The organism is Providencia sp. PROV202 (genome assembly GCF_028479565.1).
GTDB classification, from domain to species: Bacteria; Pseudomonadota; Gammaproteobacteria; order Enterobacterales; family Enterobacteriaceae; genus Providencia; species Providencia zhijiangensis.
Window position 1 is genome coordinate 287,286 of the sequence record NZ_JAMPNV010000011.1, and the last position, 56,243, is coordinate 343,528.

The 56,243-nt window shown below is 42.7% G+C and carries 50 protein-coding genes and 1 tRNA gene (1 of these 51 only partly in view); 27 read left to right on the plus strand and 24 right to left on the minus strand.

The genetic code is table 11. The annotated features are described in order from the left end of the window. The 6 genes in view from fabG to yceD are tightly spaced (at most 18 nt apart) and all read right to left on the minus strand, a layout consistent with a single transcriptional unit that may run on beyond the window. Nucleotides 1-76 carry the beginning of a 3-oxoacyl-ACP reductase FabG gene (fabG, locus tag PR799_RS08790; RefSeq protein ID WP_154627155.1) on the minus strand. The gene continues 659 nt to the left of window position 1, outside the view, so 76 of the gene's 735 nt are visible here — the first part of the coding sequence; it begins with the start codon at nucleotides 74-76; its stop codon lies off the left edge, out of view. Between the two features lie 8 nt (nucleotides 77-84). Further along, nucleotides 85-1,017: an ACP S-malonyltransferase gene (fabD, locus tag PR799_RS08795; RefSeq protein ID WP_154627156.1), complete on the minus strand. Its 933-nt coding sequence runs from the start codon at nucleotides 1,015-1,017 to the stop codon at nucleotides 85-87. Between the two features lie 18 nt (nucleotides 1,018-1,035). Further along, nucleotides 1,036-1,986 carry a beta-ketoacyl-ACP synthase III gene (locus tag PR799_RS08800; RefSeq protein ID WP_154627157.1) on the minus strand — a complete coding sequence of 317 codons (951 nt, stop codon included), beginning with the start codon at nucleotides 1,984-1,986 and terminating at the stop codon, nucleotides 1,036-1,038. Nucleotides 1,987-1,989: 3 nt separating this feature from the next. Next, entirely contained in the window at nucleotides 1,990-3,030 is a 1,041-nt protein-coding gene (gene plsX, locus PR799_RS08805) for a phosphate acyltransferase PlsX (protein WP_071992158.1), read from the minus strand. An 11-nt stretch (nucleotides 3,031-3,041) separates the two neighbouring features. After that, the gene (rpmF, locus tag PR799_RS08810; RefSeq protein WP_006660802.1) at nucleotides 3,042-3,212 is read right to left on the minus strand and encodes a 50S ribosomal protein L32; all 171 of its coding nucleotides are present in this window, start codon (nucleotides 3,210-3,212) and stop codon (nucleotides 3,042-3,044) included. A 12-nt stretch (nucleotides 3,213-3,224) separates the two neighbouring features. After that, entirely contained in the window at nucleotides 3,225-3,749 is a 525-nt protein-coding gene (yceD, locus tag PR799_RS08815; protein ID WP_036953067.1) for a 23S rRNA accumulation protein YceD, read from the minus strand. Nucleotides 3,750-3,891: 142 nt separating this feature from the next. On the opposite strand from yceD, the gene PR799_RS08820 reads away from it, so the two are divergent. Beyond that, nucleotides 3,892-4,476 carry a Maf family protein gene (locus tag PR799_RS08820; RefSeq protein ID WP_154627158.1) on the plus strand — a complete coding sequence of 195 codons (585 nt, stop codon included), beginning with the start codon at nucleotides 3,892-3,894 and terminating at the stop codon, nucleotides 4,474-4,476. A 50-nt stretch (nucleotides 4,477-4,526) separates the two neighbouring features. Here the strand turns inward: PR799_RS08820 and rluC are convergent, their stop codons facing one another. Then, nucleotides 4,527-5,483, minus strand: coding sequence for a 23S rRNA pseudouridine(955/2504/2580) synthase RluC (rluC, locus tag PR799_RS08825; RefSeq protein WP_036953062.1), 957 nt, complete (start codon nucleotides 5,481-5,483; stop codon nucleotides 4,527-4,529). Between the two features lie 616 nt (nucleotides 5,484-6,099). Between rluC and rne the strand changes: the two genes are divergently transcribed. Together rne and PR799_RS08835 are read left to right on the plus strand one after the other, a co-directional pair. Next, nucleotides 6,100-9,288, plus strand: coding sequence for a ribonuclease E (rne, locus tag PR799_RS08830; RefSeq protein WP_272521747.1), 3,189 nt, complete (start codon nucleotides 6,100-6,102; stop codon nucleotides 9,286-9,288). A gap of 340 nt (nucleotides 9,289-9,628) precedes the next feature. Further along, nucleotides 9,629-10,375, plus strand: coding sequence for a colicin-like pore-forming protein (locus tag PR799_RS08835; RefSeq protein ID WP_272521748.1), 747 nt, complete (start codon nucleotides 9,629-9,631; stop codon nucleotides 10,373-10,375). 27 nt (nucleotides 10,376-10,402) lie between these two features. On the opposite strand, the gene PR799_RS08840 is transcribed toward PR799_RS08835, so the two are convergent. From PR799_RS08840 to PR799_RS08855, 4 genes are all read right to left on the minus strand, one after another. After that, nucleotides 10,403-10,732 (minus strand): colicin E1 family microcin immunity protein, encoded by a 330-nt coding sequence (locus PR799_RS08840; RefSeq protein WP_272521749.1) that lies wholly within the window; start codon nucleotides 10,730-10,732, stop codon nucleotides 10,403-10,405. 196 nt (nucleotides 10,733-10,928) lie between these two features. Then, nucleotides 10,929-11,261 (minus strand): PTS system regulator TmaR, encoded by a 333-nt coding sequence (tmaR, locus tag PR799_RS08845; RefSeq protein ID WP_036953053.1) that lies wholly within the window; start codon nucleotides 11,259-11,261, stop codon nucleotides 10,929-10,931. Nucleotides 11,262-11,346: 85 nt separating this feature from the next. Continuing rightward, complete coding sequence (locus tag PR799_RS08850) at nucleotides 11,347-11,646, minus strand: type II toxin-antitoxin system RelE/ParE family toxin (protein ID WP_272521750.1); 300 nt, start codon at nucleotides 11,644-11,646, stop codon at nucleotides 11,347-11,349. Beyond that, nucleotides 11,612-11,893 carry a type II toxin-antitoxin system ParD family antitoxin gene (locus tag PR799_RS08855; protein WP_036953050.1) on the minus strand — a complete coding sequence of 94 codons (282 nt, stop codon included), beginning with the start codon at nucleotides 11,891-11,893 and terminating at the stop codon, nucleotides 11,612-11,614. The genes PR799_RS08850 and PR799_RS08855 overlap by 35 nt, the downstream gene beginning before the upstream one ends. A 353-nt stretch (nucleotides 11,894-12,246) precedes the next feature. On the opposite strand from PR799_RS08855, the gene sbcB reads away from it, so the two are divergent. Then, complete coding sequence (sbcB, locus tag PR799_RS08860) at nucleotides 12,247-13,686, plus strand: exodeoxyribonuclease I (RefSeq protein WP_272521783.1); 1,440 nt, start codon at nucleotides 12,247-12,249, stop codon at nucleotides 13,684-13,686. A gap of 194 nt (nucleotides 13,687-13,880) precedes the next feature. Here sbcB and dld read toward each other — a convergent pair whose 3' ends face one another. The 5 genes from dld to PR799_RS08890 all read right to left on the minus strand — a co-directional run bounded on the left by dld (nucleotide 13,881) and on the right by PR799_RS08890 (nucleotide 21,767). Beyond that, nucleotides 13,881-15,608, minus strand: a complete 1,728-nt coding sequence (gene dld, locus PR799_RS08865) for a D-lactate dehydrogenase (protein ID WP_272521751.1) — start codon at nucleotides 15,606-15,608, stop codon at nucleotides 13,881-13,883. A 357-nt stretch (nucleotides 15,609-15,965) separates the two neighbouring features. Continuing rightward, entirely contained in the window at nucleotides 15,966-17,348 is a 1,383-nt protein-coding gene (locus PR799_RS08870; RefSeq protein WP_132495302.1) for an APC family permease, read from the minus strand. 524 nt (nucleotides 17,349-17,872) lie between these two features. Beyond that, entirely contained in the window at nucleotides 17,873-18,430 is a 558-nt protein-coding gene (locus PR799_RS08880) for a hypothetical protein (protein WP_154627166.1), read from the minus strand. A 188-nt stretch (nucleotides 18,431-18,618) separates the two neighbouring features. After that, entirely contained in the window at nucleotides 18,619-20,598 is a 1,980-nt protein-coding gene (locus tag PR799_RS08885) for a ligand-gated channel protein (RefSeq protein WP_272521753.1), read from the minus strand. Nucleotides 20,599-20,981: 383 nt separating this feature from the next. Next, a complete protein-coding gene (locus PR799_RS08890) occupies nucleotides 20,982-21,767 on the minus strand; it encodes a DJ-1/PfpI family protein (protein WP_272521754.1) in 786 nt (261 codons plus the stop codon). A gap of 101 nt (nucleotides 21,768-21,868) precedes the next feature. On the opposite strand from PR799_RS08890, the gene PR799_RS08895 reads away from it, so the two are divergent. Continuing rightward, nucleotides 21,869-22,504, plus strand: a complete 636-nt coding sequence (locus tag PR799_RS08895; RefSeq protein ID WP_272521755.1) for a TetR/AcrR family transcriptional regulator — start codon at nucleotides 21,869-21,871, stop codon at nucleotides 22,502-22,504. A gap of 76 nt (nucleotides 22,505-22,580) precedes the next feature. Here the strand turns inward: PR799_RS08895 and PR799_RS08900 are convergent, their stop codons facing one another. Further along, nucleotides 22,581-24,068 carry an amino acid permease gene (locus PR799_RS08900; protein WP_154603563.1) on the minus strand — a complete coding sequence of 496 codons (1,488 nt, stop codon included), beginning with the start codon at nucleotides 24,066-24,068 and terminating at the stop codon, nucleotides 22,581-22,583. A 145-nt stretch (nucleotides 24,069-24,213) separates the two neighbouring features. After that, nucleotides 24,214-25,077: a DNA-binding transcriptional regulator YeiE gene (gene yieE / locus PR799_RS08905; RefSeq protein WP_154603562.1), complete on the minus strand. Its 864-nt coding sequence runs from the start codon at nucleotides 25,075-25,077 to the stop codon at nucleotides 24,214-24,216. A gap of 190 nt (nucleotides 25,078-25,267) precedes the next feature. On the opposite strand from yieE, the gene PR799_RS08910 reads away from it, so the two are divergent. Both PR799_RS08910 and nfo read left to right on the plus strand, forming a co-directional pair. Then, the gene (locus PR799_RS08910; protein WP_154627170.1) at nucleotides 25,268-26,347 is read left to right on the plus strand and encodes a YeiH family protein; all 1,080 of its coding nucleotides are present in this window, start codon (nucleotides 25,268-25,270) and stop codon (nucleotides 26,345-26,347) included. Between the two features lie 133 nt (nucleotides 26,348-26,480). Further along, complete coding sequence (gene nfo / locus PR799_RS08915; protein WP_154603561.1) at nucleotides 26,481-27,326, plus strand: deoxyribonuclease IV; 846 nt, start codon at nucleotides 26,481-26,483, stop codon at nucleotides 27,324-27,326. A gap of 98 nt (nucleotides 27,327-27,424) precedes the next feature. Here the strand turns inward: nfo and fruK are convergent, their stop codons facing one another. Then, the gene (gene fruK / locus PR799_RS08920; protein WP_036953017.1) at nucleotides 27,425-28,360 is read right to left on the minus strand and encodes a 1-phosphofructokinase; all 936 of its coding nucleotides are present in this window, start codon (nucleotides 28,358-28,360) and stop codon (nucleotides 27,425-27,427) included. A gap of 182 nt (nucleotides 28,361-28,542) precedes the next feature. Here fruK and PR799_RS08925 point away from each other — a divergent pair, with 182 nt between their 5' ends. The 3 genes from PR799_RS08925 (at nucleotide 28,543) to yeiP (ending at nucleotide 31,089) form a co-directional block, all read left to right on the plus strand. Then, complete coding sequence (locus PR799_RS08925) at nucleotides 28,543-28,983, plus strand: nucleotide triphosphate diphosphatase NUDT15 (protein ID WP_272521756.1); 441 nt, start codon at nucleotides 28,543-28,545, stop codon at nucleotides 28,981-28,983. Between the two features lie 147 nt (nucleotides 28,984-29,130). Continuing rightward, the gene (gene mtr, locus PR799_RS08930) at nucleotides 29,131-30,375 is read left to right on the plus strand and encodes a tryptophan permease (protein ID WP_272521757.1); all 1,245 of its coding nucleotides are present in this window, start codon (nucleotides 29,131-29,133) and stop codon (nucleotides 30,373-30,375) included. Nucleotides 30,376-30,516: 141 nt separating this feature from the next. Further along, nucleotides 30,517-31,089 carry an elongation factor P-like protein YeiP gene (yeiP, locus tag PR799_RS08935; protein ID WP_154603558.1) on the plus strand — a complete coding sequence of 191 codons (573 nt, stop codon included), beginning with the start codon at nucleotides 30,517-30,519 and terminating at the stop codon, nucleotides 31,087-31,089. Nucleotides 31,090-31,243: 154 nt separating this feature from the next. Here yeiP and PR799_RS08940 read toward each other — a convergent pair whose 3' ends face one another. Continuing rightward, nucleotides 31,244-31,588, minus strand: coding sequence for a hypothetical protein (locus PR799_RS08940; protein WP_224057880.1), 345 nt, complete (start codon nucleotides 31,586-31,588; stop codon nucleotides 31,244-31,246). 1,053 nt (nucleotides 31,589-32,641) lie between these two features. On the opposite strand from PR799_RS08940, the gene mepS reads away from it, so the two are divergent. Further along, nucleotides 32,642-33,229 carry a bifunctional murein DD-endopeptidase/murein LD-carboxypeptidase gene (gene mepS, locus PR799_RS08945; protein WP_154603557.1) on the plus strand — a complete coding sequence of 196 codons (588 nt, stop codon included), beginning with the start codon at nucleotides 32,642-32,644 and terminating at the stop codon, nucleotides 33,227-33,229. A 132-nt stretch (nucleotides 33,230-33,361) separates the two neighbouring features. On the opposite strand, the gene PR799_RS08950 is transcribed toward mepS, so the two are convergent. From PR799_RS08950 to rsuA, 3 genes are all read right to left on the minus strand, one after another. Further along, nucleotides 33,362-33,703, minus strand: coding sequence for a hypothetical protein (locus PR799_RS08950; RefSeq protein ID WP_181477266.1), 342 nt, complete (start codon nucleotides 33,701-33,703; stop codon nucleotides 33,362-33,364). A gap of 723 nt (nucleotides 33,704-34,426) precedes the next feature. Then, complete coding sequence (locus PR799_RS08955; RefSeq protein WP_036953002.1) at nucleotides 34,427-35,611, minus strand: Bcr/CflA family multidrug efflux MFS transporter; 1,185 nt, start codon at nucleotides 35,609-35,611, stop codon at nucleotides 34,427-34,429. A gap of 24 nt (nucleotides 35,612-35,635) precedes the next feature. Further along, entirely contained in the window at nucleotides 35,636-36,340 is a 705-nt protein-coding gene (gene rsuA, locus PR799_RS08960; protein ID WP_154627174.1) for a 16S rRNA pseudouridine(516) synthase RsuA, read from the minus strand. Nucleotides 36,341-36,562: 222 nt separating this feature from the next. On the opposite strand from rsuA, the gene PR799_RS08965 reads away from it, so the two are divergent. After that, nucleotides 36,563-38,335, plus strand: a complete 1,773-nt coding sequence (locus tag PR799_RS08965) for a DEAD/DEAH box helicase (protein WP_154627206.1) — start codon at nucleotides 36,563-36,565, stop codon at nucleotides 38,333-38,335. A gap of 209 nt (nucleotides 38,336-38,544) precedes the next feature. Beyond that, the gene (rplY, locus tag PR799_RS08970) at nucleotides 38,545-38,826 is read left to right on the plus strand and encodes a 50S ribosomal protein L25 (protein ID WP_006660420.1); all 282 of its coding nucleotides are present in this window, start codon (nucleotides 38,545-38,547) and stop codon (nucleotides 38,824-38,826) included. Nucleotides 38,827-38,951: 125 nt separating this feature from the next. Here rplY and yejK read toward each other — a convergent pair whose 3' ends face one another. Next, entirely contained in the window at nucleotides 38,952-39,953 is a 1,002-nt protein-coding gene (gene yejK / locus PR799_RS08975) for a nucleoid-associated protein YejK (RefSeq protein ID WP_108477940.1), read from the minus strand. A gap of 238 nt (nucleotides 39,954-40,191) precedes the next feature. Here yejK and PR799_RS08980 point away from each other — a divergent pair, with 238 nt between their 5' ends. From PR799_RS08980 to PR799_RS09045, 14 genes are all read left to right on the plus strand, one after another. Beyond that, a complete protein-coding gene (locus tag PR799_RS08980) occupies nucleotides 40,192-40,419 on the plus strand; it encodes a YejL family protein (RefSeq protein WP_108477939.1) in 228 nt (75 codons plus the stop codon). A 21-nt stretch (nucleotides 40,420-40,440) separates the two neighbouring features. Continuing rightward, nucleotides 40,441-42,156 (plus strand): LPS biosynthesis-modulating metalloenzyme YejM, encoded by a 1,716-nt coding sequence (gene yejM, locus PR799_RS08985; protein ID WP_272521758.1) that lies wholly within the window; start codon nucleotides 40,441-40,443, stop codon nucleotides 42,154-42,156. Between the two features lie 107 nt (nucleotides 42,157-42,263). Beyond that, a tRNA-Pro gene (locus PR799_RS08990) sits at nucleotides 42,264-42,340 on the plus strand. A gap of 141 nt (nucleotides 42,341-42,481) precedes the next feature. Beyond that, nucleotides 42,482-43,024, plus strand: coding sequence for a YcxB family protein (locus PR799_RS08995; RefSeq protein ID WP_154627176.1), 543 nt, complete (start codon nucleotides 42,482-42,484; stop codon nucleotides 43,022-43,024). A gap of 523 nt (nucleotides 43,025-43,547) precedes the next feature. Beyond that, complete coding sequence (gene tssB / locus PR799_RS09000; RefSeq protein ID WP_036952987.1) at nucleotides 43,548-44,045, plus strand: type VI secretion system contractile sheath small subunit; 498 nt, start codon at nucleotides 43,548-43,550, stop codon at nucleotides 44,043-44,045. Nucleotides 44,046-44,064: 19 nt separating this feature from the next. Continuing rightward, nucleotides 44,065-45,609 carry a type VI secretion system contractile sheath large subunit gene (gene tssC, locus PR799_RS09005; RefSeq protein WP_272521759.1) on the plus strand — a complete coding sequence of 515 codons (1,545 nt, stop codon included), beginning with the start codon at nucleotides 44,065-44,067 and terminating at the stop codon, nucleotides 45,607-45,609. A gap of 22 nt (nucleotides 45,610-45,631) precedes the next feature. Next, entirely contained in the window at nucleotides 45,632-46,969 is a 1,338-nt protein-coding gene (gene tssK / locus PR799_RS09010; RefSeq protein WP_154627178.1) for a type VI secretion system baseplate subunit TssK, read from the plus strand. After that, nucleotides 46,966-47,622 carry a type VI secretion system protein TssL, short form gene (tssL, locus tag PR799_RS09015; protein WP_272521761.1) on the plus strand — a complete coding sequence of 219 codons (657 nt, stop codon included), beginning with the start codon at nucleotides 46,966-46,968 and terminating at the stop codon, nucleotides 47,620-47,622. The genes tssK and tssL overlap by 4 nt, the downstream gene beginning before the upstream one ends. A gap of 2 nt (nucleotides 47,623-47,624) precedes the next feature. Further along, a complete protein-coding gene (locus tag PR799_RS09020) occupies nucleotides 47,625-49,364 on the plus strand; it encodes an OmpA family protein (protein WP_154627180.1) in 1,740 nt (579 codons plus the stop codon). Nucleotides 49,365-49,366: 2 nt separating this feature from the next. Next, entirely contained in the window at nucleotides 49,367-49,858 is a 492-nt protein-coding gene (locus PR799_RS09025) for an Hcp family type VI secretion system effector (RefSeq protein ID WP_006660409.1), read from the plus strand. A gap of 212 nt (nucleotides 49,859-50,070) precedes the next feature. Continuing rightward, nucleotides 50,071-52,734, plus strand: coding sequence for a type VI secretion system ATPase TssH (gene tssH / locus PR799_RS09030; RefSeq protein ID WP_272521764.1), 2,664 nt, complete (start codon nucleotides 50,071-50,073; stop codon nucleotides 52,732-52,734). Next, nucleotides 52,731-55,127: a type VI secretion system Vgr family protein gene (locus tag PR799_RS09035; RefSeq protein ID WP_272521766.1), complete on the plus strand. Its 2,397-nt coding sequence runs from the start codon at nucleotides 52,731-52,733 to the stop codon at nucleotides 55,125-55,127. Before tssH ends, PR799_RS09035 begins: the two co-directional genes overlap by 4 nt. 10 nt (nucleotides 55,128-55,137) lie before the next feature. Continuing rightward, complete coding sequence (locus PR799_RS09040) at nucleotides 55,138-56,007, plus strand: DUF4123 domain-containing protein (RefSeq protein ID WP_272521768.1); 870 nt, start codon at nucleotides 55,138-55,140, stop codon at nucleotides 56,005-56,007. Next, a partial coding sequence (locus PR799_RS09045) for a toxin VasX (RefSeq protein ID WP_272521770.1) occupies nucleotides 56,004-56,243 on the plus strand: 240 nt, incomplete at its 3' end. The genes PR799_RS09040 and PR799_RS09045, both read left to right, overlap by 4 nt.

Consider the following 56,243-nt stretch of genomic DNA (forward strand, 5'->3'; position numbering starts at 1 on the left):
TTAAGGTTAAAGCGATTGCTTTACCGATCCCGCGGCTCGCACCAGTTACCAGTGCAATTTTTCCTTCAAAGCTCATTGTCGTCCTCAGATAGTTTCTAAAGCCGAGTCTAATGATACAGGATCATTGACTGCAACGGCAGTTAAATTAGAGACAATTCGCTTGGTTAGACCAGTCAGAACTTTGCCTGGACCCATTTCAACCAATTGCTCAATACCTTGTTCCGCCATGAATTCGACTGTTTCAGTCCAGCGCACCGGATTATATAATTGGCGCACTAATGCATCACGGATATTTTTCGCAGACGTTTCCATTTTAACATCAACGTTATTGATAACAGGATAGGCCGGCTCACAAAATTCAATTTTTTCTAATGCTTCAGCTAATTTATCTGCAGCTGGCTTCATTAATGCACAGTGGGAAGGCACGCTAACAGACAGTGGCAACGCACGTTTTGCGCCAGCTTCTTTACAAGCAGCACCTGCGCGCTCAACAGCAGCTTTTTCGCCGGCAATAACAACTTGGCCCGGTGAGTTAAAGTTCACAGGTGAAACCACTTGCCCTTGCGCTGCTTCTTTGCATGCTTTATCGATAGATTCGTTATCTAAACCGATGATTGCATACATTGCGCCAGTGCCTTCAGGAACCGCTTCTTGCATCAGTTTGCCGCGCAGTTCTACCAATTTAATGGCTTGTTTGAAGTCGATAACGCCCGCACAAACTAATGCTGAATATTCGCCAAGGCTGTGACCCGCCATCAACGTAGGCATTTTGCCATTTTTTGCTTGCCAAACACGGAAGATAGCCACTGACGCTGCTAATAATGCAGGTTGAGTCTGCCATGTTTTGTTTAATTCTTCTTCTGGTCCATTTTGAACTAATGCCCAGAGATCGTAACCCAATGCTTCAGACGCTTCAGCGAATGTTTCTTTAACCAGCTGATTTTGTTCTGCTAAATCAGCTAACATCCCTAAAGATTGGGAACCTTGTCCCGGGAATACCATAGCAAATTGTGTCATGTCTGTTTTCTCAGTAAATTAAAAACGAACCAGTGCGGAGCCCCAAGTAAAGCCGCCACCAAATGCTTCTAATAACACTAATTGGCCACGCTGAATGCGACCATCGCGCACTGCTTCATCGAGTGCTGTTGGGACTGATGCCGCAGAAGTATTTCCATGACGATCCAGCGTAACAACCACTTTATCCATGGTCATATCCAATTTTTTTGCGGTCGCGGAAATAATTCGTAAATTTGCTTGATGTGGTACTAACCAATCAAGTTCTTCTTTTGCAATGTCGTTTTGTGCTAATGTCTCATCGACAATATGGGCTAATTCACGCACAGCAACTTTGAATACTTCATTACCTGTCATGGACAAGTAAGCTTGGTCATCTGAACAGCGGCTACGGTTTGGTAAGGAGAGTAAATCCCCATAACGCCCGTCGGCATGTAGATGCGTAGAAATGATCCCGGGTTCTTCAGAAGCACCGATCACCACAGCACCCGCGGCATCACCAAATAGAATAATGGTTCCGCGATCATTTGGGTCTAAAGTTTTAGATAACGCATCCGCACCAATTACCAGTGCTTTTTTGGTCATGCCCGTTTTAACGAACTGATCAGCGATACTGATAGCATAAGTAAAACCAGCACAAGCCGCTGCCACATCAAATGCCGCGCAATCATTAATTTCCAGCATTTGCTGAATTTGACACGCTGCGCTTGGGAATGCGTGAGTTGCGGAGGTTGTCGCGACAATAATTAAACCAATTTCACTGCTGTCGACCTGTGCCATTTCCAGCGCATTTTTTGCTGCTTGGAAACCCATTGTGGACACGTTCTCATCGGCAGCTGAAATTCGTCTCTCTTTAATACCCGTACGCGTTACAATCCATTCATCAGAAGTATCAACCATTTTTTCCAGATCAGCATTGGTACGAACTTGCGATGGCAAATAGCTGCCTGTTCCTAATATTTTACTGTACATAGGTTATTGATCACTCCTGGGTAAAACAATATTAAGTCGAGCTGTTATTCTTTCGGGAACTTGTCGTTCAACAGCCTGTACCGCACGCTCAATGGCGGCTTTAAACGCATTTTCATTCGCTGCGCCATGGCTTTTGATAACAATCCCTTTTAATCCTAACAGAGTCGCGCCGTTATACTGGTCGGGGTTCATATCCCCAAAACGCTTCATTAGCCGTTTTTTCAACCATTTCTTAGCGAGTTGCATAAACCAACTGCTTTTTTTGTTCTCTTCACCGGCTGATTTTAACAATGAAAGAATGACACGAATCACCCCTTCCATTGTTTTTAGTGAGACATTACCTGCGAAGCCGTCACACACTAATACATCTGTTTTACCTGTCAGCAACTCGTTGCCTTCAACATAACCAATGTAATTAATTGACGCCGTTTCTTTCAACATAGCGGCGGCTTCGCGGATATTGTCCAGCCCTTTACTCTCTTCTTCACCAATATTGAGTAAAGCGACTTTAGGTTGATTGATGTTGGCAACTTCTTCCGCCATCACTGAACCCATCACTGCAAACTGCACGAGCATTTCACTGCTGCAATTCACGTTAGCCCCTAAATCGAGGACAACGGTTTTTCCTTTTTTCTGATTTGGCAAAATGGTCATTAACGCTGGGCGTTCAATGCCTTCAATTGATTTTAACATCAATTTTGCCAAGCCCATCAGTGCACCAGTATTACCCGCACTCACACAAGCCTGTGCTTGGCCTGTCTTCACTAACTCTAATGCCACTCGCATTGATGTCCCTTTGCTTTGGCGAATTGCGTGGGATGGCTTGGCATCGTTAGCAATGACGTTTTCGGCAGGGATAATTTCGATACGCGAAATTTGCTCCGCACTTTGTTGTGCAAGCAAAGGATGAATGGCTTCGGGTTGACCGACAAGCAGTAATTTTAATGCTGGATTAGATGCCAGTGCCTGCAATGCAGCAGGCACCGTGACGCGGGGACCAACATCCCCGCCCATGGCATCTAACGCGATGGTTAGACTAGCCAAAGTATCAACAATTACTTGCTGATAACCTTACGGCCACGGTAGTAACCATCTGCAGTCACGTGGTGACGCAGGTGAGTTTCACCGGAAGTTTTATCTACAGAAACTAGGGTAGCAGTCAGTGCATCATGTGAACGACGCATACCGCGTTTTGAACGAGTTGGTTTATTCTGTTGTACGGCCATTGACCTTACTCCTTAAGTACTTTTCTTTAAACTGGCTAATACGGCAAATGGATTTGGTTTCTCTACCTCAGGAGGTAGTTCACCATACACCATGTCCGCTTCGGACACTTCACAGTGTTCAGAATCATGAACCGGAACCACTGGTAGGGATAGAATTATTTCATCTTCTAACATTCCCAGCAAATTTATTTCACCAAATTCATCTACATAAACTGGTTCATACTGTTCCGGTAATGCTTCGGCCTTTTCGTCACTGACGACAGGACTAAAACAATACGATACGTAGACATGATGTTTGAAATCTTTTCTGCAACGTTGGCATTGTAGGGTGACATCCAATTCAGAATGCCCCTCTATGACCGTCAAGCGCTGATTATCAATTTTAAATGATAATTTGCTTTCAACATCACTATCTACACTGACTACTGATTCGGCAATTCGTGTAACTTGCTCAGGTGTGTAACTCCCGACATAGTCGAGGTTTTTCTGAGCTGCACGCTGCGCATCGATAGTCAGGGGTAATTTTACCTTTTGCATAAGGCGCGCATATTAACTTTGTAATGAACTATAGTCAAAGAAAAAGGCGGGATAAACTCGCCTTTTCACCAAAAAATCGCCGGTTAAGCGGATATAGTTTAAAATGAGTTAACCCTTTTGGCTATGAGTTTCGAGAAAAATCATGAAATCGATTATTTTGGCGTCAACCTCTGAATACCGACAAGCCTTACTGAAGAAGCTGGGCATCCCATTTCTTGCTGCTGCGCCCAACATTGATGAAACCCCAGTTCTACAGGAATCGGCTCAAGCTTTAGTGCTGCGCTTATCTCACGAAAAGGCCAATGCTTTGGCTCAACAATATCCACAGCATTTAATTATTGGCTCTGACCAAGTTTGCGTCATTGACGATAAAATCGTCGGAAAACCGCATAATTTTAATAATGCTTTTAAACAACTCAAAGCAGCGTCAGGTCATCGGGTGACTTTTTATACTGGACTTTGCTTATTAGATAGTGCGACAGGTAAATTTAATCTTCAGTGCGAACCCTTCGATGTCTATTTTAGGCAGCTCACTGATGAAGAGATCACACAATATCTGAATAAAGACGAGCCTTATCAATGCGCGGGGAGTTTTAAATCGGAAGGATTAGGCATTAGCCTGTTTGATAAGCTTTCGGGGCGAGATCCAAACACGTTGATTGGTTTGCCAACTATTTTATTGCTGGAAATGTTACGCCAGCATGGCGTCAATCCACTCTTAGACTAAAGAATAAGGTTAGCTAACCTGCCGGGAATCGCTAACCTTTATTATTACTGTTACTGTGCTTTTTTCGCTCTCAAGACTTTCAGGCACTGATTCAAATCATTATGTAGAGGTGCAACGACTCGCATCTCTTCACCTGTTTTTGGATGAGTAAATTTCAGTGAATAGGCGTGCAAGAACAAGCGCTTCAGTCCTGTATCTGCCAGCTGGCTATCAAATTGCCTATCTCCATAACGATCATCAAAAGCAATTGGATGACCTGCGTGTAAAGTATGTACGCGGATCTGATGAGTACGTCCAGTCACAGGGCTCGCCTTAACTAGCGTCGCATTTTCAAATCGCTCTTCGACTTTAAAACGCGTTTCAGACGGCTTCCCTTCACTACTGACTCGAACAATACGCTCACCGCTTTGCAAAATATTTTTCAATAAGGGAGCTTGTACAACTTTAGTATGTGACTGCCAATTGCCACGCACTAACGCTAAATAATCTTTTTGCATCTGTTTTAAACGTAATTGTTCGTGAAGCGCACGTAGAGCTGAGCGTTTTTTGGCGACTAACAATATCCCCGAAGTATCTCGGTCTAAACGATGCACTAGCTCCAGAAAGCGTGCTTCAGGACGTAACGCACGCAGTCCCTCAATAACCCCAAAGCTCAAGCCACTACCACCATGAACTGCGGTGCCTGATGGCTTATTGATGACTAAAATGGATTCGTCTTCAAATAGAATGCAGTCCGTTAATGCTGCTACCTTATCCAACTTCGCTGAAACTGGTGCAGTTTCACGCTCAGCAACACGCACTGGCGGGACGCGAACTTGATCCCCTTCGAGTAATTTGTATTCAGGCTTAATTCGCCCTTTGTTGACGCGCACTTCACCTTTACGGATGATGCGATAAATCATGCTCTTAGGAACACCTTTTAACTTGCTCAGCAAGAAATTATCTATGCGTTGCCCTGCTTCGTCATCGCTAATATCAATAAATTGGACTTGGTTTTCTGTTTTCATTCGGGAATGCGTTAACTCTGATTGATGAATAAATAGTCTCACTTACATCGGTATATCATACCGACTCCACGAATTTTTTTATGTTTTTTTTTAAATTGGTCAATTTCTGCATGATTGGCTCAATTTCTTAATAAAATTTCCATATAACTTACGTTGCACTTGCTATAATGCACTTGGCAATGGAATAATAAGCGGTGCCAAGATGTTTAAAAACGAAAATTGGCTTTGCTATGTTAGCTTTAGGTGTTTTTGCACTTTCGGCTATAATTATTTTTAGCTAGTAGAATACAAGTTAGACGTAATACTGTAGGAATTTATTATTTGATGGCGTAACGATGCTGCAATGGCGTAAGACATCTAACTAAATCAAATAAATTAGCGAGCAACGAATTTTAGCTTATTGGGTTGGGAGTCTCCGTTTTCTAAGAAATCTACGGCATCCTGATTAAGAACGCTGAATTTTTAATCTAAAAATCAGGTTCACCGAATACTGCGCGCCTCTATACGAACGACTGCCGAGAGGTAGACGGCTTTGTAAAAATCATGAGGCCATCGGTTTACAGTAGCTCCTTCTTTCGCTGCTCTATTATTTAAAAAATAATGAGTAAGTAATAACATGAAAAGAATGCTAATCAACGCAACTCAACAGGAAGAGTTGCGTGTTGCCCTTGTTGACGGGCAACGACTCTACGATTTGGATATTGAAAGCCCAGGTCATGAGCAAAAAAAAGCCAACATTTATAAAGGTAAAATCACCCGTATTGAACCAAGCCTCGAAGCTGCTTTTGTTGATTATGGCGCTGAAAGACACGGTTTCCTGCCTATCAAAGAAATCGCTCGCGAATACTTCCCTAGCAATTATCACTCCCAAGGTCGTCCTAACATCAAAGATGTGCTGAAAGAAGGCCAAGAGGTTATTGTTCAAGTTGATAAAGAAGAACGTGGTAACAAAGGTGCAGCCTTAACCACATTCATCAGCTTAGCGGGTAGTTATTTAGTTCTGATGCCAAACAACCCACGTGCCGGTGGTATTTCTCGCCGCATCGAAGGTGAAGACCGTACAGAATTAAAAGAAGCATTATCTTGCTTAGAAATTCCAGATGGCATGGGGCTAATCGTCCGTACTGCGGGTGTGGGTAAATCAGCAGAATCCCTGCAACAAGATTTGCTGTACCGCTTACGCCACTGGGAAGCGATTCAAAAAGCCGCTGAAAACCGTCCAGCTCCATTCTTAATCCACCAAGAAAGTAATGTGATCGTCCGTGCTTTCCGTGATTATTTACGTCCTGACATCGGCGAAATCCTCATCGATAACCCGAAAGTGGTTGAGATGGCACGTAACCATATCGAAGCGATTGGTCGTGGTGATTTTGCTAGCAAAATTAAACATTATAGTGGCGATGTTCCTCTGTTTAGTCACTATCAAATCGAATCTCAAATCGAATCTGCGTTCCAACGTGAAGTGCGTTTACCTTCTGGCGGTGCGTTAGTTATCGATACAACCGAAGCATTAACGGCTATTGATATCAACTCCTCACGCTCAACCCGTGGTGGTGATATCGAAGAAACTGCATTCAACACAAACCTTGAAGCCGCTGACGAAATTGCACGTCAATTACGTTTACGTGACTTAGGTGGACTGATTGTTATCGACTTTATCGATATGACTCCAGTTCGCCACCAGCGTGAAGTTGAAAACCGCCTACGTGAAGCCGTTCGCCAAGACCGCGCGCGTATTCAAATCGCGCGTATTTCACGCTTTGGTCTGTTAGAAATGTCTCGTCAGCGTCTTAGCCCATCATTGGGTGAGTCCAGCCATCACGTCTGCCCACGCTGTACAGGTACGGGTACTATCCGTGATAACGAATCGCTGTCACTGTCAGTACTGCGTTTAATCGAAGAAGAAGCACTGAAAGAAAATACCCATGAAGTGCATGCGATTGTCCCTGTGCAAATCGCGTCATACCTGTTAAACGAAAAACGCCAAGCCGTTACGGAAATTGAACAACGTCAGCGTAACGTTCGCGTTGTGATTGTACCGAATGACCAGATGCAAACGCCTCACTTCCACGTCATCCGTATCCGTAAAGGTGAAGAAGTTCAAACCCTGAGCTACAACTTAGCCCAGTATCATGAAACTGAAACCTTAAACCACGGTGAAGAAGCGACGACTGAGCGTAAAGTACCTGAACAACCTGCTATTTCAGCATTTGCACTGCAAGAGCCAGTTGAAGTTCCTGCACTGAAACCAAAAGAAGCTCCGGCTAAAGCACCCGTTCGTGCCAAAGTGGATGAGCAACCTAAAGTTGGTTTATTTAGCAAAATTGCGGCTTTCTTTAAAGGCCTCTTTGCTGAAGAAGAAAAAGCCGTTGAAAAACCAGCGCAGAAACCACGTCAGAATAACAATGACCGTCGCCGCAATAATGATCGTCGTCGCAATAATAACGACCGCCGTAATAACAATCGTCGCGACCGCGATGATAATTACGAAAATCGTGATAACCGCGACAATCGCGATAACCGTAATAATCGCAATGCACAATCTGAAGATGCTGCAAACCGCAACAAGGGACGTAATAACAAGAATACGAACCAAGTTGAAGAGCAAACTACTGACAGTGCAAACCGCGAAAATCAGCAGCAACGTCGTGATCAGCGTGCAGAACGTCGCCGTCGTCAAGATGAAAAACGTCAACAACAAACTGCAAAAATGCAGCAAGATAACCAGCAAAACGCTGTTGATAATGCCGCTGTAGAGAAAGATGAAGAAGAACAACGCCCTGTTGCTCCTCGTCGTCAACGCCGTCAATTAACACAAAAAATTCGTGTGACTGACAATGACCAAGCAGCAGAAACTTCACTGGTTGCTGATACCGCCATTGTTGCAGAAAAATCTGCACCGATTGCGGCATTACCAGTAGCAGTGAATGTTGAGAAAAAACAATCTCATGTTTCTCTGGACGAAGGTGACAACTTAGCGACTAACTCAGAACAATTAGATGATGATGAAAAACAAGACACCATCATTCCACGCCGTTCTCGTCGTTCACCTCGTCATCTGCGTGTGAGTGGTCAGCGTCGCCGCCGTTACCGTGATGAGCGTCATCTGAATAAATCACCAATGCCTTTAGCGGCGGCTGTAGCCTCCCCTGAATTGGCCTCTGGTAAAGTGTTTATTCGCTACCCTGTTGTTCAGCCTCAACAAGAAAGCATGGCTATCATGACCAATGAAGAGATGCTGGAACAACAAAATACCGTTCAAGCGCCTGTGGTAGCTGCACCGATTGAACATGTTGAAGTGAAAGCCGAGCTCACTGAAGCCCCAGTTGTTACTGAAACTGTTATCGAAGCACCGAAAGTAGAAACTGAATCCAGCGTTGTTGTTGAAGCCGCTGCAATGGAAAGCGATGTTGTTGAGAATGTTGTTGCTGAAAATATAGCAACAGACGTTATCGAAGAGACAAAATCAGCTGTCGTTGAAACGCTGGTTGAAGTCCCTGTCGCTGAAGAAATCAAAACGGTTGTTGAACCTGTCGTTGCAGATGTGGTAATTGAAACCGCAGTGACTGCAGCAGTCGTTGAAACTGCCGTGATTGAACCCGCTCCAACAACAAATACAGTTAGCTTACATAAGCGCCATGCATACTCACCAATGACGAAAGCCCCAGCGCCTGCTGTAATGGCGTCAGACTTTGAAATTAAAGAGTATCAACGTGAGCCATCAACCTTTGAATCTAAAGGTGCAGGTGGGCATGTAGCAGCCAATATTGCGACATCAGAAATGGCAAAACCTGCTAGCGTCTGATTTTAGCAAGTCACTGACGAAAGCCTTGATGGGAAACTATCAAGGCTTTTTTTTGCCCAAAAAAAATTGGGCCTGTTGTAATTTATTAAATACTAACGAAATTTATCATCTTAAAGCCTTTGACGAAATATCGTAGATAACTGCATTGTACATTTGCATAAAAGACATATGTACCGTGGGAAAGCACACTTAATGAGGATATTTCTATGGATTATGATTATACACAAATAGACCATTGGAAAAATGGCCAGGCCATGCCTATACAAGCGATGGTATATTACTACTCCCAACCCTTCATGTAAGTTACAACAGAATTCTGCCTGACCACATTCTGAATGCGATGGCAAAAGGATTATGCGGAGTTTGTGGGATCGGTAATTGCCGTTTCGAAAAGACATCCCCTTATAAAAAAATGTTAAGCGCCTATCACAGTGGACAACTTGAATTAATGTATACCATTTATTGGCGCTCTTTTGGCGGGTTGTACCCAATGATGAAACCGAAAATAGAGCAGGATTTAAATGAAATAAATAAAATAGAGTCAGAGGAGATTAAGGAGTCAGTTAAATTTACAACTGATTTTTATAAAGACGTTTTTAATACCTATGGAGAAAAAGCAGAAAAACTGGCTAAAACTATAGCGGAGCAATCCAGAGGAAAAAGGATTCGTAATGTTGAAGATGCATTAAGAGCTTATGATAAATATAAAACTAATATTAATAAAAAGATCGATACTAAAAACCGGAAAATTATTGCATCAGCATTAAAATCACTCAACGTTGATGAGATTGCAAAAAACTTGAAAAAATTCAGTAAAGGCATGGGCTTTGTAAGCTATTCAATTGATGCTAACGACCTAAGAATTGAATTGGTTAAAGCCGTAGAAACTGATAATTGGAGACCATTTTTTGTGAAAGTAGAAACTATATTAATAGGAATTAGTGCTACGGGTATTGCTGGTTTAGGTTTTAGTTTTTTATTAGGTGGACCAGTTGGTATATTAGGCTATGGACTCATACTTGTCGGAATAGGGTCTCTAATTGATGATAGCTTGGTAGAAAAAGCAAATAAGCTAGTTGGTCTATAGTAAGCCACAAGAAGGCAGTTCATTTGATTACTGCCATCTTTTTATAAATATAGTTATTATAAATATTAACGTTATTGGAATTGCGAAGGAAAAAACAACACCATGATACAAAGCTAATCCTCCAGCCTTACCTGGAGTGTCCATCAACAAGCCTCTACTCCAAAATTCTTTAGTAGTAAAAATTAAAAAAAAGCTTTCCACAGCCCATTTAGCCAGCGGGAAAATTACAATACCAATAATGCTTATCAGTATAATTAATGGTTTATATTTAAGCTCATTATCTAAACAAGAGTATAAAAATAATGAACCCATAAACCATCCCCAGCACATATTTTTAATATAATATTGTTTATTCATTGCGTGTTTTCTTACCAACTAAAGAGTTAATGATAACAAAACACATATGCGAATGAAAACTCATAATAAAACTAAGTTATTAATATATATGTATTTTAAATCCAATCAACTAATCATTAAGTAAACCATCTCATTTTATTACTAAAAAAAAAGCTGAGACATAGCTCAGCTTCCTTAAAATTAAGTCAGGCGATAATTACTTAGTTTCAGGTCGCGCCAGCTCACCCATCTCTTTAAGCTTTTTAGAGATCTCACGACGCTCTTTAGATAACTCAGCGTTCTTGATGATGTAATCATCGATACGATCATCATAGTCGCTACGCATGTTTGCAATGATGCCATGGATATCATCAATAGACATACCGGGTTTGATATACTCACTCAAGTTATCTAACAGCAGAACACGCTTTTGGTTATCACGAATTTTCTTTTCGTTATCCGTGATTTCGCGACGAATTTTATTTTTACGACGAAACATACGCACAAATTCCAGTACATTCTGGAAAGTTGGTTTGTTGGCGTTGTCCATGTTTAAAATCCCCTATTCAATAATCAAAATGTATTGCCTATTAACACAATACCTTCTTCTAGGGTCACCTTACAAGATACATTCGCTATTTTATTGATTTAATGTTACTCATAACATCTTGGTATTGATTCAATACACGGATCACTGTCTTGGAGTATTTGGAAGGAATAAAAAAGACAGTATGATTCTCAACGGGTAACGAGAATATATTTCGTCCTAACTCTCGTCGTTGTACACCAATATCATGGTGAGCTAACAACTCAAAACTGTTAGTGAGCCGAATGAGATACTCTTCCGCCTTTTTAGTCCCAAAATGCTTCTGGCTATACCACCAAATAGCTTCTAAATCCTCATTCGCTTTTGGGGTCAGATTTATCGTTTTCATTTTTAACCTTATCTTTCATCCGTTGAAGGAATTTGGTTTGATCCCAAGCGATTGGCGTTCCACTACTCAACCCTTCAGCAATAAGATCTTTTAATTCTTGCACATGGGATTGCGCTTGCTTTTCTTTAAGTAAACGCAAGGCATCACGTAAAACTTCACTCTGCGTTCTGTAATCACCTGAATTAACTAATGAATCGATGAAATCACGAAGTTCATCACCGAGATCGACTGTCATTGTTCTTGCCATAAGCTTTCTCGTATAAGATATATTCTTACATCTAGTATAGGTTCATCTATTTTTTTGATCCAGATTATTTTCTATACTCAATTTTTCTAGACTACTTTTGAGGTTAATATGGATAAAACACGCCTTCATAGCGATGCCATCGCTTAGCTTCTACGAAATGAACCCCACCTTATTAAATGTTATTTAGAGCACGCTTTGCTTGAAGCTAATGAAGATGGCGGCCAAGAGGCTCTTATTCAGTGTCTATCCCATATAATGCAATCGCTATCCCCCACATAAGTTTAGATTTTCTGCCAGATGGTTTACCATAGCATCAAACCGTTATGCGTTTGCATTACTCACCTAAATCGACGATGGACCTCATTTTGAAAAATAAGCATAATCAGCCGACCTTCTTTATCCATGACTATGAAACATTTGGTAAGCATCCGGCTCTGGATCGCCCTGCTCAGTTTGCGGGTGTGCGGACAGACTTAGATTTCAACATCATCGATGAACCTGAAGTATTTTACTGCAAACCTACGGATGATTATCTTCCTCAGCCAGAAGCGGTAATGATAACTGGCATTACCCCGCAAATCGCGATGGCGAACGGCGTGAATGAAGCGGAATTTGCGAAGCGCATTCATAACGCATTCAGCGTACCTAATACCTGCATTATGGGTTACAACAATATTCGCTTTGATGACGAAGTGACGCGAAATATTTTCTATCGTAACTTTTATGATCCTTATGCCTATAGCTGGCAACAAGGTAATTCTCGCTGGGATTTGTTGGATGCATTACGCGCGTGTTTTGCATTACGCCCTGAAGGGATCAACTGGCCAGAAAATGATGACGGGCTACCTAGCTTGCGCCTTGAACATTTAACCAAAGCTAACGGCGTAACCCATGAAAATGCCCATGATGCGATGTCTGACGTTTTAGCGACCATCAATATGGCTAAATTGCTAAAACAAGCTCAACCCCGCATGTTTGATTATTTCTATCAACTGCGAAATAAAAACAAAGTTAACCAGCTGATCGATATCGTGGATATGACCCCGTTAGTTCATGTATCAGGGATGTTTGGCGCGGTACGCTCTTATATTAGCTTAGTTGCTCCTCTCGCGTGGCACCCTGAGAATAAAAATGCGGTGATTATGTGTGACCTGTCTGCCGATATGTCGCCGCTTCTCACGTTAAATGCAGATGAACTTCGTGAGCGCTTATACACACCGAAAGCCGAATTAGGTGACGAGCTCCCCGTCCCAGTTAAACTTGTGCATATCAATAAATGCCCAATCCTTGCCCCTGAAAAGACCTTGAGAACGGTGGATGCTGAGCGTACAGGTATTGACCGTGACCTGTGTATGCGTAATTTAGAATTGTTGCGTAAGAACCCTGATGTGCGTAATAAACTGATTGAGTTGTTTAGCGTCGCCCAACAATTTGAAGAATCGAATGACGTGGATAGCCAAATCTATAATGGTTTTTTCAGCCCATCCGACCGCTCTACGATGGACATTATTCGCGAAACGCCACCCCAAAATTTACCCGCATTAGATCTTAGCTTTGAAGATAAGCGTATGAAGGAGCTATTTTTCCGTTATAAGGCACGCAATTTCCCTGCAACACTCTCTTATGAAGAGCAACAGCGTTGGTTACAGCATCGCCGCGATTATTTTACTGAAAGTCGTTTAACGGATTATCTACAGCAAATTCAATTGCTCATGGAAGTTCATCATGAAGATGAAAAACGCTGCCAACAATTAAAAGCCTTAGTGAACTATGCCGCCGAATTAGCAAGCTGATAGTTAGCGAACTAATAGTCAGAGATAGAGATGAATATGGCTCTTTTGAGTTGTAACATTAACGAGGAAAATCAATTTATTGATTTTCGCCGGATAACACAAAGAGGGAAAAACCACGCTTTTATCCCTCTTTGTTATCAACCTCATGGGCAGAAAATCTGCCCATTTTTATTATCTTTCATTGATCTAGCGATCTAGTGATCACAGCCGCAGTCCCCTTCCCAATGTTTCCGTTTGGTGGTTTTTCCGAGTCCTGGGTTCATCGTGTTTGTTGGGTCGGACTCTTTATAGAACGATTTCAATTGTTCCGGTGCTTTATATAAATGCCCAACATTGTGCTCTGCTGGGTACTGAGCGCCCCGCGCATCTAGCAACTCCAACATTTTCTGTTTTAACTCTTTCGGATCCACGCCTTTTTTCAGGACATAATCTTGATGCATAACGTGGCACATAAAATGTCCGCAATATAATTTATGCACAATCAGATTTTCAATTTCTGGTGGCAGTTTTTCAAACCAATCACGGTCATTGCGTCTTAATGCTATGTCTAGCGGCAGGACATCTTCTACATCATTATTATGGACGGCATGATAGCGAACGGCAGATCCCGCAGCGGCAAAACGATGCAAGAATGCTTTTGCGCCTTCCTCTGGTGTACATTCAAAATAGCCACCATCCGCTGTGGCGAAGAAGGACTTCAACCAGACTTTTGCTTCATCAATACCGTCTCCCGCCATTTTGAGCATTAAATGATGCTCGTACTGGTCACGGAACTGTTTCATGCGCGGTGGTAAATGAGAAGGCCACAGCTTGCTTAGCAGCTGCATGGTACGGTCAATTAAGTTTGATGGCAGCAGTGGTACTTTATTCAATACCGCATCCATACGCCCTTTAATGGTAAAGAATGTTGGCATTTTGTCGGTACCAAATTTATCGATCATTAAGAACGTATCTTTGCCATAAATTTCTGCAATATCAAAGCAGCCACGGTGCATATACTCACCCGCGACAGGTAAGTTTTCAAACTTACTCAAGATATGGCGACGAATGTCTTCAAGGACATCTGGATTGTTCGAACCAATATAGAAAACTTGGGTGGCTTTGTCCGCAGGGAAAGTGTCTAAGCGAACAGCGAAAACAGCTAATTTACCCGCACAGCCAGAGGCCTCAAACAAACGACGCTCATCCGCATTAAAGCGCGAGGGTGTGTCTGCGTCGACATCACGCACACGTTCTGCATAATCATGGTCGGATGCCAACTTTTCGCTATTTACAATATCTTCGCTACTATAACGGCGGTTTTGTAGGTTGGTTAAGATATCTTCTGGGGTTTTCCCCAATTCGATACCTAAATGGTTTACCAGTTCAACTTTGCCATCTTCATTGACGCGTCCATATAAAGCCAACTCAGTATAGGCAGGGCCACGACGGACAAGGGAGCCACCAGAACTATTACAGATTCCTCCCACAACGGATGCACCAATACATGAAGAGCCAATTAAAGAGTGAGGTTCACGCCCCAGTGGTTTGAGGATTTTCTCGAGGTCATAGAGCGTACTACCAGGCATCGCGACCACTTGGTTAAATTCGGGTAGCACTTGAATTTGGTTTAGGCGTAACGTGCTGATAATGACGATATCGCGATCATAATCATACCCGCTTGGAGTTGAGCCTTCGGTGAGCCCCGTGTTTGCCGCTTGCATGATCACGATTTTGTCAGATTCAACACAGGCTTTAAATACATACCACTGTTCGAGTAACGTGGTTGGGAATACAACGGCAATAGCATCACCCACTCCTGAGCGGAAGCCTTTGCGATAACGTTCTGTTTTATGGGGTTCGGTAAGGATATTTTTCTTGCCAACAATGTTCCTGAGTGTGAGTAATAATCGTTGGTTCTCAGGATTTTTTACATCATTCATCTCATGCCTTCCTGTCAGGGTCTTGTCATTAAACCCATCCACAATATCACATAAGATTAATATGTTAAGAAATTATTAATACCCTTTAAAAACAAAAACAGCCCCCAAAGGCGCTGTTTTTATTAGTCTTCAATTACCGTTTGCCGTTAAATTATTTCGATGCTTGCATACATTCAAAATAATTCGTGTTGTAGCTAGGCGGCAAATAAAGTCATCCCGATGAGCATACATGAGTATGTGATTCGGGTGACTTTATGATGCCAACAACGCTACAGCGCGAAGAATGAAGAATTGCTTTCTCTAACTATTTCATTGTGGTAGCTAACAACGCTACAGCACGAAGAATGAAGAATATATCTAAACGTCGCTCATCTGCGGCATAGGTCTACGAAACATACGAGTAAGCACTGCCATATACACCAGACCAACCGCCGTCCAAATCAAACCATAAACCATTGAATCTTCTTCGATATTCAGCCACAGCACACAGACTGTTAGCGTACCGATGATCGGTAATATCAAATAGTTCATGATGTTCTTGAAGCCTTTAATACGGCGTTCACGGATAAAGAACTGGCTGATGACTGAAATATTGACGAATGTAAATGCAATCAGCGCACCGAAGTTAATTAATGCGGTTGCAAAGTCCATCTCAAACCAAATAGCGCCGAGGGCTAAGAAGCCTACTAATAAAACGTTATACGCTGGAGTACGCCATGTTGGACTAACGTAGCCGAACACTTTTTCTGGGAATACGCCATCACGACCCATTACATACATTAAACGCGCACTACCCGCATGAGCCGCCATACCAGATGCTAATACCGTGACACAGGAGAACACAAGGATAATGGCTTGGAAGAATGACCCGGCCACAAATCGCATAATGTCAGGCTGTGTTTCGTTAATATTCGCAAAGCGTGAAACGTCTGGGAAAAATTGCTGTAAGAAGAACGAAACGGTAATAAAGATCACGCCACCAATCAGTGCAGTTAAGAAAATTGCACGAGGAATGACTTTACCTGCGTTTGGAGTCTCTTCTGACAGTGAACTTAACCCATCAAAACCTAAGAATGAGAAACAGAGTATGGTTGCCCCAGCAATCAGCGGGATCATCTCAGTTTTTTCATTCGCAAATGGATTGAATGTCCAGATCTCCCCTGTCCCTTCACCATTTGAAACCCCGTGGATCACTAAACCTGTAAATACCGCCATTACCCCCATTTGGATAATCGCAATTACGGTACTTAAGTTTGCAATCACGTTGATGCCTCGTAAGTTGGCAGCCGTCATTAAAATGACCAAGCCAATAACAAAATACGCAGGTTCAACGTTCGGGAAAATATCTTGCAAATAAATCTTTGCCAATAAGATATTGATCATTGGCATGAAAATGTAGGACAGCAAAGATGTCCAACCCACAAGGAAACCAATATGTGGACTCATTGATTTCTGGGCATAAGTATAGGCTGAACCAGCAGATGGGAAGCGTTTAACCAGCTTACCGTAGCTCAGTGCAGTAAACAGTATCGCAGCAAGTGCAATAATGTATGAAGTCGGGACGTGACCACCCGTCTTATCTGATACCATTCCGAAAGTATCAAAGATAGTCATTGGCTGGATATACGCAATACCAATCATAACAACTTGTACAAGCGTTAATGTCTTCGCAAGTTGAACACGGTTATTGGCGCCAGTTTGGTTGTGGCCGATATCTAAAGGTACGGAATTATTTTGCATGATAAAGCCCTCCCATAACTTTCGATTGCGTACTTCGACTCAATCGAGAGTTACTGGGAAGACTTTGCATCTGCCTATAAGCAGAGAAGAAAGAAGAGAAGTGGAAAAGCGTCTGTGCGAAGCCGGTGTTTGCTCCGTAGTCATCAATGCGGCAACGACGACCGCTTGGCCCTGCTGCCAGTGCGAAAAAGTAAGCCATAAAAGCATTCCTCAAAGCTGTAGCATGAAATATTAGCTACACGTAAATATTTATTTATCTATCCGGCCTGATATCCGGCCCCGTTAAAATGAAAGAACCCTAAAAAGCAAAAAAACCGATGCCGGTTTTTATCAGGCATCAGTCATTTTTTAGTCCGCGCATTTTGCACGTCATACCTGTAAATAGCAAGCCAATTTGTTAACAAAACGCCCCCTTTTCGATGAGAAATTCTGATAATTTTGGACTTTCCGTTCTGATAGCTAATATGGCATGCTTTTAAGACGATAAATGGCACTAAAGCCGATTGATTATCCTTAATAAAATGCTAAACCGGTCGGTCTAATTTCGCGGCACTTTTTTCCAATAACATATCTAAACTTGAGTGCAGTAATTTACTTTTTACGGCTTTGGTTTCTGACTGCAATGGACTACCGACTTTGTTATCCATCGTATAGACCGTTACTTTTCCCTCTTGATGGTTGTAAATCAATAAACCATCCACGCCATAATCATATTGGTCTTTAAAATTACCCAGTACCGATTGCATACTGTTTCTCGCCTCAACATCACCATTGACAGCTTTGCGAAGTGCTTCGATGGATAATCCCACCGGAACTGAGTAGACATATAAGACTTCTACCTCAGAATCACCTTCATCATTTCCATTACACATAAAGCAGGCATCCCTTTGAACTGAAGAAAGCCGCTCCATTTTGCGTAATTCGATTAATAATTTTTGACCATCTTGATACGGTGATTGCGAGATATCGAGAAAAACTAATCGGTAAGGTCCAGGGTCACCTGCAAGGGCATGGGAAATACCGCCGATAAATAGTAAAAAACTCAGACAACTAGCTCTAAAATAACGGTTAAATTTGGGCATAGTCTATTCCTGCTCGGCTCCATATCGCGGTGAGGAAGATTGACGCAGTTAGAGGTAAATAACTATATCTTTATTTCCGAATTACTGATTTTCTTTTTGAATACCTATTTTCTTTTAAATAATAGTACAAAAAAAAGCCCTTTGGCGATTAACCAAAGGGCTTAGATAAACAAAAACTAATGGTTTAATTAGAAGTTATAGTTGATGCCGATATTATAACGACGGCCTTCTAACTCGGCACCATAAGTTCCTTTATCGACACGGCGGTCTAGCACGTTATAAACACCACCAACAATATTGGCATTTTTACTGAGTTTATAACTCGTACCAAGGTCAAACAGTGCGTAGGATGGTGTCCCTTTACTCATTTGCTGACCACGACCTTGATAATCTGAAGTTTCACTACGGAAATTCATACGACCCCAAGTTTGTAAATCTTCCGTTGTATCCCAAGTCAAGGTGGTATTTACCATGTGCTTAGGCTGTTTACTCAACGGTTTACCTTTATTTACGCCACTTTTTTGTTCTGTGTGCGTATAGGTATAGTTCGCTGCAAATTCGAGGTTATCAAGAATTCCCCAGTTGAAAGTCACTTCAACACCTTGCATTCTTGCTTTGTCAACGTTGGCTTTATCGCTAACAAAACGGTACGGTTTACCTGGGGTATCACCTTCACCATCCGCTAATGTACAGTCTCTGATTGTGTCAATGCTATTGTCACAACGTCTGATTTCCGTAATTTTGTCTTTGAAATCAGTATTATAAATAGTAACCCCTGCAGTTATGTTATCTTGATTATTCCAAATAACACCAATCTCTTCAGTGATACTTTTCTCTGGTTTCAGATCCGGGTTACCGTAAATAACGGCATTTCCTTTACCACCACCCGTTGCTTGTCCCCAATTTGCCGACGATTCACGTAAACTTGGTGCTTTATAACCTGTAGATACACCACCTTTAATCGTCCATTGCTCATCTGCATGCCAAACACCATATAAACGAGGAGTCCAATGAGCACCATAGTTTTCATCATTATCCATTCGCAGACCACCCGTTAATGCAAAGTCATTTGTCATTAACCATTCATCTTCTGCAAATAATGCCCAGCTGTATCTGTCTAACTCGCTATTTCCCGGCAGCTTATTACTTTGATCTTTTAGCTTTTCCTTACGGTACTGACCACCAATACTGACACTATGATCACCCAGTAAGAAAACACTTTGGTTACGGAAGACTAAATCTTCCGCCGTCATTTTACGACCTGGATTTTTCGCTTCATCGTACTGAACATAAGTGTCTGTCGATGCAATATCATAAGTACCCGTGTGGGTTAAAGCCATATGAGTCATATCGTACTTACTAAATCCGCTACCATCACCATAAGCAGCGGTATAACCCTCACGATAGTCACGATGCTGGTTATCTTTTTTAAAGTCTAAATCAAAGGCATTTTGCTCATTGGGTGTCAGTGATAATGTACCGCCACCACTGGTCATAATTTGGCGACCAAATCCATCGATAATTTTATCTTCACTTCGGTGTGAATATTGACCCTGTAACTTTATTCCCAATAAACCATCAACTAATGGTCCCGATGTATAGAAGCTACCTTGCCCTGTATTACCTGAATTTTTGCGTTCTGTAATGGTAGTATCTGCGCGTAAACTCGTTGTCCACTCTTGCTGAACACGACGAGTAATAATATTGATAACCCCGCCCATAGCATCAGAGCCGTAAAGAGAGGACATTGGACCGCGAACCACTTCGATGCGTTCGATGGCAGGTAGTGGTGGCAACCAGCCTTGTTCGATACCTGCTCCATCACTATTTGGTCGGATGCTACGTGTATCAACACGTTTCCCATCGATAAGGATCATGGTGTATTTTGCATCCATCCCTCGGATACTAATATCGGAGCTGCTACCACCACCAGTAACAAGAACACCTGGAACATCCTTCAGGGCATCCGTCACATCGCGATAAGCTTTCGTTTCTAGCTGTTCACGTGTCACTACGGAAATTGATGCTGGCGCATCTTCAATCTTTTGCTGATAACCTGATGCAGTTGTTACAAAAATTTTATCGCTGCTGTCATCCGCAAAAGCAGGTACCGCAGTGATAGCCGCAATAATGCTAACTGCTATTTTTCTTTTAGTAAAAACAACCATTCCCAATTCTCCAAGAGATTTCTTTATCTTAACAATGAATTTTCTATGCTCAGCATGGGTCGTCTAACGCCCCAAAGGTTTATTATTTTTTTGACATGATACTTTCTGAGGTTTACCACTTTTGAAGTTAAATCAATTAAGTAATTAACTCTCATTCGCAGTCGGTAACAATAATGTAAATGGTAATACTTATCAATACCATTATTAGATGTTTCATGACTTTCCGTGATGAATTGTGTGACTTAAGTCAAAGGTTAAATCTTTTGAATCAAGATCTGCGGCTGATTATTCATCAGTCGTAGATCCTATTAAAAACGAAAAAAGGTGAGCGCTTGCCAAAAGAAGACTAAATACAAGCGCGAAAAGACAGTAGATACGGAAGGTTATTGATTAATATTCTGGCTAAACTGTGCGTAACCGCGTTTTGCCGCAGCGTAATACTGTTGGTTTAGTGGTGCAGTCATCTGCTGTGCTATTGCTGTCATTTCAGGGCCTGCGAGTTCAGGTGAACCGGTACGAAACGGTGGGCGAGGATCATACTCAATTGCCAATTCGACAAGGGAGGCAACTTCTTCCCCCCGCAAGGCTTTGAGCACCAACAGTGAGGCGTCAAATGAACCGGTTGCGGGTCCAGAGGTATAAATCGAACCATCGATGACGACATCACTGCCCCCTACGGCGATTGCCCCTACGTCTGGTAGCATCGGGACAACATTACTATTACTGGTTGCCCGCTTACCCCGCAATAACCCTGCCGTTCCTAGCATTAACGAGCCATAGCAAGTACCAATCACCGTTTTTGCGGTATGCCCAACCCGAGCAAAAAACTGAATCACTTCAGGATCTTCAATAATCTCTGGAGGCACCATACCCGTGACTAAAACATCTAAATCATCAGGGCACTCATCGAATGTCATTGTTGGCATAGTTGGCCACCCTATGTAGCCCTCAAGCAACTCTTTACGCTTCCAGATAAAATAAATTTCAGCGCCCACAATAGTAAAAACGGATTGTGCCCCATTAATGTCCATTGGCATAAATCCTGGGCAAACAAAAATACCCACTTTAAGTAAAGAAGATTGTTGCGCCCTTCCCCCTGCAATCAGCGCCTGAATTGACGGTGTTGTCAACCCTGCGTCCGTGCTAATGGCATAATCATATTTATTCATTCTATTACCCTTGGTTATTTAATCATCATTATTATACTGATCGGTAAGATAATATATGATATACAATGAAGTAAACTATTTTTGTACTGAATGGTAATAAAATGGCACAAAAAGGTAGACCACGAAATTATGATAGCCATGAAGCGCTAAACAACATCATGGCGTTATTCTGGCGCAAGGGGTATTCCGCGACTTCACTTGAAGATTTGGTTGACGTCACTGCGATGAAAAAGCCCAGTCTCTACGCCGCTTTTGGAAACAAAGCGCGACTGTATGAATTAGCAATGGCACGGTTTGGTGAAATCGCGCAGGCACATTACACAGCAGCGCTGGCTGAGCAATCGCCCAATGAGCCGTTGTTCGTACGACTTAGCCGTTGGCTTCGTGCCACCGTCTCCTTGTATAACGGCGTAGACGGTAAAACGGGCTGTATGGTGCTCTCCACTGCCGTAGCAGAAACCGATGACCCACAGGTACAAGCCTTCCTAAAAGACGTTATCCTTGCACAGGAGACGATGCTTACCGCTTGTATCGAAAAAGAAAAATCGGCCTTACGTGAACCTGAAAATGCGCGATTACTGGTAAAAACGCTTATCGCACTACTGCATTCAGTATCGCTACGAGCGAGAGCGGGCGAAACAGAAGAGGAATTGTCCGCGCTAATTGATGCGGGAGAGATGGTGCTGCGTGCAACGCTAGTTACACCGGAAAACATCCAATCAACGTCATCCCCTTAGAAAACAAAAATGGGTAATGTCGTCAGCAAACTAACTGACTCACATTACCCATTAACATCTTAATTTTAAGAGAAAATTACTTCTCTAAATTCTCTTTATATGACGGGAAGCTCATCTCTTTATAACGGATAATCGAGGTTTTCTTCACGATTTTATATCCGAACCAGATAGCTAAGAATAAAGGAATACCGATATAGGTTGCGGTGACACCTACCCAGTCAATTTTATCTTCTAAGAAAGCTTGATAGTTTTGACCCAGTGTAATCACTAAGCACAGGATAAAGGCGAAAATTGGCCCAATTGGGAAGAAACCTGAGCGATATGGCAAGTCATTAAGGTCTCTACCTTGTGCAATATAGCCTCTTCTGAAGCGATAATGGCTGATAGCAATCCCTAACCATGCGATAAATCCAGTCATACCTGATGTATTTAATAACCACAAATACACGGTTTGATTACCAAACATTGAGCTTAAAAAGCATAGACCCGCCACAACCGTGGTTGCCAGCAATGCATAACGAGGTACGCCACCTTTTGACAGGCGAGCAAAAATTTTCGGTGCTTTACCTTCACGAGCCAAGGTGTACAGCATACGCGTTGAGGCATACATTCCTGAGTTACCCGCAGAGAGAACTGCGGTTAAAATAACGGCGTTCATCACCGCTGCCGCTGATAGTAAGCCTGCATTTTCAAATACTAGCGTAAATGGACTCACGCTAATGTCTTTTACGTCATTACGCAGTAAGCTTGGATCAGTGTAAGGAATAATTAAGCTGATAATTAAAATCGCGAAGATATAGAACAGCAAAATACGCCAGAAAACTTTACGTACTGCACGTGGGATATTTTTTGCTGGATCTTTTGACTCACCCGCCGCAATACCGATTAATTCAGTACCTTGGAATGAGAACCCTACGATCATCGCCACGCCAATCATTGCAGAGAAACCACCTGCAAATGGTGCATCACCAATTTCCCAGTTATGCCAACCTGCGTTTTCTGCACCGTTCATAATGCCGAAAATCATCAGCACGCCGACGACGATAAAAATAATCACCGTGGTCACTTTGATTAGCGAGAACCAATATTCGGCTTCACCGAAGCCTTTAACGGAAATGTAGTTCAGTAAGAAAATGATTGCTAAGAAGATAGCACTCCAGATCCAACCTGGGGTATCAGGGAACCAGTAGGTCATCACTAATTGCGCCGCCACAAGGTCAACCGCGATAGTCACCGCCCAGTTGTACCAGTAGTTCCAACCTAATGCGAAGCCAAAGCCTTCATCGACATATTTTGCGCCATAAGTCGCAAAGGAACCAGAGACTGGCATGTATGCCGCTAATTCACCTAAGCTGGTCATTAAGAAATACACCATTAAACCAATAATGGCGTATGAGAGGAGCGCTCCACCCGGCCCAGCTTGCGCTACCGTGGCACCAGATGCCACAAATAAACCGGTTCCGATGGAGCCGCCAATTGCGATCATTGCGAGGTGGCGAGCTTTTAGTTCTCGACGTAATCTTGGTCCGCCGCTCATCGATGTCGTTGTATGTTGTTCTGCCATCTGTTCCCTGTATTTTATTTTCAGTCAATAACGCGGGGGATTCTAACAAACTCAAACGGCAGAACTAAGCAACTCTTTGCTGTTATAAGATACCTTCATAATCCAGCGATAATTATTAGCAAAACACGTTATGGTGAACAAAACGTCAATGACAATAATCCAGCAGATTGGTTATCGCGTTAGAAAGATGCTTCTGACGGTGATAAATCAGGTATAACGTACGCTCAAGTTGTAACTCTTCCACTTCAAGCTCCACCAGCGTGCCATTCTCTAACTGCTCCGCAATCACGCGTCGAGATAAACAGCTGATACCCATCCCAAAACGTACCGCATGTTTAATCGCTTCGGAATTACCTAATTCCATCAAAATATGGAAGCCTGGAAGGTGTGCGAATAGTAGTTGGTCTAGTACATCGCGCGTACCAGAACCCCTTTCACGCAAGATCCATGGCGCATCTTTTAACTCTTTTAAAGTCACTTTTTTCTGCGCTAATGGGTTACTTGGTGCAGAAAACACCACTAACTCATCTTTTAACCATGGTTTTGAAATGAGTTCTGGACTATGACAGACCCCTTCAATCAGCCCCACATCCGCCCGAAACTCCATCACACCTTTAATGACTTCCTCAGTATTCCCAATGAATAACTCCAGTGGAATTTCAGGATTATCATGACGGTACCCAGCTAAAATTTCAGGCAACATATAGTTACCGATTGTGGTACTAGCCGCCAAACGAACTGCGCCCATCTCTTTTTTGAACAGTTGCTCGACTTCAAATGCTTGTTCTAATAACGCTAATGCCTTTGGGTAAAGTAGGCGCCCATGTTCGTTAGTAACAAGTCGTTTACCTACACGGTCAAAAAGTTGCACGCCTAGCTGCCCTTCCAAGTCAGTCAGTGAAGCGCTCACTGCGGACTGCGATAACGCTAATAATTGCGATGCCTGCGTCGTGGAGCCACTTTTCAATACTTCCGTGAAAACTTCAAGCTGCCTCAGTGTAATACGCATACAGAAAGCTCCAAGATGATTATGTAGTTGTAATAATATTGTTAATATTAATCATTTATTAGCAATATACCAGAAGAAACTCTTAATCTATTTTTTAGATAAATAATACAAAAACAATCAATTTAGATTATTGAATTTTTTGTTATATGCTTATTCCAACTTAATCTAAGTCGTCATAAAGAGTGTAGTCATGGATAAAACTGGAACCAAAGCAATCACACAAAATAATTCATTCCCTATTCTAAAACTTGTTCCGGGGATTATTTTAGCGGGAATTTTAACAGCCATTGCCATATACCTTGGGGAACAGTCATGGTTTATGGATATTGGGCTGGGTGCGCTCACTTTGGCTATTCTTCTTGGTATTTGTGTGGGAAATACCGTTTACCCTGCTATTAGTACAAGTAGCGATGCAGGGATCAAATTTGCTAAGCACTATTTTTTACGTGCCGGTATTATTCTGTATGGCTTTCGCCTTACTTTTCAGCAAATTACCGACGTGGGAGCCACAGGATTAATTATTGATGCCCTGACATTAGCCTCCACTTTTTTCTTAGCTTACTGGCTTGGTAAAAAAGTATTCAAACTTGATGATGAAACCACCATGTTAATCGGTGCAGGTAGCAGTATTTGTGGTGCCGCCGCTGTAATGGCAACCGAGCCCGTGGTTAAAGCGTCTGCAAGTAAAGTCGCTGTTGCCGTTTCAACCGTGGTGATCTTCGGGACCATCGGTATTTTTGTCTACCCATGGTTATATCAGTTAAATGCACATTTCGGCTGGATCCCTGCAACTCAAGAAACGTTCGGGGTTTATATCGGCTCAACCGTTCATGAAGTCGCCCAAGTGGTTGCCGCAGGTCATACTATTGGTCCAGATGCAGAAAATGCTTCTGTGATAGCGAAAATGTTGCGTGTCATGATGCTGGCGCCGTTTTTAATTATCTTGTCTGCATTTATTAGTCGTAAAAATGCGGCCAGCACACAAGAAGGCGCTCAGAAAAGTAAAATTACGATCCCTTGGTTTGCCGTGATTTTTATTTTGGTCGCCGCGTTTAACTCATTCAACTTATTACCTGAACAACTGGTTAAACAAATTATTACGTTAGATACCATCTTATTAGCGATGGCGATGGTGGCATTAGGGTTAACCACCCATGTCAGTGCGATTCGACAAGCAGGGATCAAACCTTTACTGATGGCTGCTATCTTGTTCGCTTGGTTAATTTTTGGCGGTATTGTAATTAACGTTGTTATCCAGTCAGTGTTTTAACCCTCATTTTCTACTTGCTAAGTTTGTCTCCTTTTTTGAGCACCTCCGATTGCCGCTTTTCATAAGCGGCATTTTTTTATTGGTTTCATTTCTTTAATTATTAATGGCATACTCCTGAAAAAAGGAGTCAATCATGAAATATGTTGGAGCACATGTCAGCGCCTCTGGCGGCGTTGACCAAGCAGTGATTCGCGCCCATGAAATTGGAGCCACCGCATTCGCCTTATTTACCAAAAATCAGCGTCAATGGAAAGCAGCCCCCCTTAGCGACGAAGTAATTAAAAGCTTCAAACAAAACTGCGCTAAATACGGTTATGGGAAACACCAAATTTTACCTCATGACAGTTATCTCATTAATTTGGGACACCCTGAATTTGAAGCATTAGAGAAATCTCGCGTCGCTTTTATTGATGAAATGCAGCGTTGCATGCAATTGGGGATTGACCTGCTGAACTTCCATCCCGGCAGCCACCTTAAGCAAATTGACGTTGATGATTGCCTAGCCCGCATTGCAGAATCGATCAATATCGCCTTAGAAGAAACTGAAGGCGTTATCGCCGTCATTGAAAATACCGCAGGACAAGGGACAAATCTTGGTTTTGATTTTACGCATCTAGCTAAAATCATCGAGCGCGTGAAAGATCAAAGCCGTGTCGGTGTTTGTATTGATACTTGCCATGCCTTCGCCGCAGGTTACGACTTGCGCACAGCGGAAGATTGCGAGAAAACATTCCAGCAATTTTCTGATATTGTGGGCTTTGAATTCTTAAAAGGTATGCATCTTAATGATGCGAAAAGTGAATTTGCCAGTCGTGTTGACCGCCATCATAGCTTAGGTGAAGGCAATATTGGCTATGCGCCATTTAGCTATATTATGAAAGACCCGCGCTTTGATGGTATTCCGCTGATTTTAGAAACCATCAATCCCGATATTTGGCCACAAGAAATTGCATGGTTAAAATCGCAACAAAATAGCTAACGCTTTCAATAAATAAGACTGCCAATAAACTAGAACCATCGCAAATAAAAAGGCGGCCGTCTATAAGCCGCCTTCTCAATGAAATAATCGTAAAATAGTTACAGCGATTTCATCTCAATTTTTGCCATCATATCGGCCAGTTTATTACGGTTTTTCAAACCAACATCAGGCTGAGAAACTGATAACGCAGAAATTGCAGTTGCCATACGGAGTGTATGTTCGCTAGTCTCACCATTTAATAAACCGTAAGCTAACCCTGCAACCATTGAATCACCAGCACCTACCGTACTGACAACTTCACATTGAGGCGGTTTAGCAAGCCAAGACCCCGAAGCATTTACCCAAAGAGCGCCTTCTTCACCGAGGGAAATAACCACGTGAGAAATGCCTTTATCGCGCAGCTCATGTGCCGCCGCAATAACATCTTTTAAATCCGGTAATTTGCGCCCTACCCATGTTTCTAGCTCTTGACGATTAGGTTTAACTAACCATGGTGATGCTTTCAGACCCGCCTTTAATGCTTCGCGGCTGCTATCAAAGATAATACAAGGGCATAACTGACGTAGACGAGTCATCCAACGTGTGAACTCTTCAGGTTCAATCCCGTTAGGTAAACTTCCGCTGACCACCACCATATCAAAATGACCAAGCCAATTAAGGGATTCCGTGGAAAAACGGTTCCAATCTTCTTTACTGACATCAAAACCAGAGAAATTAAAGTCTGTCGACTCACCGTTATTTTCTGTGAGCTTAACATTAATGCGTGTACGACCTGGCACCATGCTAAAACGGTTTGCCATGCCATTTTCACTAAAGAAATGTTGGAATTCTTCTTGGTTGTCCTTACCCATAAAGCCGCTAACAGTGATATCAATACCAAGGTCTCGCAGGACTTTCCCCACATTGACCCCTTTACCTCCAGCATTGAGACTAGCGGTCTTAACTAAATTGACTTCACCGACTTCGATGGAAGGGCATAGCCCCACAAGGTCATAAGCAGGATTTAATGTAATTGTAGCAACCCGGCGAGTCATAACCACTTATCTCCCTTATCATTATTGTCTTCGTGCAGACAGTCTTATCACAAGATTTTAAGGGCATAGTTATAACATTAATAACTGTTGGTTTCAGTGATATTTGTATTTTTTCCTGATTGTAATTTGAAAGTAACGTGGCAAAATTCCTTTCTTTATAAAAATAAGAAGAAGGAAAAATAATGTCGGATCCTCAATATGTTGTTGTTGGTGTCGGTGTACTGATTACGAACGGCCAAGGGCAAATTCTACTGGGTAAACGTAGCAGCCAACATGCGCCTTACTGGTCTATTTTCGGAGGCCACGTTGACCCTGGAGAATCTTTTGAAGCCTGCGCAATCCGTGAAATAAAAGAAGAGATTGGTATTGATATCGATGCCCCAACTGTATTTGGTCTCAGCAATAATATCGAAACGTTCCGACAAGAAGGTAAACATACGGTTTCTATCTGTATGCATGTGGAATATAACGGGAAAGTTGCCCCGCAGATCATGGAAGCGGATAAATGCGAAAGTCTGTTGTGGATCTCCCCAACTGACCCATTACCAGAACCTCATTTTGAAGCTAGCCGTAATGCTGTCGAATTATGGCTCAGTAAACGTTTCTATCAGCCGCATATCTAAACCCAATATGCACAAGCATCACACTGCTTGCGCATATAATAACCACTCTTAACTATTTTTTATTTTATTATCTTTTAGATGTTTACATTATTTCCGACCTAATGTATCGTTCAGCTAGTACAGTGAAACAATCATTCAGGAGTCATCATGGAAGCCGATGTAACAAAACCACCAAAGCGCCCCTCTATTTTAGGCGGCTCAATGATCATAGCCGGTACCGCAGTCGGTGCAGGTATGTTTTCTATTCCGATGGTGACTTCAGGTGTTTGGTTTTCCGGTTCAGTTGTCTTACTGATCTACACATTTATCTGTATGTTGTTATCAGGATTAATGATTTTAGAAGCCAATATGAATTACCCAGCAGGTGCTAGTTTTCATACCATGGTGAAGGATTTATTAGGTTCTGGCTGGAATACCATTAACACTCTCTCCATCACGTTTGTGTTGTATATTTTAACCTATGCCTATATTTCGGCGGGTAGCTCGATCATTACTGAGAACATTTCAAAATATGTTCAAGTTCCACAAGCGCTTTCTGGCTTTGTTTTTGCAGTCGTTATCGCGTTTTTTGTTTGGTTATCTACCCGTGCAGTTGATAGGTTAAGTACGATTTTAATTGGCGGGATGGTGATCACATTTGTGATGTCCATCGGCGGCATGGTCACTACCGCCTCACCGTTGATTCTTTTCGACCAATATGAAAATAGTCAAAGTGAATATTTACCTTATGCATTAGCTGCGTTGCCTTATTTACTAACCTCTTTTGGTTATCACGGTAACGTGCCGGGATTAGTGAAGTACTACAATAAAGACAGCCGTAGTGTCATGTTGAGCTTAGTGTACGGCGCAGGAATTACTGTCACTATCTACATCTTATGGCAGTATGCTATCCAAGGTAATATTCCACGTTCGTCCTTTATTGCGATCAGAGAAAATGGTAACAATATTGGCGCGTTGCTGAATCAAATGAATATTTCCGCACAGAGTAGCTTTATTTCGCAATTTTTAACGCTGTTCTCTTACATGGCATTAGCAAGTTCGTTTTTAGGCGTTTCCCTTGGCTTATTTGATTTTATCGCTGACTTCTTTAAATTTAACGATAGCCATCAAGGGCGTTTTAAATCGGTTATTATTACCTTCTTACCACCAACAATTTTAGGTTTAGCGTTCCCTAACGGCTTTATTTATGCCATTGGTTTTGCAGGACTCGCAGCCACTATTTGGGCGGTCATTGTCCCTGCCATGATGGCAAGAGCAAGCCGTAAGCGTTTTCCCAATAATAGCTATCGAACACCTGGCGGAAGCTTTGTGATTGGGTTCGTCATCTTATTTGGTTTGATTAACGCAGCAGCACATATTTTGTCTCTGTTAGGTTTATTACCTGTCTATTAAGTTATTCAAAGACAATCATTGGTTAAAAAGAGATCCCTAGCGTGAAAACTAGGGATTTTTTTGATGTTAACATCTTGCCTAATCCCTTATCTGCGAGTAATTTTGTCGAACTCTTTTTGACAATAACAAAGAAGGTTATTTATGGCCAAGGCCAACGAAATCAAACGTGGTTTTGCAATAAACTACAACGGGAAATTACTGCTGGTTAAAGACATTGATATCCAATCCCCAAGCGCTCGTGGCGCAAGTACACTGTATAAAATGCGCTTTACCGATATCAAAACTGGCCAAAAAGTTGAAGAGCGCTTCAAAGGTGATGATATTTTAGACACAATTTCACTCACTCGCCGTGCGGTAAGCTTCTCTTATATTGATGGTGATGAGTATGTGTTCATGGACAATGAAGACTATACCCCATATATCTTTAAAAAATCTGATATTGAAGAAGAGCTGTTATTTATTCCTGAAGAAGGTTTACCAGGAATGCAGGTTTTAACAATGGATGGGCAAGTTCTAGCACTTGAATTACCACAAACTGTCGATATGGTGATTGCTGAAACAACACCAGGAATTAAAGGCGCTTCTGCGAGTGCTCGTACTAAACCTGCAACAATGCCGACAGGCTTAACCGTTCAAGTTCCTGAATATATAACGACCGGTGAAAAAATCCGTATTCATATTCCTGAACGCCGTTATATGGGCCGTTGTGATTAATTATTTCGCCCTATTTTCTTAATAAGAAAATAAGCTTACATTACCTATGGGCATTCCGCCCATAGGCATCATTATAAATAAACATCACCAATTCATCCTAGAATAGCATTCCATTTAATATTCAAAAATTAATATAAATATGAAAATTTAGTTATTAGTCATAAATAACCGTGTAAACCCCTATTTTATTTTCCTTGTTAATCCATTTAAATGTTTGAGTTCCTTTTTGATTTGGAAGCACAGTCCCTTTTTCACTTAATTTATTAAACTTTACTGAGGTCGTTTTAACGACGCCATCATCATTCCAGCATTTTGTATCAATGCTCTGCTCAATACTCGTGATAACACAAGGTGATGCGACAATTGCGCCAACAAAGTGGATTGTGCCTGATGAAACGGGTTTTGCTTCGCTGTGCGTAGACGCCTTAGCGTGCATACCGAATGTTAATGCCATTAAAGAAAATACTGCTAATGTTATTTTTTTTACTGAGTGATCCACAAGAATTTCTCCGCTTAAAATTAAGTTATCGTCAATTACTAAAATTTATTTACATCTAATTGATGCATTACTTAATAAATTTCGGATATAAGCTTAATTTGCGGAGGGGAATAGTTATTCCACTTATGGTCGCTATTTTTTATTTTCAAATAACCCCAAAGGATGGACACGACCTTTAACGCCTTTAATTTAACTTAGACGCAATAAATCCCATTGAAACTAATTTCATTTATATAACAAATCACTCTGTATTTTATTAAAACCAGTCATCTACTCCAACAATCAAATTTGATATTTATTAATCAGAACAGCTATAAACAACTCTCTATATAAATTCATTTTCTTAGTGAAAATTTAATCTATTTAATTCCTTTCACTTATTAAAAGCGTGAAACTTCATAGCACCTAATGGTGAACATAGCTGTTTAGCTTTCTTAACTTGAAGACTAATGCATAAAAAACACACGATAATGTAGTAAGAATATCCGCAACATATACCTATCGGATACAGCCAATTGCTTTTACATTTAGGTGACAAATAATATAAATTTAAACTTCTTTACAATTCAGATTGAAATTTAAAAAATCCCCACTGTTTTTATAAAGATATTAGATAAGAAATGTGACTATGATCATATTTTCTTTGAGAACGGTCTCTGTAAGGGCGCAAAAAAACTGGATTATTCGCATTCTGAAGGCAAGTTAATGATGGATCTCTCGTTTTATATAATGTTTTGTAAATTATCCCCCTATTAACTCGCCATTTCAGCTTTGTTTATGTATATTCTTTATGTTTGGTTAAAGAACTCAATATTCATCAGCCAAATATATAAAATAAGTACGATTTTTAGCAGCTTCTGATTATCTTTTTATAATCAACAGGTGTTAGAGCACAAGACAGCTGCTAATTTAGAGCATAATTTGTTCAATACATAAACACTTTCTGCGAAAAATACACTCAGTCGTTAAAATGCGTTTTTCACAGGGATCAGTTTAAGTGTGTTGTGTAGTTTCCACACAGCAATAAATAAAATGGCAAGGGATATTCTATTAATGTTAACTTCTGAAAAATTTAAGCGCTATGTCTGGCGCATTGTTCCGGCAGTCGCAATTGCCGTAACGCTTTCAGCATGTACGGCACCGAAAACATCGAAGAATGGTCAAACTACCGCAAGATCTTCAGATGTTCGCATGTTAAACGCAACATCGAATGACTCACTCGCAATGGCATCTCAAGATGAATTCGAAGATTTAGTCAGAAGTGTTGATACCAAATCCAAAATCATGGATCAATATGCAAGCTGGAAAGGCGTAAGCTACCGTCTAGGTGGAACCACTAAAAGTGGTATTGACTGTTCTAGCTTTGTACAACGTACTTTCCTCGAGCAATTTGGCGTGCAATTACCACGTACTACCTCTGAACAAGAATCTTCAGGTAAAAGTGTAAAACGCAATAATTTAAGAGCGGGTGACTTAGTTCTGTTTAAAACAGGTCGCACGATGAAGCATGTAGGGATTTATATCGGGGACAATAAATTTGTTCACGCCTCTACAAGCAATGGCGTTATCGTTTCTGAAATGACTAACGATTATTGGAGCAAGCGTTATTACGCAAGCCGCCGTGTGGTTAATGGTTCCTAAGACCCAGAAACATTAATGCAGTAATATATAGATACCTTGCCAATAAAAAAGCTTCCAGGCTCTAAACCGGAAGCTTTTTTATTGGGCCGAATATCATAAAGACGACCTTAATATTAAATAGTCTCAATGCCGTTAGGCACAATAGAAACCAGAAGCCATTTCTGCGATAGCAACACCCGATGCTTTTAAACGGCACATTGCTGTTAGCTCATCACTCGCTCGGATAAATAAACACATCTCTTTTTGCCATTCTAAAATGGCGTTATCGATCTGCATTTCCGATAACGATTCAGACAAATGCTTCATTGCAATACAATCTGTTGCACAGTCGTGGCTCAGCAATTTTAGCCCCACTAGCTTATCGCTATTAATATCATTCATAGGCACAACCTCAACATCCGTACCTATTTTTCCCGATAACCAGCGATAGCTTTGCGGCAGCCTGTGCACCACCGAAAGACCTAATTTTTCCACAAAAATTTCCTATTAAAATATGTCATCATTTTGCCAAGTAAATTGACTAGCTAAATCGCCATTTAATTTACATTTCACTCAATGAATATCGATTCTTTTAGATACTGAAACTCCCCCAAGAGACAACGTCCCTCTTCCTTGTACCTCTCTCTATATTAGAGAGCGAATAGAGCTACATAAGTCTTAAAGAAATCCTCGTTCAAACCGAACTTTTAACCCAACTAAAAAGTAACATGAATGTTAAAAGCAAGAACTTAAATATAACATTAAAAAAGTAGCATGTCGTTAAATTTTTGTGACACACATCATTGCATACGAATTTTTTTGACAAAAAAGTTAATTTTTAAACAAATTTTGAGAATAACCTTCAAAACAAACTATAATAAATCAATTTATTTTTTACATTATTACTCAAATATATTAACAATTATCTATTTTTTAAGCTCATGTAACCTTATTTCGGATCATTAGAAAGTGAGTCCCACCTTTCATTGAAAACAGAAATTTAACAAATATTCGACTTAAGATAATTGATATGGATCATTTCTTGATAAATACTTTAATTACCTTGCGTAATTAGTCAGTTTTATCGATGTATCACGCAGGTTAATCTATAGGTATTGTGAATAGTGCATTCGTGAGATAAATCAGAATGATATAAGTCATTGAAGGAAACTAATGGATTTATCAGTTTCATCCTTGAAACTGATTCAATAAGGAGTGCTATTTTGCGCGTTTCGCTAAAAGCACAAATAACATGGAAAGTGCCACACAGCCTACCATCGAGCCTACCATCGGCCATGCATTTTTAGCTGGGATCATTGATAACAGCGTTCCCACCAATGCACCAATAGAAAAGCGAATTGTGCCTGCAAGTGAAGAAACTGTTCCTGCAATATGAGGGTAATTATCGAGGATCACTGCCATCGAGTTTGAGGTGATCATGGCAATCCCACTCACATAAATCGCGACGCCAATCACTAATGTCCAGAAATCCATACCCAATGCTGTCGTCGTTAATAACCATATTCCCATAACGAACTGAACAATAATCCCAAAATATAACATTCGCTCAGCGCCAAATTGCCTTACAAATTTGCCGTTAATCGTCGTCATAATAAATAAGAAGACAATATTAATGCCAAAGTAATAGCCAAAATGTTGAGGCGATACCCCATTAAGGTCGATATAGACAAATGACCCTGCATTCAAGAAAGAAAACATACCGGAAAACGAAAATGAGCTGGCCAAAATATAGAACAACACTTGGCGGGCTCTAAATAACGTCGCAAACTGGCGTAATGTAGTTCCGATATGGAATTTTTGTCGCCTTTCAACCGGTAGCGTTTCTCGGATAAATAAACTAACCAGCACCACAGCGATGACAGCTGCAATCGCAATGCTCCAGAAAATGGCATGCCATGAGAACCAGCGCATCATTTCGCCGCCCATGATAGGTGCCATCAACGGTGCAATGGTCATCACTAACACGACGAAAGACATACTTCTGGAAAATTCATCTTTAGTAAACATGTCACGCATTAAGGCGTTGATCACGACGCTGGCTGCGGCTGCCGCAAATCCATGAAGGAAACGCAGCCAGATAAATGTATCGATAGATTCTGCAACAGCACAAGCCGCAGAGGCTAGTGCAAAGACAATCACCCCACCTAAAATGACGGGTTTGCGTCCTAAACTATCCGCCATCGGACCATAAAAAAGCTGACCAATTGCAAAACCAAAAATGTAGCTGTTCAGGGTCATCTGAATGCGCCCTTCATCTACATTAAAGTAACCTGTCATTGCAGGGAAACTCGGTAAATACATATCAATCGCTAATGGCATTAGCATTGATAGCAAACCTAAAATTAAAATCAGCCCCAAATAGGATGAACGCTGTTGTTGCACTTATTAACTCCTGCTATGACATCATTAACGGGGAACCGTAATACTTTCAATCTCTGCTTCCGTCAGTGGGCGGTATTCACCCGGCTCTAACTGCTCATCTAAACGAATTTCCCCCACTCGCTCACGATGCAAACCACACACATGATTTCCGACTGCCGCAAACATTCGTTTAACTTGATGATAGCGCCCTTCACTGATTGTCAGTCGGACATCACGTGGAGAGATAATTTCCAGCTGCGCAGGTTTCGTGAGTGATTTTTCGCCATTTAACATGACGCCTTGTTCAAACTGTGCCGCGACATCATCCGCGATATCTTCACTCAGTTGAACTCGGTAGGTTTTCTCACAATGATGTTTTGGTGAGGTGATGCGATGAGACCACTGACCATCATCCGTTAATAACACTAGCCCAGTCGTATCAATATCTAAGCGACCTGCTGCATGCAGTTTTTGGGCGATGGGCTCATCAATAAAATAGAGAATAGTTGGGTGCGTTGGGTCATCGGTTGAGCAAACATAGCCTTCAGGCTTATTGAGCATAAAATAGCGAGGCCCCGTAACTTGCACTAACACATTGCCATCATAGGCAACTTCATTATCAAGACCCACCTGCATCGAACCTGATTTTACTACTTCATCGTCAACCATGACATTACCAGCACGCAGCTCACGCGCCACCAAACTCCGGCTTATCCCAAGTTGCTGGGACAAAAATTTATCCAGTCGCATAGATTCTCTTAACTTGATGGAATGTCAGCGAGAGGTACAATAGCACCGCGCTGTCATAAGATAGAAAGATGGATTGCTGTGATTACTATCACATAATTTATTATACCAATAACCTGTTACAAGTGATAGCACAGCAAAGGGAACGCTTAAATTTAGACCTAGCCACGGATCTAACTTAAATTTAACATTAATAATCTGACTTTTTTGAAAAAACTAACTCATATGCCTGCAGCCTCATCCCGTTTTACTTTACGCCCTTACCAACAAGAAGCCGTTGACGCGACAATCCAGTACTTTCGACGTCACACTACACCTGCGGTGATTGTGCTCCCGACAGGAGCAGGAAAAAGCTTAGTGATCGCAGAATTAGCGAGGCTGGCTCGTGGGCGCGTATTAGTTTTAGCCCATGTCAAAGAGTTAGTTGAGCAAAACCACGCCAAATATCTAACTTATGGTCTAGAAGCTGATATCTTCGCAGCAGGCCTCAATCGCAAAGAATCCCACAGTAAAGTGGTCTTTGGGAGCGTACAATCGGTAGCGCGTAATCTTGAACACTTTGACGACAAATTCTCTTTAGTTATCATCGATGAATGTCATCGCATCAGCTTAAACGAAGAAAGTCAGTATCAACAAATTATCCTAAGCTTACAAAAGCATAACGCTGCACTGCGCATTTTAGGTTTGACCGCGACTCCCTATCGCCTAGGGCATGGGTGGATTTACCAATACCACTACCACGGAATGGTTAAAGGGGATGAACGCTGTTTTTTCCGTGATTGTATCTATGAATTGCCGCTGCATTACATGATCAAAAACCAATTTTTGGTTCCCCCTGAACGCCTTGATATGCCAGTGCTGCAATATGATTTTAGTCAGGTATCGGTTAACCAATCGGGAATTTTTAGCGAGCAAGAACTCAATTTATCCCTCAAAAAACAGCAGCGAATTACACCAAAAATTGTGACGCAGATTATTGAATATGCCACACCGTTACAAGGATGCATGATTTTTGCCGCTACGGTTGAACATGCTAAAGAGATCCTAAGTTATTTACCTCAAGATACCGCGGCATTAGTCACCGCAGAGACACCATCCCTTGAGCGCCAAAACATCATTCAGCAATTTAAAAACAAGCAATTACATTATCTTGTCAACGTTTCAGTACTGACCACAGGTTTTGATGCGCCACACGTAGACGTAATTGCCATCTTACGTCCAACAGAGTCCATCAGCTTATATCAGCAAATCGTTGGACGTGGCTTACGTTTGAGTGAAGGAAAGAAACAGTGCCTAATTCTGGACTATGCCGGAAATCCTCATGACCTCTTTCGCCCCGAAGTAGGTAGCAGCAAACCCAACTCCACCAGCGTTCCAGTCCAAGTTTTCTGTCCACTGTGTCAATTTGCCAATGTTTTTTGGGGAAAATGTACTGCAGATGGTCAAATTGTCGAGCACTACGGGCGCCGTTGTCAGGGATGGGAAGAAGATGAGCATGGGCGAAAACAACAATGCGAGTTTCGCTTTCGATTTAAACAATGCCCTCATTGCGGTGCTGAAAATGACATTGCCGCACGGCGTTGCCATAAATGCCAAGAAGTCCTTACTGACCCCGATGATATGCTTAAAGCCGCTTTACGGCTTAAAGATGCGCTAATTTTACGCTGCGGGGGAATGGAACTCACTTCAGGCTCGGATGCAAAAGGCGAATGGCTGAAAATCACTTACTATGATGAGGATGGCACGTCGGTGTCTGAGCGTTTTAGACTCACCACCTCCGCTCAAAAACGCGCATTTGAATTCCGATTTTTACGCGAACATCACCGTGCCCCTGGCGTTCCCTTCCATTGGAATAATGCGAACGACATAATTTCACAACAAGCATTATTACGTTACCCGCAATTTATTGTTGCGCGAAAAAAAGAAAGCTACTGGGAGATTAGAGAAAAAATCTTTGATTATCAGGGACGTTTCCGTCTTGCTGCATCATTAAGATAATCAGAAAAAACGCGATTAATGATGAATAAATCATGCCAAGTCAGAAAGATAATGATCTTAATGATTGCCCGCTAGCCGTTTTTTCGTTAAAATGCCGCCCGCCTTTGTATGTCTCGCTTCGCGAAATGATGTTACAGGGCCAAATCTCGAACCTGCTGCTGGGTCGCCTGTAGCAGGATTTTTATTTTTTCTTTTATAGAGAAATTGTAATGTTAACTATCAATGCAATTGAACGTAAAGAGCAGGGTAAGGGTGCGAGCCGCCGCCTGCGCAGAGCTAACCAACTGCCAGCTATCGTTTACGGTGGCAACCAAGAAGCTATCTCTGTTACTCTGAACCACGATGAAATCATTAACCAAGAAAGCAAAGCAGAATTTTACGAAGTTCTGACTCTGGTTATCGATGGTAAAGAAACTAAAGTAAAAGTTCAGGCTGTTCAACGTCACCCATTTAAGCCAAAAGTGACGCACATTGACTTCCTGCGCGCTTAATTAAGCCCATAGCCGAGCTTTAAAGTTTTTTCGGGACGCCGAGTAAATAACGCCGCAATTGCGGCGTTATTTATTTCTAACGTAAGATTTCTAACGTAAGATTTCTATAGAAAATCTATCGTTCACTATTTATTACCGCGACGTTGCAACTGGTCACGTAAATTTGGCGGAGTTCCACGAATAGTCAATGTGTCTGTTACAGGATCCCAGAAAATACGCTCTCCCATTAACATCGCGTCAAAGCTAATCGTAATTCCCCCACCACTACCTGAAAATTTCGTCAACTGCTTTAAAGTACCGCGATCAGCAGGAAAACTCTCTTCCAATTGATAATCATTTTGGCGAGTGAAATCTTCAAAGCTTTGCTCTTCCACCATCGGTAACTCTTTCGAGAGTTCTTTCAACTCAATTTCTTCGCCTGATTGCAATTGCTCACTGCAATAGCTATGGACTTGCTGGCGATAGGCTTGGCGAGTGTTTTTATCCATTTGTGCATTATCACAAAAATCATCCAATGCTTGGACTAACCCTTTATTCTGCACCTTCGCATTCAAACCTTCAGATGCAGCCAAGAAATCCATAAAGAAATCAGATACTTTACGCCCTACTCGCCCTTTAAGGAAAGTCAGATAACGCTTCGATTCTGGATTGGTTTCCCATTCAGTCAAATCAATACGCGCCACAATATCCGCATGAGGAATATCTAAGTAATGAGTCGTACCTAAATCGAGGGATTCGGTCACAAACATGCTATCGCAGCTATTCAGTACGGCAATCAACAGGTATTCCACTGCCAAGTAACGATATTGGCAAAAAAGAACGATGCCGCCTTCAGCAAACGGGTATTTTGCCAGCTCATCTTTTAAACGCACGGTCATTGCGCGGCTAAAGCCTAAAAACTCTTCTTCGCCCTTACGCAGTAACGTTAACGCTTCAGCAAGTTCACTCTCTTCGTTAAACTCACCAAATGCCTTACTTTTTGCACTGTATACACGATGTAATTCTGCCATCATGTCTTGCACAACATTGTCTGTCGTCAATAACGAATCACGCAACATGACTTCTAAGGTCTGTTCATCTCGTTTAATCAACTGGTGTAACGCTATCTGGGTAATTTCCAGACTCATTGTTGGCTCCTTTCGCTAGCAGAAATAATGTCGCGTATTCAAACACTGTTAGTATTTGTCTGCAACTGAAACCGTTAACCGCCATTTTTTTATTACTTTTGTGGCGAACTATTATCCACTTCGGTGATCTAAATAAACATTATTATCAATTAAACGAAAATTTGTTTAAAGAAAGAAGAAAAGTCACCCACAATGGGCTATCATATGGAGCTTTCATTAATTTAGGATGTCATAATTTATGCCACAATCATCTCGCTATAGTGATGAAAAAGTTGAAGGTTTACTGTCTGACCTTGTTAGTGTGTTAGAAAAAAACCATACTCCCGTTGATCTATCATTAATGGTACTTGGTAACATGGTTACCAATCTGCTCAATACGTCTGTCGCCCCTGCTCAGCGTAAAATGATTGCAGAGTCTTTTGCCAATGCATTACTTTCTTCTGTACAAGAAGATAAATCACACTAATTTGGTTGATAAATAAACAGCATGGTCACCCATCAGCGCTACCGTGATAAAGTCTCCAACATGATTGGTTGGGGGCACTGGTTTGCACTTTTTAATATACTACTTTGCCTTTTGCTAAGTAGCAGCTATCTGTTTATTTTTGACTGGCCAGACACCTTCGCTGGTCGCGCTTATGCCTTCGTCAGTTGGTTGGGTCATTTCAGTTTTGTGGTGTTCGCCACTTACTTGCTAATCATCTTTCCACTGACCTTTATCGTTATGTCCCAACGATTGTTGAGGGTTATTTGTGTGGCGCTAGCCACCGCGGGACTCACCTTATTACTCTTTGATATTCGCGTCTTTAGCCAATTTGGCCTCCATCTTACGCCTCAGGTTTGGGATTTAGTGATTAACCCCGCAAAAGGTGAAATGGCACGCGAATGGCAACTGATGTTCATCAGTATCCCCATTATCTTTTTGGTTGAGATGTTATTTGCGACCTGGAGCTGGCAAAAATTACGCAGCTTAAGTCGTCAAACATTTGGGCGCCCACTGGCAGGCCTATTCATCGCAACGTTTGTGATGTCGCATTTAATGTATGCGTGGGCGGATGCCAATTTTTATCGCCCGATCACGATGCAACGCTATAACTACCCGCTGTCTCAACCAATGACAGCGCGTAAACTTCTTGATAAATATGGGCTACTCGACCTGACTGCACATCAAAATCGTGTCTTCCAGCAAGGTAGCCCAACTGCACTGAAACTTCAGTACCCATTGAAGCCACTTAGCTACCAAGACCAAGGTACGGGTTACAATTTACTTTTATTGGTTGTCGATGATTTAGGTAATGTTTCTCAGCAAAACCAAATGAACTCACTGAAAGAGTTCAAAAATATCAGCTCCCAATTTACCAATCACTATACTTCTGGGTTACGTAATGACACCGCCCTATTTGGGCTGTTCTACGGTATCTCCTCAAGTTATATTGATAATATTCTCAATGGACGCCACCCTTCTGTCTTGATTGAAGCTTTACAGCATCAAGGCTATCAGTTTGGTTTATTCTCCACTGATGGGTTTAGCTCACCATTATTCCGACAAGCGATTTTGTCTGATTACTCTTTGCCAACAAAAGCATCGGACAGTGACAAACAAACTATTGCACAGTGGAATTTATGGCTAGATAACGTGAAACATGGCTCTCCTTGGTTCTCATTCTTAAATATCAAGGGAGCGCCGGGAAGTCATCAAACGGATAACCAAATCAGTCAAGTCATTGAGACGTTAAAGAGCCAGAACAAGCTTAACAATACCATTGTGGTGATCACAGCAAACTACAACAGTAACGGTTCGCAAGAGACTGATTGGGTGAATAAGAAACACTTTAACCGTGACAGTATGCAAGTTCCGTTATTTATCTACTGGCCGAATACTCCAGCACAACAAATTGATAAGCTGACTAGCCATCAAGACGTAATGACCACCCTCATGCAGCGTGTGTTACATGTTAATAACCCGCCTGATGATTACAGCCAAGGTGAAGATCTCTTCAGTGCGCAGCGCACTTATCCGTGGGTGATCACTGGCGATAAAAGCGATGTCGTCATTACCACCAACAGCGCGACCATGTATATGGATCATAATGGTCAATTTAATATCTATGACCCACAAGGCAACGAGCAGACTGACGACAAACCAGACCTTGCTGAGCTACTGAAAATCTTCACTGAACTTAAACGCTTCAATGAAAATTAGCGCTTAAATTTCAATCAGTCATATGAATTTGCTCTTGATTTTGCCAATGTTTTGAGTAGTATATTTTTTGCCTAAAGCCCTTGTTGTAAAGGCGTGTATTCATTAATCGGCACGTAGCGCAGCTTGGTAGCGCACGGTCATGGGGTGTCCGGGGTCGGAGGTTCAAATCCTCTCGTGCCGACCAAATTCTCACTCAAGCCAGCCTTTTCGGTTGGCTTTTTGTTATTCAATGTTTCCCTTTCTTTAACCATTATCTGATAGCCAAATTGCATTGCTATCGGAATAATAGCCACTATTCTTTTAACCTTTTATTGAGTTATACAGCATGTCGCTATCCGTCACAGTTGCATTATCACGCCAAGAATTTATCGCCTTTAGCCGCTACTGCCATAAAAATAACTACTTTTTACCCAAAAACCGCAGTTTGCTCACTTATACTCTGCTCTATTTGGCTTTCTTTGCCATCATGGGAGGGGTATTCACCTTGCTCCAGCATTTTGATATCGAGCTTAATATGGGGCAATTTATTGTCGCTGTTCTGATGGCGATATTACTTTATGCCATCTTTGCAATACGTTTGTTTAAAACATTGAACAAAGCGATTCCTGATGCGGATAGCTCGACTTTCTGCACAAAAACATTCACAGCAGATGAGAATGGATTACACATTGAGAGTGCTTATGGTTTATGGCACTACAATTGGAATTCAATGCGTTTTATAAAACAAAATGGAGATACACATTATCTATTTATTGATAGAACTAGCGCCTTTATTTTCCCAAAACGAGCGTTTGATTCACACGAAAACTATCTAAATTTTGTGCAATACCTCACTCAACAAAATTATTTTTTAAATAATCCGGAATAAATCTTAGTAAACCAAATTAATTTAGCATAATCATCCATTATGCTTTATTTTAAATTTTGCGAGTCATTTATATTCACTACACATTTTTTTACACTTTATTTTTAGCTTTAATTAACGATTTATATTAAAAATTAGAAATAACTCCACGAATAGTAGTTCGTCTATATTATCGTCCGATATCACTCCCTTTATGTGTAGAATTATTTATATATTCTAAATTTCTTAAGAATACTCTCTATTTTTACCCTTCTAGATCTCCTGCCAATTATTCACTCACATTCATTGTAAACACACATCAACTATGATTTTAAATGGTTTTTAATTAATTTAATAGCTGCTAATACGTAAAAATACGTTACGTCGTACTCAAACATAAAATCATATCCATTAGAAACCTTGATCTATCAGTCTTAAAATTATATAAAATAGCAAACTGATTTAAGCCAAATTAAAGTTTAAGAATATATTTCATTTACCAATAATTCATATTTAAAGCGAGTAATGCCACTAAAGGACTCCTAAAATGTCAGATAGCTTCCAAAATGAAGTACCGAAGGCTCGGGTTAATATCAAATTAGACTTGCACACGGGTGGTGCGCAGAAAAAAGTGGAATTACCACTTAAATTATTAGCTGTTGGTGACTACAGCAATGGACAAGATAATCGAGCATTATCTGAGCGCGAAAAAGTGAATATCAATAAAAATAACTTTAATAGTGTACTCACTGAATTTGCGCCAACCATTAACCTCACGGTGAAAAACACCCTTGCCGGTGATGGAAGTGAAGAAAGCATCAACCTCTCTTTCAAAAACATGAAAGATTTTGAGCCTGAACAAGTTGCCCGTCAAATTCCTCAACTACGCGCAATGTTAGCTATGCGCAATCTGCTGCGTGACCTGAAATCTAATCTCCTCGATAACGCAACGTTCCGCCGTGAACTGGAAAACATCCTTAAAGATCCAGAGCTCAGTGATGAACTTCGTGAAGAACTAGCACAGCTAGCACCGAAGAAAGATTAATTTGGATTATTAAAGGATTATGCTGATGTCTGTAAAAACTGAATCAACTCAAGGCGCAACAACTGTGCTGGATGACACCTCAAATCAAGGTGTTTACGCTTCTTTGTTCGAAAAAATCAATTTAACGCCAGTCGCATCAATCAGTGATATTAACGCATTCCAAGACAATACAGCCTTGGCAGATACAACGGCTGACGAACGCGTCACTATCGCCGTTCAAGTCTTCCTCGATCGTTTAAAATCATCAGGTCAAAAAGTCGAGCGTTTAGATAGAAACCTGCTCGACCATCATATTGCTGAACTTGATAAGCAAATCAGCCAACAATTGGATGAAGTCATGCACCACCAAGACTTCCAAAAAGTTGAATCCACTTGGCGTGGCTTGAAATTCCTCGTTGACCGCACTGATTTTCGTCAAAACGTCAAAATTGAACTGCTAGATATTGCGAAAGACGATTTACGCCAAGATTTCGAAGATAGCCCAGAAGTCATTCAAAGCGGCCTTTATCACCATACTTACATTGCGGAATATGACACCCCAGGTGGCGAACCTATCGCAGCAATGATTTCTAACTATGAGTTTGACCGTAGCCCGCAAGATATCGCCTTACTGCGTAGCATCTCCAAAGTCTCAGCATCCGCACATATGCCATTTATCGGCTCTGTAGGACCAAAATTCTTCGGTAAAGAGACGATGGAAGAAGTCGCGGCAATCAAAGATATTGGCAACTATTTTGATCGTGCTGAGTACATCAAGTGGAAATCATTCCGTGACTCTGATGATGCTCGATATATCGGCTTAACGATGCCTCGTGTGCTTGGTCGTCTGCCATACGGTCCAGATACCGTACCTGTTCGTAGCTTCAACTACGTTGAAGAAGTTAAAGGCCCAGACCACGAGAAATACCTGTGGACCAACGCTACCTTTGCTTTTGCTGCCAACATGGTGAAAAGCTTTATCAACAATGGCTGGTGCGTACAAATTCGTGGACCTCAAGCCGGTGGTGCTGTTAAAGATCTTCCGATCCACCTGTTTGATTTAGGAACGGGCAGTCAGGTCAAAATTCCATCCGAAGTGATGATCCCTGAAACCCGTGAATTTGAGTTCGCTAATCTTGGATTTATCCCGCTGTCTTACTACAAAAACCGTGATTACTCCTGTTTCTTCTCTGCTAACTCGGCGCAGAAGCCTGCGTTATACGATACGGCTGATGCCACCGCAAACAGCCGTATCAACGCTCGTTTGCCATACATTTTCTTACTGTCCCGTATCGCCCATTACTTGAAGCTGATTCAACGCGAAAACATTGGTACGACCAAAGACAGACGCTTACTTGAATTAGAACTCAACAACTGGGTTCGTGGCTTAGTCACTGAAATGACCGACCCAGGCGATGATTTACAAGCTTCTCACCCGCTGCGTGATGCAAAAGTGGTTGTTGAAGATATCGAAGATAACCCGGGCTTTTTCCGTGTGAAACTGTACGCGGTTCCACACTTCCAAGTCGAAGGTATGGATGTTGATTTATCGCTAGTTTCACAAATGCCTAAAGCAAAAGCCTAACGGTTATTAAAGGTCATTCAGGATGAAAATCTACCGTCCCCTATGGACAGACGGGGCCTTTTTGGCCCCTCAGCAATTTCAACAGCAAGCCCGTTGGGACGGTCATGTTGCTGAAGTGGTCGCACAAATGGGTATCGCCTCCACGTGGGGCGTCATTAGTACCGAGTTTGATGTCAGTGCATTAACGCTCTCTCGCGTAAGCGCCCAAAAAATCGTGGTGCGCTTTCACGATGGCACACTGATTGACACAACCTTAGCTGATGCCCTTCCTCCGGTATTGTCCCTCAATGATTATGCGGATCGCCAGTCATTGGATATCGTTCTGGCATTGCCTTTAATGTTAGCCAATGGCGGAAACTTAGTTCCCGAAACAGGAACCGATCGCCCACGCCGATTTAGCCAAGAATGGGTTAAAGTCCAAGACTTATTAGGGCATGAGCAAACAGACATTGCCGTGTTACGTCACGTGGCAACACTGCGTTTTGCTCATGATGAGAATGAAGCCTATATGACCTGCCCTGTTGCGCGCCTTATTCGCAACGCTCAAGGAATGTGGGAATTTGATAGCCACTTCATTCCTCCCTTACTTTCCTGTCAAGGAAGTGCTGAATTACGAACATTGCTTTCTGAGTTTATGCACCGTTTAGTGGCTAAGCGCCGTCGTTTAATGGCGCTACGTCGCGAAAGTAATGAAAAAATGGCCGACTTTGTGGTCGCTGATGTTTCACTGTTTTGGTTACTGAATTCACTCAATAGTGCCGAACCCGTCCTCAATGAGCTCAGCACGGCATTACATCGTCATCCTGAATTACTCTATCGGGAGCTAGCTCGTTTAGCGGGCAGCTTATTAACTTTTTCCTTAGAGAGTAAGCTGGAAGATATCCCGCTATACAAACATGAGCAGCCAGAGCTCGTTTTTCCACCTCTTTTTGCCTTGTTAAATACACTGCTTGAAGCCAGTTTGCCTTCTCGCGTTATTAGCATTGAATTGGCGAAAGAAGGTCCATTCTGGAAAGGTCAACTCCATGATGGTCGATTACGTGAAGAAGCCGATTTTTACTTATCGGTTCGCTCATCATTGCCTGCTCACTTATTGATCGCCCAATTTCCACTCCTTTGCAAAGCGGGTAGCAGTGATGATGTGGCTGACGTCGTTAATGTGGCACTCAATGGTATTCCATTGAAACCGCTCAGCCATGTCCCAACGGCAGTTCCTCTTCGCTTAGAAAATCAATATTTTGCGCTAGATATTGAAACACCTGCGGGTCAAGCCATGCTCTCTTCTGGGCAATGTGCGTTCTATGTTCCGAGCACGTTAGGTGACATTCAATTAGAGCTGTTTGCGGTACTTCGCTCATGAACAATACAACATCGCACCATACTATCGACATGATCTTCGCCCAAACTTGGCTGATGGTTTGTCAATTACATCAAGGCACCGCCATCACTCAAGGGGATAATTTTTATCGTCGCGTTTGCCAACTCATTGATGAAACACGTCAAAAACTGCTCGAACATGGCTACCCTGAATCCGCCATTGAACATATGCAATACGCTCAATGTGCCCTAATTGATGAATCTGTGATGAATCGCCAACACCAAGATGATGGCTACAACACATGGATCCAATCTCCTTTGCAAGCACGCTACTTCAATACATTAGAAGCGGGAGACAAACTTTGGGATCGCCTACGCAGCATTTTAAATGAAACCGCCCCTAACCCTGATGTTTTGCTCTGTTTTCATCGCGTGCTTACCCTCGGGTTTGTCGGTAAGTTTCGCCAAAAAGAGGCACCAGAGCGTGAGCGCATCGTCGCTCAACTCAATACTCAGCTTCCAGACTATCTGATCGCTTCAGAATTACCTCTCGTCGTAAAACCTAAATTACGGTTTAGCCGTCGCAGACTTTACTGGTTTGGTTGGGTAGGTGGCATCCTAATACTCGCCGCCATGTGGTGGGGATTCAGTGCTTCGCTAGAACATTTACTACAACAGTGGGTGACACAGGGATAGGCATGCAAAATCCAATCAGACAGTGTCTGACGCTTTTTGCTACAGGGCTTTTCTTGTGGCTACTCTGGGGGTTTTGGTCTCTAGGGCAAAGTGTCACCATTTTTGTTTCCGCCTTCGTCATAGTACTGACGGGTGGAATGTTGTTTTGGCAATATAAACAACGACGCCAAGTGTTATCCACTGAACATGATTATACGGGTGCATTTCCGGCTGATAATTATCAGGGACCTGTCATTTTAGTCTGTGGCCAATCTCAAGCACTCTTTCTGGATGACCAATTACACAGAGAAACAAATCAAGGTTGGTATATTCGTGTATCCGCACCCACTGAGCTTGTTAAACTGATTGCCGCATTGGTGGAATATGCCCCTTCACTATCTGGGCACTTATCCTTACTTTACGTTGTATTACCCGAGCAACTTACCCAGCAAGAAGCCCTGACACAAGCGCTACTCAACTGGCGTCGAGCGATTGGGGAAGGCCGTCAAAAAATCGGTGCTAAATTGCCATTTTGGGTAACGGTATACCTTTCTAAACCTCATCATGCTGAGACCACTATGCATGTTGATGATGAACATACCCCTTGGATGACATTACTCAGCCACCAAACTGAATTTCAAGTAGAGCAAGAAGGGGCGATGTCAGTCCCTTACTCCGTGTGGCTACCTACACATTTCGGACAGTCAGAACAAAGCCTGCAATTTTCCCTGTGGCTAGATACCTTACAGAGTTGGTTAAATCAGGTTTTAGTCCCTCAGTTCACAACGCCTCAAGCAGGAGCACCGAAGCAAATCCCTTCCGCATGGGCCATTCAGTGGATTGATATCACGAGTCAACCGAACAATTTATGGCAGCAATTCATCCAAGAAAAAACCACATTGCCATTGCGCTCCTCAGTACAAACAACGGATTTACTCCCTTTACCGGATGTCATGCTACGCCGCTTACATCATGATATTAGCTTAAGCCGAACAGAAAAAAGCCTCGGTGCAATTGGCGTCATTTTTGGGGTTTTCTTAGTGGGTGCTTTAATCGGTAGCTACCACCACAACCAGCAACTCATTCGCCATATTGGTGAAGATATTGCTCGTTTCTCTCAGCTTTCAGAAGTTCCACTCGCACCCAAATTGACCGCTTATCAGCAGCTACAAGATGATGCCGCTGAGCTTGCACGTTGGGAGCGCGAAGGGATCCCAAGCGCTTACTCTTTAGCGTTATATCAAGGTAATCGAATATTGCCTTACTTACATACTCTGCTAGGAAGTTGGGCGCCGTCTCAACCTGAAATCGCCCCTGAAGCGCCAGCTGCACCACCTCAAATCGTCACTTTAGATAGTTTGTCCTTATTCGATGTTGGGCAATACACACTCAAAACGGGTGCAACCAAAGTGTTAGTTGATGCGCTACTCAATATCAAAGCCAAACCTGGCTGGTTAATTATGGTTTCTGGCTATACCGATAACACCGGGAATCCAGAACAAAACCAAAAACTGTCTTTAAAACGCGCAGAGTCTGTCCGTGATTGGATGATCCAAACCAGCGATATCTCGCCAACCTGCTTTGCCGTGCAGGGATACGGGCAAAATAATCCTGTTGCCGACAACAACACCGCTGACGGACGAGCTCGCAATCGCCGCGTAGAAATTCGCCTGATACCGCAAGCTGAAGCTTGTCAGATATTAGGCGTCAACACCGTACCATCGATGGATGGTGGTACACATTCCACACGAAAGGAGAAGTAGTTATGGCTATTCCAGTTTATTTATGGCTGAAAGATGATGGCGGTGCTGAAATTAAAGGTTCTGTCGACGTACAAGACCGTGAAGGCAGCATCGAAGTGGTTGCTCAAGACCATAACCTGTACATCCCAACGGATAACAATACCGGTAAATTAACAGGTACTCGTATCCATACGCCATTCATTTTCGTTAAAGAAATTGATGCTTCAAGCCCTTACCTTTACAAGGCTGTGACCACGGGTCAAACCTTGAAAGAAGCTGAATTCAAATGGTATCGCATTGATGACGCAGGACAAGAAGTCGAATATTTCAACACCAAACTTGAAAACGTCAAAGTCGTGAAAGTCGCTCCAAAAATGCACGACATCAAAGATCCAGGTAAAGAGAAGCACAACCATCTCGAAGAGATTGAGCTGCGCTATGAAAAAATCACTTGGACATACAAAGACGGCAACATCATCCATTCCGATTCTTGGAATGAGCGTGCTACCGCTTAATTAAGACAAGCAGGCGTTTCGGCGTCTGCTTTTTTCTTGCGCCCCTTGCGCAACCTCACTCACACACAACACATTTTGCCATTAAACAAGCTATACGCGCTTTCAACCGCGCATTCCCATCGCGAATATCACCTTATGAACCTCGGTTAACGGTTAGGGGCGGTAGCGTGCCTAAACACATTGATATCCACCAGATTATCTAGGGAGAGAACATGGAAAATTCTTCAGTTATGTTATTGCGTCGCCTAAACCCTTTTTGTGCAAATGCACTAGAGGCAGCCGCTTCCTTGTGCCAAACACGCGCCCATGCTGAGGTGACCATCGAACATTGGTTACTCAAGCTACTTGAGCTAGGAGAAAGTGATATCACTGTGTTAGCGCGCCGCTATGAATGGGATATTTCTGCACTTTGGCAAAGCCTGTTAACAGACATCGACAACCTGCCCCGCTCTATCCATAGCCGCCCATCCCTCTCGAAATCACTCCTAAACTTAATTCAAAACGCATGGGTGATAGCCTCATTGGATGAAGATATCGAGCACATTCGCAGCGTCCATATTCTTGCGGCGATGGTGAAGCAACCCGCTTTAGTTCCGAACGACGCCCTTTGGCCATTAATGACCTTAAGCATCACACAATTACAACGCTTAAGACCGATGCTTGATGCGCAATCCGATGAGCGCCCTGAAGTTCAGCAACTTGCGGCGCATAATCAATCTTTACCGGCGGAAGCGCCGCTTGAGGCTCAATCCTCTAACGAACCCCCTGCACCGAATGTCATCGGTAACACACTGAATGATGCCTTACTGGCAGTGCTGAATAAATTTACGGTGGATGTGACCGAAAAAGCACGTGAAGGTGCGATTGACCCAGTCTTTGGGCGTGATGACGAAATCCGTCAAATGGTGGATATTCTTTCTCGTCGCCGCAAAAACAACCCCATTCTCGTGGGCGAACCGGGTGTTGGGAAAACAGCGTTAGTGGAGGGTTTAGCCTTACGCATCGTTGAAGGTAATGTTCCTGTTAGCCTGCAAACCACATCATTACGCACATTAGATTTAGGGCTACTGCAAGCAGGGGCTGGCGTCAAAGGTGAATTTGAGCAGCGCCTAAAAAACGTGATTGAAGCCGTACAACAATCTCCAACCCCTATTCTATTATTTATCGATGAAGCCCATACCATCATTGGCGCAGGCAACCAAGCGGGTGGCGCTGATGCCGCTAACTTACTCAAACCCGCCCTTGCCCGCGGTGAATTGCGTACGATTGCCGCCACCACTTGGTCTGAATATAAGCAATATTTCGAGCGTGACGCCGCTTTAGAACGCCGCTTCCAAGTCGTCAAAGTCGATGAGCCGGATGACGAAAAAGCCTGTTTAATGCTGCGTGGACTAAAACCACGCTACGCAAAATATCATGGTGTTCACATTACCGATGATGCGGTCAAAGCCGCCGTCACCTTATCTCGCCGTTACTTGACCGGTCGTCAACTCCCCGATAAAGCCGTGGATTTGCTCGATACCGCCAGCGCCCGTATCCGCATGAGCCTCGATACGCTCCCTGAAGAACTGACTCGTTTAAAAGCCAAGCGCAATGCATTAGAACTTGAACAGCAAGCGATTCTTGATGATTTGGCGATTGGCAACACCACCAACCAATCCCTGCTGAGCGAATTAGTCACTCAAGATGCGCAATTAGCCCTGCAAATGGCGGAACTGGAACAGCGTTTTGAGCAAGAAAAAACCCTTATCAGCGAGCTCTTAGAACAGCGACGTCAATCCCAAGATGTCAGCAATACCCAATCACAGTTAGAACGCGTTCAGCAAAGTGAACCACTGATCACCCCCGATGTGGATGTCAGAACCGTGGCTACTGTCATCGCCGACTGGACAGGTGTGCCATTATCCAGCCTATTAAAAGACGAACAAACCGAACTGTTGGAGTTAGAAGACTCGCTAGGTAAACGCGTTGTGGGTCAAGAAAGCCCATTACTGGGGCTTGGGCAACGACTGCGTGCTGCTCGCACGGGTCTCGCCTCAGAAAATGGCCCTCAAGGGGTATTTTTATTAGTCGGTCCAAGCGGAATCGGTAAAACTGAAACTGCATTGGCCTTGGCTGATGTGCTGTTTGGTGGCGAAAAATCCTTAATCACCATCAACATGTCCGAATATCAAGAAGCCCACACCGTCAGCCAATTAAAAGGCTCGCCTCCAGGTTATGTGGGTTATGGTCAAGGCGGGATTTTAACGGAAGCCGTTCGCAAGCGCCCTTATAGCGTCGTGTTACTTGATGAGGTGGAAAAAGCTCACCGCGATGTCCTCAACCTGTTTTATCAAGTCTTCGACCGTGGATTTATGCGCGATGGCGAAGGTCGTGAAATTGATTTTCGCAATACCGTGATCTTAATGACAGCCAACTTGGGCAGCGACTTGCTTATGCAGCAACTCGAAGAGTTCCCTGAGTCTACCGACGGCGAGTTACAAGAACTGCTGCGCCCAACCTTGCGCGACCACTTCCAACCCGCTTTACTCGCCCGCTTCCAAACACTGATTTATCGCCCATTAGGCCCTGTGGCACTGCGCCAAATTGTTGAAATGAAACTGGGTAGCGTCATTAAGCGTCTCTACACCCACTACAAGCTTGAGGGCATTATCGAAGAAACGCTGTATGACACGCTCGTGAGCGCCTGTTTATTACCCGACACCGGTGCCCGCAATATTGACAGCCTACTGAATCAGCAGATTTTACCGGTACTGAGCCAGCAACTACTCATGCGCCAAGCCAACCACCAGCAAGCACAAAGCCTGACGTTGGGTTACAGCGAAGAAGACGGGATCACCCTGAGTTTCAGTGAGATTGAGGAGATAACTCCATGAGCCTACTCGATACAGCCAAAAACCTCCTTCAAGGTCAAAACCGCTATCGCCTAGAAGTGCAAGGCTGCTCAGATTTACTGGACGTTGAACATTTTACCGGGCGTGAAGCCGCTAGCGAACCCTATCGCTATCAAATTACGTTTACCTGTTCCACCCAGGATCTTTCTGCTCAACAATTATTGCGCCGTAATGCCAGCCTGACCTTTTGTGTACCGATAAATAACCTTATGGGACTCGCTACTCAGCCGAGCGTTGCCAAGCGCGTTCATGGCGTGGTGACGGATTTCCGCCGTCTCTCTGGCTCTGCGGATGAAGCGCGCTACCAGTTAGTTATCGAGCCTTTTTTTGCGCTACTGCGCCATCAAATTCGCAGCCACCGTTTCTTTATCAACCAATCCATCCCTGATGTGGTTGAACAAATTCTGCGTGAACATAATTTCAAAGGCTGGGAGTTCGAATTTCATCTCGACAAAGCGTACCCAAAGCGCGAACAAATCAACCAAATTAACGAAAGCGACCGCCAATTTATTGAACGTTTACTCAGTGAAGTGGGTATTTTTTATCGCTTTGGTTTACAAAATGAAACCCAAACTGAGGTACTCCACTTTACAGACAGCCAACGAGGCTATGTGTATGACAAAACGCTGCCACTCAATAGCCCATCTGGGCTGAGCGATAACCATGTTGACAGTGTTTGGGGATTATCTTTGCGCCATCAAGTGGTTGAAAGCACTGTTTTTGCCAAAGACTATAACCACCGACTGGCGGAAGATACGTTGATTTCCGCCGTCGCGGATATGACGCGCGGTGATGGCGAAAAAACCAACTACGGCGATGTTTACCACTATAAAGGTCGTCACCTAACCCGAGGGGACAAAATTCGCCCTGAAACTGAAACCGCTAACTTCTGGGCAAGACTCGATCACGAGCGCTTTTTAGCCCGTCAGACTTTGCTGCGCGGAGAAAGTAGCGCTGCGGATCTTACTCCTCTATTAGTATTAAGTATTCAAGATAACCCGCTCAGTTCGACGTTGCCCAGCGTATTCAAATCGCCAATTCTAATTACTCGCCTACGCTTTACCGCCAGCCGAGATAAAGCACTAACCGTCCGTTTTGACGCCGTGCCATACACGGAATCACTGTGCTGGCGCCCTGCTCTAAAACCACGCCCAGTCATTGCGGGAACATTAATGGCGCGCGTCACCAGCGCAAAAGACCACGATATTTATGCCCACCAAAATGAACACGGCTTTTATTGGGTCAAATTCGACTCAGATCGTGATAATAAAACCAAGGGCTATGAAAGTATGCCCGTACGTTTGGCAAAACCTTATGCCGGCGATACTTACGGAATGCATTTCCCACTGATTCAAGGCACTGAAGTCGCTATCGCCTTCCATGAAGGCGATCCAGACCGTCCTTATATCGCCCACGCACTGCATGATTCCCGCCATCCCGACCACGTGACGGATAAAAATAACACCCGCAATGTGATCCGCACGCCTGCGAATAACAAACTGCGCATGGAGGATAAACGCGGGCAAGAGCATATTAAGCTCAGCACCGAGTATGGCGGAAAAACCCAGTTAAACCTGGGGCATTTGGTCAACGCCGAACGCGAACAACGCGGTGACGGTTTTGAGCTACGTACTGACAGCTGGGGCGCGATTCGCGCGGGTAAAGGGTTGTTAATAAGTACTCATGAGCAAGAAAAAGCGAACGAGCAACAACTCAATATAGATGAAATTAAACGCCAACTTTCTGATGCATTATCCATGGCTGAATCTCTCTCAACAATATTAGAGAAAGCGGAGGTTGAGCCTTTAGATAATCAAACGCAAGAGACCTTTTTACATGGCAATATTACGCAATTACAAGAACCCGTGATCCTTGCAGGGGCTCCCGGCGGTATTGCAGTATCCACCCCCAAACATATTCAGCACAGTAGTAATGGCAATCAAATCTACACAGCGGCAGGTAACACAGAAATATCATCACTCAAACGTATGGTTTTATTTGCCAAGAAAAAGATGGTGCTATTCGCCCATGAATTAGGAATGAAATTAGTGAGTGCGGCAGGCAAGATAGAAATTCAAGCTCAAACAGGTGAAGTCGACATCATTGCACAAAAAGGGCTGAATATTACTAGTACCAATGATGAAATTATCATCAGTGCGAAGAAAAAAATCACCTTACAAAGTGGAGGCTCATATTTCACGCTTGAAGGTGGCAAACTTGAGCATGGAACCTCTGGCGATTTTATCGTGAAAAGTGCCAACCTGAACTATATTGATGCGGCAACCCTCAACATACCCTACCCTAATTTTACTGCTTGTGAATCGGTGGCTTCTGAGGCCGCACGCGATGGTTCAGCGACTATCCCGCTAGGTTAAGGAAAACAATATGCCATTATATCAATCACCACATAAAGCTTTAGGGGAACATCAATACGCCATTATTGACAAAATGTTGTCACCGGAACTGATTGACCCATACCCTACGTTAGATATTGTTTCAGTACATTTGCAACCGCAAGCACATTTATACCCAGCACTGCTGAGTGTGAATACGCTACCCGCAGAGGACTGGAGTCGATTTACCACAGAATTAAATCAGCAAGAATCATACACATCCCCACCACGCTGCCAGCTCCTCATCGAAAGTGAATTACCCGCAAAAGCGTTGTGTGATGAATTGGCTCGCGCCCTTTTGCTTACTGATACCAAACAACGAAGCTGGCTATTACGCTATTATGACCCCCGCGTATTATTCCACTTATCTTGGATGCTTACACCTTGGCAACTAAAAACGGTATTAAAAGCCCATGCGGCACCGTCATGGACTTATTGGTTAGAAAACCAGTGGCACACACTGCATTTCTCAGACGCTATCCATTACCAAAAAAATGATCCTACCGATTTACCCATTGATAAAATTAATCGAATTGGCTTAATTAATCAGCTACTACATAAATTACCACAGATCGCTTTATGGGAAGAGCGTGTGACAACAAGCCAAAATATTGATGTCTCACTACAACAAGCGGCAATGTGTGGTTTGGTTGATGCTCAAGATGTACTGACCTTTGCATGGCAGGCATTAACCTATCATTGCCTGTTCTGGCAACACATCGATATTCAAGCATTATTGTATAAAGCAAAAGTCAACCCAGGTTATTACGACCGGGCGACCCGTGGTTGGGATAAACACGATTGGGAAAAAATTCAATCCACCACGCCACCATGGATATTACATAAAGGAATACATTCATGAACCAAACGAACACTCGACAAGGTTGTAAATTTTGCACCCGCAAAGGTCTCCCAATTTTACCCGTTCGTCCTGCCATTATGTCTCAACACGATATTCTGCCAGTCATACCTGAGTCTATTCAAATGCCAGTTCCTGCCCAAGGGGAAACCGCCTACACTTTGCGTCTGATGCGTTCAGGGTACCTGAATATTTGGGATGAATTTGGCAAGGCATGGATTAATTACTTTGTCACAGAG

Coding starts and splice junctions, on each gene's coding strand:
- sbcB (WP_272521783.1), top strand. CDS start 12,247: ATGGACCTCATTTTGAAAAATAAGCATAATCAGCCGACCTTCTTTATC.
- tssB (WP_036952987.1), top strand. CDS start 43,548: ATGTCAGATAGCTTCCAAAATGAAGTACCGAAGGCTCGGGTTAATATC.
- PR799_RS09035 (WP_272521766.1), top strand. CDS start 52,731: ATGAGCCTACTCGATACAGCCAAAAACCTCCTTCAAGGTCAAAACCGC.
- mtr (WP_272521757.1), top strand. CDS start 29,131: ATGGAAGCCGATGTAACAAAACCACCAAAGCGCCCCTCTATTTTAGGC.
- nfo (WP_154603561.1), top strand. CDS start 26,481: ATGAAATATGTTGGAGCACATGTCAGCGCCTCTGGCGGCGTTGACCAA.
- yejM (WP_272521758.1), top strand. CDS start 40,441: ATGGTCACCCATCAGCGCTACCGTGATAAAGTCTCCAACATGATTGGT.
- tssK (WP_154627178.1), top strand. CDS start 45,632: ATGAAAATCTACCGTCCCCTATGGACAGACGGGGCCTTTTTGGCCCCT.
- PR799_RS08870 (WP_132495302.1), bottom strand. CDS start 17,348: ATGCAAAATAATTCCGTACCTTTAGATATCGGCCACAACCAAACTGGC.
- rsuA (WP_154627174.1), bottom strand. CDS start 36,340: ATGCGACTGGATAAATTTTTGTCCCAGCAACTTGGGATAAGCCGGAGT.
- yejK (WP_108477940.1), bottom strand. CDS start 39,953: ATGAGTCTGGAAATTACCCAGATAGCGTTACACCAGTTGATTAAACGA.
- fabD (WP_154627156.1), bottom strand. CDS start 1,017: ATGACACAATTTGCTATGGTATTCCCGGGACAAGGTTCCCAATCTTTA.
- dld (WP_272521751.1), bottom strand. CDS start 15,608: ATGAATGATGTAAAAAATCCTGAGAACCAACGATTATTACTCACACTC.
- tssH (WP_272521764.1), top strand. CDS start 50,071: ATGGAAAATTCTTCAGTTATGTTATTGCGTCGCCTAAACCCTTTTTGT.
- PR799_RS08855 (WP_036953050.1), bottom strand. CDS start 11,893: ATGGCAAGAACAATGACAGTCGATCTCGGTGATGAACTTCGTGATTTC.
- PR799_RS08910 (WP_154627170.1), top strand. CDS start 25,268: ATGGATAAAACTGGAACCAAAGCAATCACACAAAATAATTCATTCCCT.
- tssL (WP_272521761.1), top strand. CDS start 46,966: ATGAACAATACAACATCGCACCATACTATCGACATGATCTTCGCCCAA.
- PR799_RS08800 (WP_154627157.1), bottom strand. CDS start 1,986: ATGTACAGTAAAATATTAGGAACAGGCAGCTATTTGCCATCGCAAGTT.
- PR799_RS08850 (WP_272521750.1), bottom strand. CDS start 11,646: ATGAAAACGATAAATCTGACCCCAAAAGCGAATGAGGATTTAGAAGCT.
- PR799_RS08835 (WP_272521748.1), top strand. CDS start 9,629: ATGGCAAAAGGATTATGCGGAGTTTGTGGGATCGGTAATTGCCGTTTC.
- yieE (WP_154603562.1), bottom strand. CDS start 25,077: ATGCGTATTACACTGAGGCAGCTTGAAGTTTTCACGGAAGTATTGAAA.
- PR799_RS09020 (WP_154627180.1), top strand. CDS start 47,625: ATGCAAAATCCAATCAGACAGTGTCTGACGCTTTTTGCTACAGGGCTT.
- mepS (WP_154603557.1), top strand. CDS start 32,642: ATGTTAACTTCTGAAAAATTTAAGCGCTATGTCTGGCGCATTGTTCCG.
- PR799_RS08895 (WP_272521755.1), top strand. CDS start 21,869: ATGGCACAAAAAGGTAGACCACGAAATTATGATAGCCATGAAGCGCTA.
- PR799_RS08890 (WP_272521754.1), bottom strand. CDS start 21,767: ATGAATAAATATGATTATGCCATTAGCACGGACGCAGGGTTGACAACA.
- yceD (WP_036953067.1), bottom strand. CDS start 3,749: ATGCAAAAGGTAAAATTACCCCTGACTATCGATGCGCAGCGTGCAGCT.
- PR799_RS08995 (WP_154627176.1), top strand. CDS start 42,482: ATGTCGCTATCCGTCACAGTTGCATTATCACGCCAAGAATTTATCGCC.
- PR799_RS08880 (WP_154627166.1), bottom strand. CDS start 18,430: ATGCCCAAATTTAACCGTTATTTTAGAGCTAGTTGTCTGAGTTTTTTA.
- PR799_RS09040 (WP_272521768.1), top strand. CDS start 55,138: ATGCCATTATATCAATCACCACATAAAGCTTTAGGGGAACATCAATAC.
- tssC (WP_272521759.1), top strand. CDS start 44,065: ATGCTGATGTCTGTAAAAACTGAATCAACTCAAGGCGCAACAACTGTG.
- PR799_RS08840 (WP_272521749.1), bottom strand. CDS start 10,732: ATGAATAAACAATATTATATTAAAAATATGTGCTGGGGATGGTTTATG.
- rne (WP_272521747.1), top strand. CDS start 6,100: ATGAAAAGAATGCTAATCAACGCAACTCAACAGGAAGAGTTGCGTGTT.
- tmaR (WP_036953053.1), bottom strand. CDS start 11,261: ATGGACAACGCCAACAAACCAACTTTCCAGAATGTACTGGAATTTGTG.
- PR799_RS08820 (WP_154627158.1), top strand. CDS start 3,892: ATGAAATCGATTATTTTGGCGTCAACCTCTGAATACCGACAAGCCTTA.
- rplY (WP_006660420.1), top strand. CDS start 38,545: ATGTTAACTATCAATGCAATTGAACGTAAAGAGCAGGGTAAGGGTGCG.
- rpmF (WP_006660802.1), bottom strand. CDS start 3,212: ATGGCCGTACAACAGAATAAACCAACTCGTTCAAAACGCGGTATGCGT.
- yeiP (WP_154603558.1), top strand. CDS start 30,517: ATGGCCAAGGCCAACGAAATCAAACGTGGTTTTGCAATAAACTACAAC.
- PR799_RS08980 (WP_108477939.1), top strand. CDS start 40,192: ATGCCACAATCATCTCGCTATAGTGATGAAAAAGTTGAAGGTTTACTG.
- rluC (WP_036953062.1), bottom strand. CDS start 5,483: ATGAAAACAGAAAACCAAGTCCAATTTATTGATATTAGCGATGACGAA.
- PR799_RS09025 (WP_006660409.1), top strand. CDS start 49,367: ATGGCTATTCCAGTTTATTTATGGCTGAAAGATGATGGCGGTGCTGAA.
- PR799_RS08925 (WP_272521756.1), top strand. CDS start 28,543: ATGTCGGATCCTCAATATGTTGTTGTTGGTGTCGGTGTACTGATTACG.
- PR799_RS08885 (WP_272521753.1), bottom strand. CDS start 20,598: ATGGTTGTTTTTACTAAAAGAAAAATAGCAGTTAGCATTATTGCGGCT.
- PR799_RS08965 (WP_154627206.1), top strand. CDS start 36,563: ATGCCTGCAGCCTCATCCCGTTTTACTTTACGCCCTTACCAACAAGAA.
- PR799_RS08900 (WP_154603563.1), bottom strand. CDS start 24,068: ATGGCAGAACAACATACAACGACATCGATGAGCGGCGGACCAAGATTA.
- fruK (WP_036953017.1), bottom strand. CDS start 28,360: ATGACTCGCCGGGTTGCTACAATTACATTAAATCCTGCTTATGACCTT.